This is a genomic window from Spirillospora albida (assembly GCF_000718255.1).
In the GTDB taxonomy this organism is placed as follows: Bacteria; Actinomycetota; Actinomycetes; order Streptosporangiales; family Streptosporangiaceae; genus Spirillospora; species Spirillospora albida.
Genome location: NZ_JOFJ01000009.1, coordinates 56,766 through 111,142, shown reverse-complemented (window position 1 = coordinate 111,142; position 54,377 = coordinate 56,766). Strand labels below are relative to the sequence as shown.

The 54,377-nt window shown below is 73.3% G+C and carries 61 protein-coding genes, 1 tRNA gene and 2 riboswitches (2 of these 64 cut by a window edge); of the genes, 31 read left to right on the top strand and 31 right to left on the bottom strand.

Features of this window, described 5'->3' with window-relative positions; translation table 11 throughout:
• A protein-coding gene (locus tag IE99_RS0114310) for a M50 family metallopeptidase (RefSeq protein WP_342666220.1) crosses the window boundary here: on the bottom strand, positions 1-279 show its start. Its footprint begins 1,002 nt before the window's first position; 279 of the gene's 1,281 nt are visible here — the first part of the coding sequence; the start codon lies at positions 277-279; the stop codon falls past the left edge of the window.
• Positions 280-519: 240 nt separating this feature from the next.
• On the opposite strand from IE99_RS0114310, the gene IE99_RS0114305 reads away from it, so the two are divergent.
• The 5 genes from IE99_RS0114305 (at position 520) to IE99_RS0114285 (ending at position 5,470) form a co-directional block, all read left to right on the top strand.
• Positions 520-873, top strand: coding sequence for a hypothetical protein (locus IE99_RS0114305; RefSeq protein WP_157610295.1), 354 nt, complete (start codon positions 520-522; stop codon positions 871-873).
• A gap of 79 nt (positions 874-952) precedes the next feature.
• Positions 953-1,048: riboswitch (glycine riboswitch) on the top strand.
• Between the two features lie 4 nt (positions 1,049-1,052).
• Positions 1,053-1,175: riboswitch (glycine riboswitch) on the top strand.
• A gap of 72 nt (positions 1,176-1,247) precedes the next feature.
• The gene (gcvT, locus tag IE99_RS0114300) at positions 1,248-2,366 is read left to right on the top strand and encodes a glycine cleavage system aminomethyltransferase GcvT (protein ID WP_051712517.1); all 1,119 of its coding nucleotides are present in this window, start codon (positions 1,248-1,250) and stop codon (positions 2,364-2,366) included.
• A 19-nt stretch (positions 2,367-2,385) separates the two neighbouring features.
• Positions 2,386-2,778 carry a glycine cleavage system protein GcvH gene (gene gcvH / locus IE99_RS0114295; protein ID WP_030169651.1) on the top strand — a complete coding sequence of 131 codons (393 nt, stop codon included), beginning with the start codon at positions 2,386-2,388 and terminating at the stop codon, positions 2,776-2,778.
• Positions 2,779-2,780: 2 nt separating this feature from the next.
• A complete protein-coding gene (locus IE99_RS0114290) occupies positions 2,781-4,037 on the top strand; it encodes a serine hydroxymethyltransferase (protein WP_281176539.1) in 1,257 nt (418 codons plus the stop codon).
• A gap of 59 nt (positions 4,038-4,096) precedes the next feature.
• Positions 4,097-5,470 (top strand): L-serine ammonia-lyase, encoded by a 1,374-nt coding sequence (locus IE99_RS0114285; protein ID WP_030169637.1) that lies wholly within the window; start codon positions 4,097-4,099, stop codon positions 5,468-5,470.
• Positions 5,471-5,731: 261 nt separating this feature from the next.
• On the opposite strand, the gene IE99_RS31865 is transcribed toward IE99_RS0114285, so the two are convergent.
• The 4 genes from IE99_RS31865 to purU all read right to left on the bottom strand — a co-directional run bounded on the left by IE99_RS31865 (position 5,732) and on the right by purU (position 8,050).
• A complete protein-coding gene (locus IE99_RS31865; RefSeq protein ID WP_157610292.1) occupies positions 5,732-5,899 on the bottom strand; it encodes a hypothetical protein in 168 nt (55 codons plus the stop codon).
• A gap of 63 nt (positions 5,900-5,962) precedes the next feature.
• Positions 5,963-6,505: a hypothetical protein gene (locus tag IE99_RS0114275; RefSeq protein WP_030169635.1), complete on the bottom strand. Its 543-nt coding sequence runs from the start codon at positions 6,503-6,505 to the stop codon at positions 5,963-5,965.
• 1 nt (position 6,506) lies between these two features.
• Positions 6,507-7,124 (bottom strand): DUF6286 domain-containing protein, encoded by a 618-nt coding sequence (locus tag IE99_RS0114270; protein WP_030169633.1) that lies wholly within the window; start codon positions 7,122-7,124, stop codon positions 6,507-6,509.
• Between the two features lie 71 nt (positions 7,125-7,195).
• Positions 7,196-8,050 (bottom strand): formyltetrahydrofolate deformylase, encoded by an 855-nt coding sequence (gene purU, locus IE99_RS0114265; RefSeq protein ID WP_030169632.1) that lies wholly within the window; start codon positions 8,048-8,050, stop codon positions 7,196-7,198.
• 125 nt (positions 8,051-8,175) lie between these two features.
• Here purU and IE99_RS0114260 point away from each other — a divergent pair, with 125 nt between their 5' ends.
• The 6 genes from IE99_RS0114260 (at position 8,176) to IE99_RS31155 (ending at position 13,912) form a co-directional block, all read left to right on the top strand.
• Complete coding sequence (locus IE99_RS0114260) at positions 8,176-9,120, top strand: CE1 family esterase (RefSeq protein WP_037559381.1); 945 nt, start codon at positions 8,176-8,178, stop codon at positions 9,118-9,120.
• A gap of 65 nt (positions 9,121-9,185) precedes the next feature.
• Positions 9,186-10,370 (top strand): amino acid deaminase/aldolase, encoded by a 1,185-nt coding sequence (locus IE99_RS0114255; protein ID WP_030169627.1) that lies wholly within the window; start codon positions 9,186-9,188, stop codon positions 10,368-10,370.
• A 34-nt stretch (positions 10,371-10,404) separates the two neighbouring features.
• The gene (locus IE99_RS0114250; RefSeq protein ID WP_030169625.1) at positions 10,405-11,061 is read left to right on the top strand and encodes an SIMPL domain-containing protein; all 657 of its coding nucleotides are present in this window, start codon (positions 10,405-10,407) and stop codon (positions 11,059-11,061) included.
• Between the two features lie 13 nt (positions 11,062-11,074).
• Positions 11,075-12,244: a carbohydrate kinase family protein gene (locus tag IE99_RS0114245; RefSeq protein ID WP_245623201.1), complete on the top strand. Its 1,170-nt coding sequence runs from the start codon at positions 11,075-11,077 to the stop codon at positions 12,242-12,244.
• A 40-nt stretch (positions 12,245-12,284) separates the two neighbouring features.
• Positions 12,285-13,556 carry a family 4 glycosyl hydrolase gene (locus IE99_RS0114240; RefSeq protein ID WP_030169619.1) on the top strand — a complete coding sequence of 424 codons (1,272 nt, stop codon included), beginning with the start codon at positions 12,285-12,287 and terminating at the stop codon, positions 13,554-13,556.
• Between the two features lie 32 nt (positions 13,557-13,588).
• Positions 13,589-13,912, top strand: coding sequence for an anti-sigma factor family protein (locus IE99_RS31155; protein ID WP_169744428.1), 324 nt, complete (start codon positions 13,589-13,591; stop codon positions 13,910-13,912).
• Here the strand turns inward: IE99_RS31155 and IE99_RS0114235 are convergent.
• Positions 13,866-14,168, bottom strand: a complete 303-nt coding sequence (locus tag IE99_RS0114235) for a DUF3618 domain-containing protein (RefSeq protein ID WP_030169616.1) — start codon at positions 14,166-14,168, stop codon at positions 13,866-13,868. The two genes, IE99_RS31155 and IE99_RS0114235, sit on opposite strands and share 47 nt — an antisense overlap.
• Before the next feature lie 126 nt (positions 14,169-14,294).
• Here IE99_RS0114235 and bcp point away from each other — a divergent pair, with 126 nt between their 5' ends.
• The gene (bcp, locus tag IE99_RS0114230; protein ID WP_030169601.1) at positions 14,295-14,762 is read left to right on the top strand and encodes a thioredoxin-dependent thiol peroxidase; all 468 of its coding nucleotides are present in this window, start codon (positions 14,295-14,297) and stop codon (positions 14,760-14,762) included.
• Between the two features lie 32 nt (positions 14,763-14,794).
• Here the strand turns inward: bcp and IE99_RS0114225 are convergent.
• Positions 14,795-14,877: transfer RNA gene (locus IE99_RS0114225), tRNA-Leu, on the bottom strand.
• A gap of 174 nt (positions 14,878-15,051) precedes the next feature.
• On the opposite strand from IE99_RS0114225, the gene IE99_RS0114220 reads away from it, so the two are divergent.
• The 4 genes from IE99_RS0114220 to IE99_RS0114205 all read left to right on the top strand — a co-directional run bounded on the left by IE99_RS0114220 (position 15,052) and on the right by IE99_RS0114205 (position 18,875).
• The gene (locus IE99_RS0114220) at positions 15,052-16,020 is read left to right on the top strand and encodes an anti-sigma factor RsbA family regulatory protein (protein ID WP_030169598.1); all 969 of its coding nucleotides are present in this window, start codon (positions 15,052-15,054) and stop codon (positions 16,018-16,020) included.
• A gap of 82 nt (positions 16,021-16,102) precedes the next feature.
• Positions 16,103-17,026, top strand: a complete 924-nt coding sequence (locus IE99_RS0114215; RefSeq protein WP_030169595.1) for an MEDS domain-containing protein — start codon at positions 16,103-16,105, stop codon at positions 17,024-17,026.
• Positions 17,023-17,931 (top strand): sensor histidine kinase, encoded by a 909-nt coding sequence (locus IE99_RS0114210; RefSeq protein WP_030169591.1) that lies wholly within the window; start codon positions 17,023-17,025, stop codon positions 17,929-17,931. Before IE99_RS0114215 ends, IE99_RS0114210 begins: the two co-directional genes overlap by 4 nt.
• Before the next feature lie 101 nt (positions 17,932-18,032).
• Positions 18,033-18,875 carry an MEDS domain-containing protein gene (locus IE99_RS0114205; protein ID WP_030169587.1) on the top strand — a complete coding sequence of 281 codons (843 nt, stop codon included), beginning with the start codon at positions 18,033-18,035 and terminating at the stop codon, positions 18,873-18,875.
• Here the strand turns inward: IE99_RS0114205 and rdgB are convergent.
• The 11 genes from rdgB to clpS all read right to left on the bottom strand — a co-directional run bounded on the left by rdgB (position 18,872) and on the right by clpS (position 27,052).
• On the bottom strand, positions 18,872-19,489 hold the full coding sequence (rdgB, locus tag IE99_RS0114200) for an RdgB/HAM1 family non-canonical purine NTP pyrophosphatase (RefSeq protein WP_030169584.1): 618 nt from the start codon (positions 19,487-19,489) through the stop codon (positions 18,872-18,874). The two genes, IE99_RS0114205 and rdgB, sit on opposite strands and share 4 nt — an antisense overlap.
• Complete coding sequence (rph, locus tag IE99_RS0114195) at positions 19,486-20,205, bottom strand: ribonuclease PH (protein ID WP_030169581.1); 720 nt, start codon at positions 20,203-20,205, stop codon at positions 19,486-19,488. The genes rdgB and rph overlap by 4 nt, the downstream gene beginning before the upstream one ends.
• A 17-nt stretch (positions 20,206-20,222) precedes the next feature.
• A complete protein-coding gene (locus IE99_RS0114190; RefSeq protein ID WP_030169579.1) occupies positions 20,223-20,972 on the bottom strand; it encodes an MBL fold metallo-hydrolase in 750 nt (249 codons plus the stop codon).
• A 29-nt stretch (positions 20,973-21,001) separates the two neighbouring features.
• On the bottom strand, positions 21,002-21,829 hold the full coding sequence (gene murI / locus IE99_RS0114185; protein WP_030169576.1) for a glutamate racemase: 828 nt from the start codon (positions 21,827-21,829) through the stop codon (positions 21,002-21,004).
• 121 nt (positions 21,830-21,950) lie between these two features.
• Positions 21,951-22,745, bottom strand: coding sequence for a thioesterase family protein (locus IE99_RS0114180; RefSeq protein WP_030169573.1), 795 nt, complete (start codon positions 22,743-22,745; stop codon positions 21,951-21,953).
• A gap of 113 nt (positions 22,746-22,858) precedes the next feature.
• On the bottom strand, positions 22,859-23,806 hold the full coding sequence (locus tag IE99_RS0114175) for a PLP-dependent cysteine synthase family protein (protein ID WP_030169570.1): 948 nt from the start codon (positions 23,804-23,806) through the stop codon (positions 22,859-22,861).
• 25 nt (positions 23,807-23,831) lie between these two features.
• A complete protein-coding gene (locus IE99_RS0114170; protein WP_030169567.1) occupies positions 23,832-24,104 on the bottom strand; it encodes a MoaD/ThiS family protein in 273 nt (90 codons plus the stop codon).
• Positions 24,105-24,350: 246 nt separating this feature from the next.
• Positions 24,351-24,767 carry a M67 family metallopeptidase gene (locus tag IE99_RS0114160; RefSeq protein ID WP_030169565.1) on the bottom strand — a complete coding sequence of 139 codons (417 nt, stop codon included), beginning with the start codon at positions 24,765-24,767 and terminating at the stop codon, positions 24,351-24,353.
• A 10-nt stretch (positions 24,768-24,777) separates the two neighbouring features.
• The gene (locus tag IE99_RS0114155; RefSeq protein WP_051712498.1) at positions 24,778-25,791 is read right to left on the bottom strand and encodes a sensor histidine kinase; all 1,014 of its coding nucleotides are present in this window, start codon (positions 25,789-25,791) and stop codon (positions 24,778-24,780) included.
• 404 nt (positions 25,792-26,195) lie between these two features.
• The gene (locus IE99_RS0114150; protein ID WP_030169560.1) at positions 26,196-26,756 is read right to left on the bottom strand and encodes a DUF2017 domain-containing protein; all 561 of its coding nucleotides are present in this window, start codon (positions 26,754-26,756) and stop codon (positions 26,196-26,198) included.
• A complete protein-coding gene (gene clpS / locus IE99_RS0114145; RefSeq protein WP_030169552.1) occupies positions 26,756-27,052 on the bottom strand; it encodes an ATP-dependent Clp protease adapter ClpS in 297 nt (98 codons plus the stop codon). Before clpS ends, IE99_RS0114150 begins: the two co-directional genes overlap by 1 nt.
• Before the next feature lie 108 nt (positions 27,053-27,160).
• On the opposite strand from clpS, the gene IE99_RS0114140 reads away from it, so the two are divergent.
• The 3 genes from IE99_RS0114140 (at position 27,161) to IE99_RS0114130 (ending at position 29,694) form a co-directional block, all read left to right on the top strand.
• Positions 27,161-28,510 carry a nicotinate phosphoribosyltransferase gene (locus tag IE99_RS0114140; protein ID WP_051712497.1) on the top strand — a complete coding sequence of 450 codons (1,350 nt, stop codon included), beginning with the start codon at positions 27,161-27,163 and terminating at the stop codon, positions 28,508-28,510.
• A gap of 87 nt (positions 28,511-28,597) precedes the next feature.
• A complete protein-coding gene (locus IE99_RS0114135; protein ID WP_030169550.1) occupies positions 28,598-29,179 on the top strand; it encodes an isochorismatase family protein in 582 nt (193 codons plus the stop codon).
• Positions 29,176-29,694 (top strand): gluconokinase, encoded by a 519-nt coding sequence (locus tag IE99_RS0114130; protein ID WP_030169549.1) that lies wholly within the window; start codon positions 29,176-29,178, stop codon positions 29,692-29,694. The genes IE99_RS0114135 and IE99_RS0114130 overlap by 4 nt, the downstream gene beginning before the upstream one ends.
• Before the next feature lie 65 nt (positions 29,695-29,759).
• On the opposite strand, the gene IE99_RS0114125 is transcribed toward IE99_RS0114130, so the two are convergent.
• The 3 genes from IE99_RS0114125 to IE99_RS0114115 all read right to left on the bottom strand — a co-directional run bounded on the left by IE99_RS0114125 (position 29,760) and on the right by IE99_RS0114115 (position 32,485).
• Positions 29,760-31,508 (bottom strand): DEAD/DEAH box helicase, encoded by a 1,749-nt coding sequence (locus tag IE99_RS0114125; protein ID WP_037559409.1) that lies wholly within the window; start codon positions 31,506-31,508, stop codon positions 29,760-29,762.
• 128 nt (positions 31,509-31,636) lie between these two features.
• Positions 31,637-31,900 carry a DUF3039 domain-containing protein gene (locus IE99_RS0114120; protein ID WP_030169543.1) on the bottom strand — a complete coding sequence of 88 codons (264 nt, stop codon included), beginning with the start codon at positions 31,898-31,900 and terminating at the stop codon, positions 31,637-31,639.
• Between the two features lie 9 nt (positions 31,901-31,909).
• Complete coding sequence (locus IE99_RS0114115) at positions 31,910-32,485, bottom strand: YqgE/AlgH family protein (RefSeq protein WP_030169541.1); 576 nt, start codon at positions 32,483-32,485, stop codon at positions 31,910-31,912.
• Between the two features lie 172 nt (positions 32,486-32,657).
• Between IE99_RS0114115 and IE99_RS0114110 the strand changes: the two genes are divergently transcribed.
• Positions 32,658-33,335 (top strand): hypothetical protein, encoded by a 678-nt coding sequence (locus tag IE99_RS0114110; RefSeq protein ID WP_157610288.1) that lies wholly within the window; start codon positions 32,658-32,660, stop codon positions 33,333-33,335.
• A gap of 30 nt (positions 33,336-33,365) precedes the next feature.
• On the opposite strand, the gene IE99_RS0114105 is transcribed toward IE99_RS0114110, so the two are convergent.
• Complete coding sequence (locus IE99_RS0114105) at positions 33,366-34,769, bottom strand: NAD-dependent malic enzyme (RefSeq protein ID WP_030169537.1); 1,404 nt, start codon at positions 34,767-34,769, stop codon at positions 33,366-33,368.
• A gap of 59 nt (positions 34,770-34,828) precedes the next feature.
• Complete coding sequence (locus tag IE99_RS0114100) at positions 34,829-35,776, bottom strand: tetratricopeptide repeat protein (RefSeq protein ID WP_030169536.1); 948 nt, start codon at positions 35,774-35,776, stop codon at positions 34,829-34,831.
• 255 nt (positions 35,777-36,031) lie between these two features.
• On the opposite strand from IE99_RS0114100, the gene IE99_RS32660 reads away from it, so the two are divergent.
• Positions 36,032-37,288, top strand: coding sequence for an ATP-binding cassette domain-containing protein (locus IE99_RS32660; RefSeq protein WP_245623200.1), 1,257 nt, complete (start codon positions 36,032-36,034; stop codon positions 37,286-37,288).
• Positions 37,281-38,660 (top strand): hypothetical protein, encoded by a 1,380-nt coding sequence (locus IE99_RS0114090; RefSeq protein ID WP_051712496.1) that lies wholly within the window; start codon positions 37,281-37,283, stop codon positions 38,658-38,660. Before IE99_RS32660 ends, IE99_RS0114090 begins: the two co-directional genes overlap by 8 nt.
• Here the strand turns inward: IE99_RS0114090 and IE99_RS0114085 are convergent.
• A complete protein-coding gene (locus IE99_RS0114085; protein WP_030169531.1) occupies positions 38,624-38,923 on the bottom strand; it encodes a DUF3817 domain-containing protein in 300 nt (99 codons plus the stop codon). The two genes, IE99_RS0114090 and IE99_RS0114085, sit on opposite strands and share 37 nt — an antisense overlap.
• 125 nt (positions 38,924-39,048) lie before the next feature.
• On the opposite strand from IE99_RS0114085, the gene IE99_RS0114080 reads away from it, so the two are divergent.
• The gene (locus IE99_RS0114080; protein ID WP_030169529.1) at positions 39,049-39,774 is read left to right on the top strand and encodes a DUF4230 domain-containing protein; all 726 of its coding nucleotides are present in this window, start codon (positions 39,049-39,051) and stop codon (positions 39,772-39,774) included.
• 18 nt (positions 39,775-39,792) lie between these two features.
• On the opposite strand, the gene IE99_RS0114075 is transcribed toward IE99_RS0114080, so the two are convergent.
• Positions 39,793-40,977, bottom strand: a complete 1,185-nt coding sequence (locus IE99_RS0114075; RefSeq protein ID WP_030169528.1) for an acetyl-CoA C-acetyltransferase — start codon at positions 40,975-40,977, stop codon at positions 39,793-39,795.
• A 105-nt stretch (positions 40,978-41,082) separates the two neighbouring features.
• Between IE99_RS0114075 and mce the strand changes: the two genes are divergently transcribed.
• The 3 genes from mce to IE99_RS29165 all read left to right on the top strand — a co-directional run bounded on the left by mce (position 41,083) and on the right by IE99_RS29165 (position 44,855).
• On the top strand, positions 41,083-41,505 hold the full coding sequence (gene mce / locus IE99_RS0114070) for a methylmalonyl-CoA epimerase (protein ID WP_030169525.1): 423 nt from the start codon (positions 41,083-41,085) through the stop codon (positions 41,503-41,505).
• Positions 41,506-41,867: 362 nt separating this feature from the next.
• Complete coding sequence (locus IE99_RS0114065; protein WP_030169522.1) at positions 41,868-43,196, top strand: DivIVA domain-containing protein; 1,329 nt, start codon at positions 41,868-41,870, stop codon at positions 43,194-43,196.
• Positions 43,197-43,358: 162 nt separating this feature from the next.
• Positions 43,359-44,855 carry an AI-2E family transporter gene (locus IE99_RS29165; protein WP_051712495.1) on the top strand — a complete coding sequence of 499 codons (1,497 nt, stop codon included), beginning with the start codon at positions 43,359-43,361 and terminating at the stop codon, positions 44,853-44,855.
• On the opposite strand, the gene IE99_RS0114055 is transcribed toward IE99_RS29165, so the two are convergent.
• The 4 genes from IE99_RS0114055 to IE99_RS0114040 form a co-directional block, all read right to left on the bottom strand.
• On the bottom strand, positions 44,852-45,661 hold the full coding sequence (locus tag IE99_RS0114055) for an alpha/beta fold hydrolase (RefSeq protein WP_030169517.1): 810 nt from the start codon (positions 45,659-45,661) through the stop codon (positions 44,852-44,854). The genes IE99_RS29165 and IE99_RS0114055 overlap by 4 nt on opposite strands.
• 107 nt (positions 45,662-45,768) lie before the next feature.
• Entirely contained in the window at positions 45,769-46,491 is a 723-nt protein-coding gene (locus tag IE99_RS0114050; protein WP_030169514.1) for an alpha/beta hydrolase, read from the bottom strand.
• Positions 46,492-46,500: 9 nt separating this feature from the next.
• Positions 46,501-46,815 carry a hypothetical protein gene (locus IE99_RS0114045; protein WP_030169511.1) on the bottom strand — a complete coding sequence of 105 codons (315 nt, stop codon included), beginning with the start codon at positions 46,813-46,815 and terminating at the stop codon, positions 46,501-46,503.
• 19 nt (positions 46,816-46,834) lie between these two features.
• Positions 46,835-48,397 carry a 3-hydroxyacyl-CoA dehydrogenase family protein gene (locus IE99_RS0114040; RefSeq protein WP_030169508.1) on the bottom strand — a complete coding sequence of 521 codons (1,563 nt, stop codon included), beginning with the start codon at positions 48,395-48,397 and terminating at the stop codon, positions 46,835-46,837.
• 54 nt (positions 48,398-48,451) lie between these two features.
• Between IE99_RS0114040 and IE99_RS0114035 the strand changes: the two genes are divergently transcribed.
• Positions 48,452-49,426 carry an LLM class flavin-dependent oxidoreductase gene (locus IE99_RS0114035; RefSeq protein WP_030169505.1) on the top strand — a complete coding sequence of 325 codons (975 nt, stop codon included), beginning with the start codon at positions 48,452-48,454 and terminating at the stop codon, positions 49,424-49,426.
• A 103-nt stretch (positions 49,427-49,529) separates the two neighbouring features.
• On the top strand, positions 49,530-51,680 hold the full coding sequence (locus tag IE99_RS0114030; RefSeq protein ID WP_030169502.1) for an MMPL family transporter: 2,151 nt from the start codon (positions 49,530-49,532) through the stop codon (positions 51,678-51,680).
• A 51-nt stretch (positions 51,681-51,731) separates the two neighbouring features.
• Here IE99_RS0114030 and IE99_RS0114025 read toward each other — a convergent pair whose 3' ends face one another.
• Positions 51,732-52,118 (bottom strand): SCO5389 family protein, encoded by a 387-nt coding sequence (locus IE99_RS0114025; protein WP_030169500.1) that lies wholly within the window; start codon positions 52,116-52,118, stop codon positions 51,732-51,734.
• 86 nt (positions 52,119-52,204) lie between these two features.
• Entirely contained in the window at positions 52,205-52,396 is a 192-nt protein-coding gene (locus IE99_RS0114020) for a hypothetical protein (RefSeq protein WP_030169496.1), read from the bottom strand.
• A gap of 143 nt (positions 52,397-52,539) precedes the next feature.
• On the opposite strand from IE99_RS0114020, the gene nucS reads away from it, so the two are divergent.
• The 3 genes from nucS to IE99_RS0114005 all read left to right on the top strand — a co-directional run.
• A complete protein-coding gene (gene nucS / locus IE99_RS0114015; RefSeq protein ID WP_030169493.1) occupies positions 52,540-53,220 on the top strand; it encodes an endonuclease NucS in 681 nt (226 codons plus the stop codon).
• Between the two features lie 181 nt (positions 53,221-53,401).
• The gene (locus IE99_RS0114010) at positions 53,402-53,809 is read left to right on the top strand and encodes a DUF3224 domain-containing protein (RefSeq protein WP_245623199.1); all 408 of its coding nucleotides are present in this window, start codon (positions 53,402-53,404) and stop codon (positions 53,807-53,809) included.
• Between the two features lie 24 nt (positions 53,810-53,833).
• Positions 53,834-54,377, top strand: partial view of a TetR/AcrR family transcriptional regulator gene (locus tag IE99_RS0114005; protein WP_030169477.1) — the 5' portion only. 38 nt of this gene lie beyond the right edge of the window; only the first 544 of its 582 coding nucleotides appear in the window; the start codon lies at positions 53,834-53,836; the stop codon falls past the right edge of the window.

The window sequence follows — 54,377 nt, the reverse complement described above, 5'->3', positions numbered from 1 at the left end:
GGACTCGATCAGCCCCTGCCATGGCCCGGTGCTGATCCGCCGCACTTGCCCCGGCTTGTCGTCCTTGCGGGGCGGCAGCATGCCGATCATGCGGATGTAGCCGCCGAGCGGGATCCACTTGACGCCGTACTCGGTCTCGCCCTTGCGCCTGGACCACAGCGTCGGCCCGAACCCCACCATGAACTGGGTCGTCCGCACCTTGAACAGCTTCGCGAACGAGAAGTGCCCCAGTTCGTGCAGGGCGATGGACGCGAGCAGGCCGAAGAACAAGATCAGCACACCCGCAAGCCAAGCCATCCGCCGCGCCCTCCGGTCCGCACCCCGCCAAGGGGGTGATCTCTCCCAGCACCAACCGATTCAGCCTACGTTACGCGCCCGCCCCGGGTTCGCCTCGTTGTGAGGCGGTTGTGGCATGGGTGCCAAGGACCGCTTGTCCGATTGGCACAAGGTTCGCTATCCGGCGGGCGGGGTCCGTGCGCATCATTGTGCGTCCTCCGGTCCATCGAGAAGGGACGCCTCTTGAAGCGCAGTCATATCGCGGTGTTCGCGCTGGCCCTCGCCGTGGCGGGGTGCGGCGGATCCGATGAGGGATCGGAGGCGGACGCCCCGGTCGCGCCGCCCGCGTCGTCGCCCGTGGCGTCCGCACCCGCCACCGCGCCGTCCGGCACGACGGGCGCGAGCCCCTCGCCGAAGACGAGCCTGAACAGGTCACAGAGCGCACGGCTGCGGCGGTTCGACGACTGCATGCGGCGGGAGGGCGTCCCGACCCCGGCCCCGAACACGAGCCGGACGCCCGCCCCGGCCGAGCTGGAGAAGATCAAGGCCGCGCTGAAGAAGTGCATGGCGGCGATGAGCCCCGCCCCGGCGGGCTGAGACCCGAACGGCCGAGGCACGGGCGGCCGAGGCCAGGGCGGCCGGCGTCCGGAGGGCTGCTAGCCTGGCGCGCAGCCGATGATCCCGCGCGGGAGAGTCTCCCGCCGCCAGCGGGGGACGCCGAAGGAGCAAATCCTCCCCGGAACCTCTCAGGCCCACGGACCGCGCGGACGAGGCGACCTCTGGAAAGCGGGGACCCCGGTCCCCCGCCGAAGGTGTAAACCGGCCTGGACGGCGCGTGCGGTACTCGGGGGCACGCGGCGCACACGGCCGGTGAATCTCTCAGGCGCCGATGACAGAGGGGGAGGCACCGATACGCCCGGTGCGCGAGTGGGACGATGGTCCCGCGCGCCCGCGACGAAGGAGCCGACCCGATGCCCGCCGACCCCGTGCCCACCGAACCCGTGTCCGCCGGACCGAAGAAGACGCCGCTGCATGAGCTCCACAGGGAGCTCGGCGCGAACCTCGTCGACTTCGCCGGATACCTGATGCCCCTGCGCTACAAGAGCGAGACCGCCGAGCATCAGGCGGTCCGCACCGGGGCCGGCCTGTTCGACCTGTCCCACATGGGGGAGATCTTCGTGTCCGGGCCGGAGGCGGGCGCCGCGCTCGACCACGCCCTGGTCGGGAACCTGTCGCCGATGGCGGTGGGCAAGGCCCGCTACACGATGATCGTCGCCCATGACGGCGGCGTCCTGGACGACCTGATCGTCTACCGGCTCGCCGACGAGACCTGGCTGGTCGTCGCCAACGCGGCGAACGTCGCGGTCGTCCGGGAGTCCCTGGTCGAGCGGGCCCAGGAATTCCAGGCCGTCGTCGACGACCGGTCCGACTCCTACGCGCTGATCGCCCTGCAGGGACCGCGCGCCCAGGAGATCCTCGCGGGCTTCACCGACGCTCCACTCGCCGGCCTCAAGTACTACGCGATCTTCGCGGCGCCGGTCGCGGGCGCCGACGCGCTGCTCGCCCGCACCGGCTACACCGGCGAGGACGGGTTCGAGGTGTTCGTGGACGCCGCCGACGCCGTCGCCGTGTGGACCGCCCTGGCCGCGGTGGACGGCGTCGTCCCGGCCGGGCTGTCGGCGCGCGACACCCTCCGCCTGGAGGCGGGCATGCCGCTGTACGGCAACGAACTGGACGCCGAGACGACCCCCTACGAGGCGGGCCTCGGCCGGGTCGTCAAGCTGGACAAGCCCGGTGACTTCGTCGGCCGGGCCGCCCTGGCGGCGGCGGAGGCGACGCCGCCGGGCCGTAGGCTCGTGGGGCTGGTGGCACGCGGCCGCCGCGCGCCCCGCAAGGGGTACCCGGTCGTCACGTCCGACGGCTCGCCGTGCGGAGTCGTGACGAGCGGCGCCCCGTCCCCCACACTGGGCAGGCCGATCGCCATGGCCTACCTCGACAGCGGCGCCGGGGAGACCGGCCTCGCCGTGGACGTCCGCGGCAGGCACGAGCCGGTCGACGTGGTCGCCCTGCCGTTCTACAAGCGTTCCTGAAGACCTGGAGAGACAACAAGTGAGCGTTCCGGAGCAGCTGCGCTACAGCGAAGAGCACGAGTGGGTCGCCGGGCTCGGCGAGTCGGAGGACGGCATCGTCACGGTCGGCATCACGGCGCACGCCGCCGACGCGCTCGGCGAGATCGTCTACCTCGAGCTCCAGCCCGCCGAGGGCGACACGGTCGAGGCCGGCGAGCCCTGCGGCGAGGTGGAGTCCACCAAGTCGGTCAGCGACCTGTACTCCCCGGTCAGCGGCGAGATCACCGCGATCAACGCCGCCGTCGTGGACGAGCCGAAGGTCATCAACGACGACCCGTACGGCGAGGGCTGGATCTTCAAGGTCCGGGTCTCGGAGGAGCCGGGCGACCTGCTCGACTCGGCCGCCTACGAGAAGCTGATCGAGGAGGCCTGAACGTGACCCTGAACGAATCCCTCGCCGCGGTCGACCCTGAGGTCGCCGCGGCGGTCGACGCCGAGCTGCGCCGCCAGCAGACCACCCTCGAGATGATCGCGTCGGAGAACTTCGCGCCGGTGTCGGTGCTGGAGGCGCAGGGCTCCGTCCTGACCAACAAGTACGCCGAGGGCTACCCGGGCAGGCGGTACTACGGCGGCTGCGAGCACGTCGACGTCACCGAGCAGCTCGCGATCGACCGGGCGAAGGCCCTGTTCGGCGCGGAGCACGCGAACGTCCAGCCGCACTCGGGCGCGCAGGCCAACACGGCCGTCTACTTCGCGCTGCTGCAGCACGGCGACACGATCCTCGGCCTCGACCTGGCGCACGGCGGGCACCTCACCCACGGGATGCGGCTGAACTACTCGGGCAAGACGCTGAACGTGGTGCCCTACCACGTCCGCGCCGAGGACGGCCGGGTCGACATGGACGAGGTCGCGTCCCTCGCGGTCGAGCACCGGCCCAAGATGATCGTGGCGGGCTGGTCGGCGTACCCGCGGCAGCTCGACTTCGCCGCGTTCCGCGAGATCGCCGACCGGGTCGGCGCGCTGCTCATGGTCGACATGGCGCACTTCGCGGGCCTGGTCGCGGCGGGGCTGCACCCCTCCCCCGTCCCGTACGCGGACATCGTCACGACGACCACGCACAAGACGCTCGGCGGTCCGCGCGGCGGCCTGATCCTCTCCCGCGAGGAGTTCGGCAAGAAGATCAACTCGGCGGTGTTCCCCGGCATGCAGGGCGGCCCGCTGGAGCATGTGATCGCCGCGAAGGCCGTCGCCCTCAAGATCGCCGCGTCGGACGCGTTCAAGGACCGCCAGGCCCGCACCCTCGAGGGCGCCCGCATCCTCGCCGAGCGCCTGCTCGCGCCGGACTCGGCGAAGGCGGGCGTGAAGGTCCTCACCGGCGGCACCGACGTCCACCTGGTCCTGGTCGACCTGGTCGACTCGGAGCTCACCGGGCGGGACGCCGAGGACCGGCTCCACGAGATCGGCATCACCGTCAACCGGAACGCCGTCCCGAACGACCCGCGTCCCCCCATGGTGACGTCCGGGCTGCGGATCGGCACCCCGGCGCTCGCGACCCGCGGCTTCACCGCCGGCGACTTCACCGAGGTCGCCGACGTCATCGCGCTGGCCCTCCAGCCGTCCTTCGACCGCGAGGGCCTCGCCGCCCGGGTGAAGGCGCTGGCGGACGAGCACCCCCTGTATCCCGAGCTCTGAGAAGAGACGGACGGCGCCCCCTCCCCCGAGGGGGCGCACCGCTACAACGGAGTAGCAGCATGGCGATCAGCGTCTTCGACCTCTTCAAGATCGGCATCGGTCCGTCGTCGTCCCATACGGGCGGACCGATGGCGGCCGCGCACCGCTTCGCGCGCGGCCTCAGGGACGACGGCCTCCTCGCCCGGACGGCGTCCGTCCGGGCGGTCCTCTACGGCTCCCTCGGCCTCACCGGCAAGGGCCACGGCAGCGACAAGGCCGTCATCCTCGGCCTCGAGGGCGACAAGCCCGAACTGGTGGACGTCGACCGGGTCGACGCCCGGCTCGCCGAGATCCGCGACCGCAAGGCCCTCCGCCTGTTCGGCGGGCACGACGTCCCGTTCCTGGTCGGCGAGCATCTCGTCTTCGAGCGCAAGGAGTCTCTGCCGGGGCATCCGAACGGCATGCGGTTCACGGCGTTCGACGCGTCCGGCGAGGAGCTGCGCAGCCGGGTCTACTACTCGGTCGGCGGCGGCTTCGTCGTGGACGAGACCGCCGCCGGGGCGGACCGCATCAAGCCGGACGACACCGTCCTGCCGCACCGGTTCGACTCCGCCGCCGAACTCCTCGACCGCTGCGCCGAGACGGGGCTGTCGATCTCCGCGCTGATGCTGGAGAACGAGCGGGCGTTCGGCCGCACGCCGGAGGAGATCCGCGCGGGCCTCCTCGAACTCTGGCAGGTCATGCGGGCGAGCGTGACCCGGGGCTGCACCCGCGAGGGCCTCCTGCCGGGCGGCCTGAAGGTGCGCCGCCGCGCTCCGCAGCTGTTCCGGCAGCTGTCGGGCGAGAAGCCCGCCGACCCCCTCCACGCCATGGACTGGGTGACGCTCTACGCCCTCGCCGTGAACGAGGAGAACGCCGCCGGCGGACGCATCGTCACCGCCCCCACCAACGGCGCGGCCGGGATCGTCCCCGCCGTCCTGCACTACTACGACCGGTTCGTCCCGGGCGCGGACGACGAGGGCGTCGTCCGCTTCCTGCTCGCCGCCGGGGCGATCGGCGTCCTGTTCAAGCAGAACGCGTCGATCTCCGGCGCCGAGGTCGGCTGCCAGGGCGAGGTCGGCTCCGCCTGCTCGATGGCCGCCGCCGGCCTCACCGAGGTCCTCGGCGGCACTCCCGGCCAGGTCGAGAACGCCGCCGAGATCGGCATCGAGCACAACCTCGGCCTCACCTGTGACCCGGTGGGCGGCCTCGTCCAGGTGCCCTGCATCGAACGGAACGCGGTCGGCGCCATCAAGGCCATCAGCGCCGCCCGGCTCTCGCTGCGCGGCGACGGCCGCCACTTCGTGTCCCTCGACAAGGCCATCAAGACGATGCGCGACACCGGCCGCGACATGCTCGACAAGTACAAGGAGACGTCCCGCGGCGGCCTCGCCGTCAACGTCATCGAATGTTGACGCGGGGCACGCCCCGACATGAGAGGACCCGGGACCGTGGCTCGGGCCACGGATCCCGGGTCGGGCCGCTCAGTGGAAGGGGCCCCTCAGGGCCGCTCGGCAGAGCCGCCCAGGTTTTCGGTCGGCCAAACCGCCTCCTCACGTTCCTCGGCGTCGAGTACACCACCCACAGTAGGCACCCGACGGAATAACGGCACTAAACCCCCACAAAGCCCGCGTCAAGCTTCGGGGTGGACGCGCCGCTCCCCACTCGGGCGCGGCTCATCGCTTGCCGAACATGGCGCGCATCTTGCGGGCGGCGTCGCGGGTGTTCTTCGGCTGCGCGGCCTCGGCCGCGGGCTGCTCGGCGGGGCGGCGGGGCGGCGTGTGGTCGTCGTCCCGGTGCTCCTCGCGTGCCTCGCGGTCCACCTTGTCCTCAACGTCCCCCACGGCAACTCCCCCGATGGTCACTGACGGATCGTTCGCATCCTTGGTACCCCGCGAACCGCCCCGCTATACGGCGGCGGTCACGTCCGGCTCCGGTGCCGCCGACCGGAATACCAGCCGGAACCGCACCACCACCGGCAGATCAGGCAATTCGACCGTCCCGCGGTACCGGGTCAGCGCGCCCGCGCCGAGCGCCCCGTACACCTCGCCGAGGTCGGTGTCGCCCGCGCACACGACGGTCACGATCAGGCGCGGCCGGTCGAGGCTGCCGGTGAGCCGGACCCGGACGTCGCGCACCCCCGCCAGCGCCCGCGCCTCCTGCCGCAGCCGCAGCGCCCCCGCGCGGGCGCGCACACGGGTCGCCCGGTCGACGTCCGGCCGCCACCGCTCGACGAGCGTCCGGAGCTGGACCATCAGCCACAGCGTCCCGGCGAACGCCACGATCTCGGCGAGCCCGGCCAGGGCGGGCAGGAACCACCCGTGGACCGCCGCGAACCGGTCGAGCGCGGGGTCGCGGACCGGGCGGGCCGGGTCCGCGTCGCCGAGCCGCAGGGCCAGCAGGCCGCAGCCGGCCAGCACGGCGCCGGTCGCCGCGAGGGGTATCCGCACGTCAGTCCCTCCGGCAGGTGAGCCGGACGGTCACCGGCGGCGGGACGAGCGGCGCCGCGCGCCGCAGCCGCACCTCCACCGCGCCCCGCACGAGCTCCGCGATGTTCGCCCGGTTCCGGAACCGGGTGGACGCGACGACCACCATCCCGACCCCCGGCCAGGGCCCCCACACCCGGACCCGCACGATCCCCGGCACGCCGCGCGCCGCGTCCGCGAGCGTCCGGCGCAGGTCCCGGCGGCGCAGGACGCCGGCGAGGCAGGGATCGGCCCCCGCGAGCGGGACGCCGCGCGTCCGGCCCGGCAGCGCCGCCGCCAGCAGCACGAGGCCCGCGAGCACCATGCCGCCCGCGGCGGCCCGCACCCGGGGATCCCCCCACGGCAGCGTGCGCAGCCGGGACAGGTTCTCCTCGGCACCCGGCACCGGGTGCAGCCCGGTCCCGAGCGCGACCGCGAGCAGCTCGACGGCCGCCGCCCCGGCGATCCCGGTGACCCCCAGCGCGGTCGTGAGCGCGACCATGGTGCGGCGGGGCCGCAGTTCCCGGGTCGCGAACCGGCGGGCGCGCCGCTCCGCGTCTCCCCGTGTCCCCCCGATGCGGTCCCCGACCAGTGATCCGGCCATCGTCACCCCCGTGAGCATCCGTCACCCATGGTGAGGCATCGTCACGGCGGAGGGAACGCGGCGTGCCGGGTTCAGCGGAAGACGATGGTCCTGTCACCGTTCAGCAGGATGCGATGCTCGGCGTGCCACCGGACGGCGCGGGCCAGCGCGAGGCACTCCACGTCGCGTCCGACGGCGACGAGCTCCTCGGGGCTGTGGGCGTGGTCGACCCGCGCGACCTCCTGCTCGATGATCGGGCCCTCGTCCAGGTCGGCGGTCACGTAGTGGGCGGTCGCGCCGATCAGCTTGACGCCGCGCGCGTGCGCCTGGTGGTAGGGGCGGGCGCCCTTGAAGCTCGGCAGGAACGAGTGGTGGATATTGATGATCATCCCGGGCAGTTTCGCGCAGAAGCCGTCCGACAGGATCTGCATGTAGCGGGCGAGGACGACGAGATCGGCGCGGTAGTGCTCGACGAGCGTCAGGACCTCCGCCTCCTGCGCCTCCCTGCCCCCGGGCCCCACGGGCAGGTGGTGGTAGTCGATCCCGTACGACTGGGTGAGCGGGCGCAGGTCGGGGTGGTTGGACACGACCCCGGCGATGTCGATGTCGAGGAGCCCGGACCGCGTCCGGAACAGCAGGTCGTTCAGGCAGTGCCCGCTCTTCGACACCATGATCAGGACGCGCGGCCGGGCGCCGAGGTCGTACAGCCGCCAGTCCAGCCCGAGTTCGGGCGCCAGGGCCGCGAACGCTGCCCGCAGCGCGTCGGCGTCGGCACCGCCGGGTGCGGAGAACTGCACCCGCATGAAGAACGTACCGGACTCCGCGTCGCCGAACTGCTGGCTCTCCACGATGTTGCAGCCCCGCTCGGCGAGCAGGCCCGAGACGGCGGCGACGATCCCCGGGCGGTCGGGGCAGGAGAGGGTCAGGACGTACTGGTTCACGGTCACGTTCTCATTCTGGGATCACGGAAGGTGCAAACGAGCTTACGCGGCCGTCCACCGCGCCCGCGTGCCGGACGGGCGCGCTACCGATCGGTAGTTTCAGACGACGCCATGGGGTTACGTTGACCTCCATGCGGCGATTCGGGATCACGGCAGTGGCGCTCGCCCTCGTTCTCGCGGGCTGTACGGAGACGCGGGACGGCGGGGGCAAGGACGGCGGGGACAGGCGTCCGGCGAAGGTGGACGGGATTCCGACCGCCGCCGGGACCCACAAGCAGAAGATGGACGTGGGGACGCCCGGCCATCGCGAGTACCTGCTGCACGTCCCGCCCAAGGTCGCGAACGGCGAATGGGAGGACGGCAGGCCCGCCGACAAGCCCGCGCTCGTGATCGCGCTGCACGGCGGCGCGGCGAACATGAGCCGGATGCGGTCGCTGACGGGGTTCGACGACCTGGCCGACAAGGAGGGGTTCCTCGTCGCCTACCCCGACGGGTTCATGACGACCTGGAACGCCGGGAGCTGCTGCGGTCCGGCCAAGCTGGGGAACATCAACGACGTCGGATTCCTGGGCGGGCTCATCGACAAGATCACGGGGGCGGGCCTCGCCGACCGGGACCGCGTGTACGTGACGGGGTTCTCCAACGGCGCCGGGATGGCCTACCGGCTCGCCTGCGAGAAGCCGGGCAAGGTCGCCGCGATCGGCGTCGTCGAGGGCGCGCTCGTGACGAAGTGCGACCCCGCGCGCCCCGTCTCGGCGATCATCTTCCACGGGACGGCCGATCGGAACGTGCCGTTCAACGGGGGCGGCCGCCGCGACTTCAACGACGCCCGCCCCTTCCCGCCGGTGTCCCAGGCGGTCGACTTCTGGCGCCGGGAGGCGGGCCTCCCGAAACTGGACGAGAAGGTGGACGGCGTCCGGGCGCTCAGCGACGGCACGGAGTGCAAGGCGACCGGCAAGGGGGCGCGGGGCGTCGAGGTGGCGCTGTGCCGGATCGACGGGGGGACGCACAGCTGGCCGCCCGGCGCGTCCGCCATGCTGTGGAAGTTCTTCGCGGACCACCCGCGCCCCCGATGAGCGGGCGATCCGCAAAGACATGAGATCTTTTCATATTAAGCGGTAGCATGTGCCGCGTGACCACCATGAACCTCCGTGACCGTTACGACACCGCGACCGCCGGACTCGAGGCGCCCTTCGCCGTCGTCGACCTCGCGGCCTTCCGCGCGAACGCGGCCGACCTCGTCCGGCGGGCGGGCGGCAAGCCGATCCGGGTGGCGAGCAAGTCGGTGCGCTGCCGCGCGCTGCTCGAGGCCGCCCTCGCCATGGACGGATTCGCCGGGATCATGGCGTTCACCCTGCCGGAGGCGCTCTGGCTCGCCCGGGAGGGGGTCTGCGACGACATCCTCGTCGCCTACCCGACCGCCGACCGCACCGCGATCGCCGCGCTGGCCGCCGACGAGGCCGCCGCCCGCGCCGTCACGCTGATGGTCGACTCCCCCGCGCACCTCGACCTGATCGAGGCGGCCGCCGGCGACCGCCGCGTCCGCGTCTGCGTCGACATCGACGCCTCCTACCGGCCGCTCGGCGGGAAGGTCCGGATCGGCGCGCTGCGCTCGCCGCTGCACACGCCCGCGCAGGTCGCCGCGTTCGCCGAGGAGATCCTCAAGCGGCCCGGCCTGCACCTGGCCGGGCTGATGGCCTACGAGTCGCAGATCGCCGGCGTCGGGGACGTGCCGCCCGGCCGGCCCGCGCGCGCCCGCGTCATCCGCGCCATGCAGCAGCGGTCCCGGCTGGAGCTGGCCCGCCGCCGCGCCGCGATCGTCCGGGCCGTCCGCGACCTGGCCGACCTCGAATTCGTCAACGGCGGCGGGACGGGCAGCGTCGAGACGACCGCCGCCGAACGCGCCGTCACCGAGGTCGCCGCCGGATCCGGCCTCTACCAGCCGCACCTGTTCGACCAGTACTCCAACTTCCGCGGCCGGCCCGCCGCGCTGTTCGCGCTGCCCGTCGTCCGCCGCCCCGGCCCCGGCGTGGTGACCTGCCTCGGCGGCGGGTACCTCGCGTCCGGCCCCGCCGACGCGATCAGGCTGCCGCAGCCGTACCTGCCGACCGGCCTGCGCTACGACGGCAACGAGGGCGCCGGCGAGGTGCAGACCCCGCTGCTCGGGCGCTCCGCCGACCTGCTGTCGCTCGGCGACCGGGTCTGGTTCCGGCACACCAAGGCCGGGGAGCTCTGCGAGCGGTTCGACGCCCTCCACCTGATCGACGGCGCGGAGTACGTCCGGACCGTCCCGACGTACCGGGGCGAAGGCCGCACGTTCCTCTAACGGCTTGTCGGAGCCACCGGCTAGGTTGGCCGGTATGAGCGACGCACCCCTGATCAGCGTGCGCGGCGAGGCGGTCCTGGAGGTCGAGCCGGAGATCGCCCGGCTGACGGTGCACGTCCAGTCCCGGGAGGACGACCGGCGCCGCGCCCTCGACCGCCTCGTCGAGCGCAACGAGCGATGCCTGGAGCTCGTCCGCTCCTACGGCGACGCCGTCGAGCGGCTGGAGACCGGCGGCCTCGTCGTCACGCCGCTGCTGAAGTACCGGCGGCGCGAGGGGGACGTGCGCGCCTACCAGGGCACCGTCCAGATCGGCGTCACGGTGTCCGACTTCACCGTGCTGGGCGAGCTCGTCACCCGGCTCGGCGATCTGGAGCGCACCGCCGTCCACGGCCCCGACTGGGCGCTGCGCCCCGGCAGCGACGTGTACGCGCGCGCCGCCCGGCAGGCCGTGCACGAGGCCGTCGCCCGCGCGCGCGGCTACGCCGACGCGCTCGGCTGCCGCCTCACCGGCCTGGTCGAGCTGTCCGACGAGAACCTCGCCCGCGCCGAACCCGAGCACGTCGCGTTCGCCGCCGCCTACGGCACCACCGGCGCCGACGAGCCGGAGGCGCTCGCCCTCGAACCCGAGACGCAGACCGTCCGCGCCGCCGTCGAGGCCAGGTTCACGACCACCGCCCCCGACCTGTCATGACCGGCGGCCCGCCATGACCGACCACCGGGGAGCGCCGCCCGCCGGCGTCTCGGCGGGCGCGGCGGCGAGCGCGCCCCCGATGACCGAGCCCTGCGCGCGGCTGGCGCCGGCCGGCGGCGTCCCGGGGGCCGGCGCGGCGGCGCCCGACCTGGACGTGTTCCTGACCGGCCAGGTCTTCATGGACATGATCTTCACCGGGCTGCCGGGGCTGCCGCCGCCCGGCACCGAGCTGGTCACCGACGGGCTCGGGTCCGCGCCCGGCGGCATCGCGAACATCGCCGTGGCGATGAGCCGGCTCGGGCTGCGCACCGGCCTCGCCGCGCCGTTCGGCGACGACATGTTCGGCACCTACCTGTGGCGGACGCTCGCCGAGCAGGAGAGCGTGGGGCTCGAGTGGTCCCGCCGGATCCCCGGCTGGTCCACGCCCGTGACGGTGTCGCTGGCGTACGCGTCCGACCGCAGCATGGTCACCTACACGCGGCCGCCGCCCGTCCCGGCCGACGAGCTCGTCGCGCCGCCGTCCGGGCCGGACGGCGCCACCGCCCCGCCGCGCAGCGCCACCTGCTTCGTCGATATCGACCGGCCCGTCCCCGGGTGGGCGCTGGACATGCGCGCCGCCGGGTCGCTCGTCTTCGCCGACCTCGGCTGGGACCCGACCGAGACGTGGTCCACCGACGTCCTCGACCGGCTCGCCGACGTGGACGTCTTCCTGCCGAACACCGTCGAGGCGATGGCCTACACGCGCACCGCGACCCCAGAGGACGCGCTCGCCGCGCTCGCCGAGCGGGTCCCCGTCGTCGTGGTGAAGCGCGGGGAGCGCGGCGCCATCGCGATCGACTCCACCACCGGGGAGCGGGCCGAGGCGGCGGCGCTGCCGGTCCGGGCGCTCGACCCGACCGGCGCGGGCGACGTGTTCGCGGCCGGCTTCGTGTTCGGGACCCTCGCGGACTGGCCCCTCGACCAGCGGCTGCACTTCGCGAACCTGTGCGCGGGGCTGTCCGTCCGGCACTACAGCGGGTCGCTCGGGGCGCCGTGCTGGGGCGAGGTCGCGTCATTCGGCGAGTCCGGCGAGGTCCCGCCCGAGGTGCTGGAACGGTACGCCTTCGTCGTCCCCTACATCCCCGAGACGGAGCTGGAGAGCGGCCCCGACTCGGTGGCGCGCGCCGAGCCCACGCTCAGATGACCGCCCGCACACGGCGGGACACGCCCGCGAAGGAGCCGAAGTGAAGATCGCGATCGTGGGGGCGGGCAGCGGCTACATGCCCGGCGTGATCCGGGGGCTGCTGCACCGCGCGGCCGACCTCGCGGGCACCGAGCTGGCGTTCCACGACATCGACGCCGACCACCTCGCGGTCATGGCGCGGCTCGCGCGCGCCATGTTCGCGGCGCGCGGCGCCGATCTCACCGTCGAGGCCCACACCGACCTCAAGGCCGCGCTGGACGGGGCGTCCTACGTCTTCACGACGTTCCGGCCCGGCGGCCTCGCGGCCCGGCACCTGGACGAGTCGATCCCGCTGCGGCACGGCGTCGTCGGCCAGGAGACGGCCGGGCCGGGCGGTTTCCTGATGGCGCTGCGGTCCGTGCCCGTCCTGCTGGACATCGCGGCGGCCGCCGGCCCGGACGCGTGGATCGTCAACTACACCAACCCGACGAACATCGTCACCGACGCCGTCGCGCGGCACACCGGCGCGCGCATCATCGGCCTGTGCGACCAGTTCGTGGGCGACACCGAGATGTGGGCGGGGCTCCTCGGCCTGCCCGCCGGGCGGCTGGAGGCCGACTGGATCGGCCTGAACCACGCCACCTGGGCGGAGCGGCTCCGGCTGGACGGCAGGGAACTCGACCTCCCGTCCCTCCTCGACGGCCTGGAGGTTCCCGGCGGCGGCGCCACCCCGTGGCGCGACCCGTCCCGGATGGCGGAGCTGGCGAAGACGCTCGGCTTCCTGCCGAACTCCTACGCGAAGTACTACTTCTTCCACGACGACGTCGTGGCGGAGCTGCGCGAGAAGGGCACGACCCGCGCCGAGGACATCCTGGCGGTGCTGCCCGCCTACTACGAGCAGGTCACCGCCGAGTCGCACAAGGCCGACCCCGACCCGTCGAGGGAGCGCGGCGGCGGCGAGCACGGCGAGTTCGCCGTGGACGTCATCTGCGCCCTGCACCGCGACGAGAACCGCCGGGTGATCGTCAACACCCGCAACAACGGCGCGATCTCCTCGCTCCCCGACGACGCGATCGTGGAGGTCCCCTCGCTGGTCGGCCGCTCCGGCCCCGTTCCGCTCACGATGGGCGCGCTGCCCGCGCCCGTCCGCGGCCTGACCCAGTCGATCCACGGCTACGAGCGGCTCGCGGCCGACGCCGCCGTCACCGGCGACCGCCGCACCGCCTTGCAGGCCCTGATGGCGCACCCGTTCGTGCGCGGCAAGCACACCGCCGAGAAGATCCTGGAGGAGGGCCTCGCCGCGCACCGCGCGCACCTGCCCCGGTTCGCCTGAACGGGCCGGGGGTCCGTCCCGTACCAGGGGACGTGGGAACAACGGGATGCGGCGCGTACCGCCTCGGCCTCGGCGTCTACGCCCTCGGGCGGCTGGCGCCGGCCGAGGCGGACGAGCTGAGCCTGCACCTGGACGGCTGCCCGCCGTGCCGGGCGGAGCTTGCGGAGCTGCGGGACGTCGCGGATCTGCTGGCGCGGTCCGTCCAGGCGACGGGGTCGGTGCGGCCCGCCGGGCCCGTCCGGCGCGACGACCCGCGGAGACGGCGAGGCGCCGGCCGCGGAGCGCGGTCCGGCGCCGTCCGGCCGGGGTTCAGCGGCGCCTGCTCCGCCGCCAGAGGACCAGGGCGGTCAGCGTGACCGCCACGCCGACACCGGCCAGCACGACGCGCTTGTCGAGCTGACCCGGCTCGCCGTCGCCGTCCTCCGTCCGCGCCCTGGCGCCGAGCACGCGCGCGACGTTGCCGGCCTCCTCCTTCAGGCGCTCGGCCCCCCGGTGCGCGACGTTCCGGGGGTTGACCCGGTCGGCGAGCTCGTCGATCGTCCGCGCGAGCTCCAGCCGGGTGCGCTCGATCTCCCGCTCCAGCGCCTCCGGGTCTCGGCCCTTGTCACCCATTCCCGTGTCCTCACCGTGTCGAGCGAAGCGTGATCCGAACAGTGTCGCAGGTCTTGTCCCGGAACGCCCCCCGTACCCCCAGCCGGTAGCGTGGGGGCCAGCATCGGATGGAAAGGCGGAACAAGGGTGTCCGAACGGCTGCAGCCCGGCGATGTCGCCCCGGATTTCGAGCTCCCCGACGCCGACGGGAAGCCGGTGTCGCTGGCGACCCTGCGGGGCCGGCGCGTGATCCTCTACTTCTACCCGGCGGCGATGACCCCCGGCTGCACCAAAGAGTCGGTCGACTTCCAGAGCAGCCTCGCCGAGCTCGAGGCGGCGGGCGTCACCGTGGTCGGTATCTCCCCGGACGCGCCGGCGAAGCTCGCGAAGTTCCGCGACAAGGAGGGCCTGGCCTTCCCGCTGCTGTCCGACCCGGAGGCCGCGACCCTGAAGGCGTACGGCGCGTACGGCGAGAAGAAGCTGTACGGGCGCGTCGTCGTCGGCGTCATCCGGTCGACGTTCGTCATCGGCGCGGACGGCACGGTCGAGAAGTCCTACTACAACGTGAAGGCCACCGGCCACGTCGACCGCCTCAGGCGCGACCTGGCGCTCTGACACCGCGACCGGTACCGGCGGCCGGTCCGGAGTGCGGGCGGGGGGATTCGAACCCCCACGGTGTCGCCACCAACAGGACCTAAACCTGCCGCGTATGCCATTTCGCCACGCCCGCGGGCGCCCCGGCCGGGGCGGGCTCAGCTTAGCGTCCCGGCCCGGGGCACAACACCGATATGCGACCGACCGGAACGCGGCAATTGGCGAGATTCTCATCAGTACGGTGTGATCTGGCTTACGCTTGACGCGTCCATGCTCGCGGCGACGGAGCGGTGAGGCCTTGATCGGGACCGTGACCGGAGCGTTCACCCATCGCGTGCTCCCGTACGCGGGGGTGGACGAGTACCTCGACGGAGCGATCCCGTTCGTCCGGGAGGGGATCGCGGCGGGCGACCGCGTCGTGTGCGTGTCGACCGTGGGCCGCGAGGAGCTGCTGCGCGACGAGCTGGGCGCCGCCGCCGGCGAGGTCGAGTTCGTCGACGCCGCCGCGTGGTACGGGCACCCGTCCCGGACGCTCGCCGACTGCCTCAGCGACGCCGACGCCAGCGCGGGCGAGGGGCGGCGGCTGCGGCTCCTCGGCGAACCGGTGTGGGCGTTCCGGTCGCCGCTCGAGGTCCTGGAATGGCAGCGGGCCGAGGCCATCCTCAACGTCGCGTTCCGCGACACCGGCGCGTCCCTGCTCTGCCCCTACGCGGCGTCGCTGCCACCGGGGGTGGTCGCGGCGGCCCGAAAGACGCACCCCGAGACGGTGCGCGGCGACCGGGCCAGCGCCAACCCCGGCTTCGTCGACCCGTGGGCGTTCAGCGCGCAGTGCGACGACGAGCCGCTGCCGAGCCCGCCGGACGGCACGTTCGCGCTGCGGATCGAGCGGCCCGACCTGTACTGGCTGCGCGCCTACGTCGCCGACCAGGTCCGGCACACCGCCCTGTCCGGCGAGGACCTGCAGCGCCTCCTCGTCGCCGTCACCGAGGTCGTCACGAACGCGCTGCGGCACGGCGAGCCGCCGATCGCCCTGCGCGTGTGGACGCGCGTGGACGCCGGCGAGCGCAGTCTCGTGTGCGAGGTGACCGACGCGGGCAGCTGGCGGGACGGCTCGGGCTACGGGCTGATCCCGCCGCGACCGGACCGGCGCACCGCCGCGCAGGGCCGGTTCGGGCTCTGGGCCGTGCGGCTGCTGTGCTCGCTCGTGCAGATCAGGACGGGCGAGGCCGGAACGACCGTCCGCATGTGGCTCCGCCTCCCCGGTCGCGACGGAGCGTGAGGATCCCCTCGCGATGGGCTTTCCAAATCCCGGTGGAGGCGTAGGCTGGACGGGTCCGGCCCCCACCCCCGATGGGCATTCCATGGACGCACCCTGGTTCGCCAAACGCCCCGTCAGCGACGTCCGACCCGGCGATCACGGCTGGCTGGCCTACGCCGGCGCCGAGGAGCGCGACCGGGTCATCGGCACCTTCGTCCGGGAGGGCCTGCGGCACAACGAGAAGGTCGTCTACGTCACCGACGCGCCCGCCGACGGGCTTCCCGGCCTCGACCGTCCGCTCGACGGCCACCGGATCGACGTCGGCGCCTACACCCGGATCGGGCAGCTCCGGGTGATCTCCCGCGCGGACGCCTGCCTCGACCGGCGCGGCGCGTTCGAGCCGGCGATGCTGGCCGACACGCTCGGCCGTGAGCTCGGCGGGGCGTTCGCGGAGGGGTTCCGCGCCGTCCGGCTGACGACCGACCACAGCTGGGCGCTGTCCGGGCCCGGCCGTGCGGACCTCGCCCAGATGCTGGGCTGCGAGCACCGGGTCGGCGACACGGTCGCGCCGAGCACGATGGCGATGGCGATCTGCCAGGTCGACCGGCGCACCTGCTCCGGGGCGGAGCTGCTGGCGCTGCGCGACACCCACGAGGTCCTCATCGAGGTCGACCCCGAGTTCGACGACGGCGTGCTGCGGATCGTCCGCACCTTCGAGCCGCACGGCCTGCGGCTGGAGGGCGAGCTGGACGGGGCCCGGCACACGGTCCTCGCCGAGCGGCTCGCGGCGGTGAACCGGGCGGGACGCCGCGTCCACCTGGACGTCGCGCGGCTGCGGTTCATCGACCTCGGCGGGCTGAACCTGCTCGCCCAGCACGCGCTGGCCCTGCCCGCCGACGAGGCGCTGGTGCTCGACCACCTCGCCCCCGACGTGGAGAACGTGATCGAGATGGTCGGCTGGCGCCGGCTGCCCGGCCTGGTCCGGGGCGCCGGAGCCGCCGGCGGGACGGAGGACCTCGGCCGATGACCCTTGACCACGCGGCGTGCCTGTACGGCGGCACGGACGACTTCCTCACCGTGGCGGTCCCGTTCCTGCGGGCGGGCCTGGAACGGGAGGAGGTGGTCGTCGCCGTGGCGGAGGAGCCGAATCTCGGCGCGCTGCGGGACGTCCTCGGCCCGGACGGCGGCACGGTCGCGTTCATCGACTCGGCCGGGTTCTACCGCCATCCCATCCACACGCTGCGCGACTACCAGGCGATCGCGAAGGAGAGCGCGCCCCGGCGGGTGTGCGCGCTGGCCGAGCCGGTGTGGTCCGGCTGGACGGAGCGGCAGACGCTCGAGTGGATCCGCTACGAGTCGCTCATCAATGTGGTGTTCGCCGACACCGACGCGCAGGCCATGTGCATGTACGACACCGGGCGGCTCCCGGAGGACATCCTGTTCGCCGCGCGCCGCACGCATCCCGGGCTGGTGCGGGAGGGCGCGAACAACGCCTACGTCGACCCGGAGGTGTTCGCGGCGGGCTGCGACCGGCGCCTGACGTTCGACCGGCCCGGCCACGCCGAGTACACCGCGATCGAGAGCGCCGACCTGCACCGGCTGCGGGCGTTCGTCGCCGGGCGGGCGGAGCGGCACGGCCTCGGCCGGCAGGCCGCCCGCAACCTCGTGACCGCGGTGAACGAGGCCGCGGCCAACGCGCTGCGGCACGGCGCCCCGCCGGTCGGGCTGTGGACGTGGCGGGACGGGGACACGCTCGTCTGCGAGGTCGGCGACCACGGGTACTGGCGGGCGGGGCCGCTCACGGGGTTCGTCCCCCCGGCCTCCGCGCTGCATCGCGGGTTCGGGTTGTGGACCGTTCGACTGCTCGTCGACCTGGTCGAACTCCGATCCGGATGGGACGGGACCTTTGTGCGAATGCACGTGCATCGGTAAACGTCTCACATACTGGCAAACCGCACCGCCCCTCCCGACTGCCTCCGCCGCGAGCCGCGTGTCATGCTGGAAACGGCTCCCGACCCGTGGTGGAAGGTGTGATGGACACCCTCTGGTCCGTGCGCAGGCCGGTCAGCGACCTGCGACCCGGCGATCACGCCTGCCTGGCGTACGCCGGGGAGGACGAGTTCCAGCACGTCGTCGGCGCCTACGTCCGGGGCGGGCTGCGCGCCCGCGAGGCGGTCCTCTACCTCACCGGCGACGCCGCCGCGGCGGTGCCGGGCGTCCCGCCGCGCGCCGCGCACCGGCTGCTCACGGTCATCGCCGCCGACGAAGGCCCGCGCGCCCGGCTCGACCCGGAGGCCGTGCGGGACGCGCTGGCCGCGGAGGTCGCCCGCGCCGACCGGCACGGCGTCCGCGCCGTACGGATCATCGCCGACCTGACCTGGGCGCTGCGCCGCCCGGACGGGCTGGAGGTCCTGCTCGCCTGCGAGGAGCACCTCGAGCGGATCACGGCGCCGAGCACCCGCGTCACCGCGATCTGCCCGCTGGACCGCCGCCGCTGTGACGCGGCGGACCTCGAAGCGCTGCGCGCGCGGCACGCCGTCCGCGCCGCGCCCGACCCCGAGTTCGAGGATCCCGTGCTCACGATCGTCCGGACCTTCCAGCCCGCCGGGCTCTCCCTGTCGGGGGAGCTCGACGCGTCCCGGCACGCGGTTCTCGACCAGGCCCTCGCCATCCTCCCGGCGGGCCGCGACATCCATCTCGACATGGCCGGGCTCGGCTTCATCGACCTCGGCGCCATCAACCTGCTCGCGGACGTCGCGGGCCGCGCCGGGACGGGCTCGGTCGTCCTCGACCGCATGGCGCCGGAGATGCGCGCCGTCCTCGACACGGTCGGCTGGGCGAGGCTGCCCGGCCTGCGCGTCGGCGCCCCGGCCTAACCGGCCGCCAGCACGTCCGGCAGGATCTCCGCGAGCGCGCGGAAGGCGAGGCCGCGATGGCTGATCGCGTCCTTCTCCGCCGGGGACAGCTCGGCGGCCGTGCGGGACTCCCCGTCTGGCACGAAGATCGGGTCGTAGCCGAAGCCGCCGGTGCCGCGCGGCGCCCGGATGATCCGGCCGGGCATGCGGCCCTCGACCGTGCGCTCGGCGCCGCCCGGCACGACGAGCGCCGCGACGCAGCGGAAGTGCGCGCCGCGCAGGTCGTCGGCGACGTCGGCGAGCTGGTCGAGGACGAGCCTGACGTTCGCGGCGTCCTTGTCACCGGAGGCGTCGCCGAAGCGGCCCGACCAGCGGGCGGACAGCACGCCCGGCATGCCGTTCAGCGCGTCCACGCACAGGCCGGAGTCGTCGGAGACGGCCGGCAGGCCGGTGTGCGCGGCGATGGCGCGGGCCTTGAGCAGCGCGTTCCCCGCGAAGGTCTGCTCCGTCTCGGGGATGTCCGGCGCGTCGGGGAACGCCTCCAGCCCGATGACGTCGACGTGCGCGTCCGCGAGGATGCGTCCCAGTTCGGCGATCTTGCCCGCGTTACGGGTCGCGAGAACGATCCGGCTCACCGGGCCAGCGCCTCCAGCTGGAGGCGGGTGAGCTCGGCGCAGCCGCCCGCGGCGAGGTCGAGCAGCGCGTCCAGCTCGGCCCGGTCGAACGGGGTGCCCTCGGCGGTGCCCTGCACCTCGACGAACCGGCCGTCGCCGGTGCACACGACGTTCATGTCGGTACCGGCGGCGGCGTCCTCCTCGTAGCAGAGGTCGAGCCGCGGCTCGCGGTCGACGACGCCGACACTGACCGCGGAGATCGACGTGACCAGCGGGTCGCCCTTGGTCAGCCGGCGCTCCCGCATCCAGGTGACCGCGTCGGCGAGCGCGACGTACGCGCCGGTGATGGCGGCGGTGCGGGTGCCGCCGTCGGCCTGCAGGACGTCGCAGTCCAGCTGGACGGTGTTCTCGCCGAGCGCCTTGAAGTCGACGCACGCCCGGATGGACCGGCCGATCAGCCGCGAGATCTCGTGCGTCCGCCCGCCGACCCGCCCCTTGATCGACTCGCGGTCGTTGCGGGTGTCGGTGGCGCGCGGCAGCATCGCGTACTCGGCCGTCACCCAGCCGAGGCCGCTCTCGCGCCGCCACCGGGGCACCGAGTCCTGGACGGACGCGGCGCACAGCACCCGCGTCCTGCCGAACTCGACGAGCACCGAGCCCTCCGCGTGGTCGAGCCACCCGCGCTGGATGCGGATGGGGCGGAGCTGGTCGAAAGCACGATCATCGGGACGGGCCATGCCGTCCACCTTAGTGCTCACAACTCGTAGCGGGCGCCGACCTCCGCGAGCTCGATCGGCCCGCCGAACCCGCTGGCCTTGGCCTCGGCGAGCGTCTCCGCGGGGTCGTTCCACGGCAGCAGGTGCGTGAGGACCAGCCGGGCGGCGCCGGCGCGCTGGGCGTGCTCGCCGGCCTCCCGGCCGGTCAGGTGCATGTCGGGCGGCAGGTCGGGACGGTCCTCGAACCCCGCTTCGCACAGGAACAGGTCCGCGTCCCGCGCGAGCCGCACCAGCACGTCGCTGCGTCCGGTGTCGCCGGAGTACGTCAGCACCTTGCCGCCGTGCTCGATCCGCAGCCCGTACGCCTCGACCGGATGGTTCATCAGCGCGGTCGTCACCGTGAAGGGACCGAGGGCGAACGGCCCGGGTTCGAACGGCCGGAACTCGAAGGTGTCGGTCATGCCGGGGTTCGGTTCCAGCTCGTACGCCTTGATCATGTGCTCGGCCGTGCCCTCCGGCCCGTACACCGGGATGCGGGGCGCCGGCCCGCCCGGACAGTACGTCCGCGCGATCCAGTACACCGTGAGGTCCAGGCAGTGGTCGGGGTGGAGGTGGGAGATGCAGACGGCGTCGATGTCGAGCACGCCGTGGAAGCGCTGGAGGCTGCCGATCGACCCGTTGCCGATGTCGAGCAGCATGGAGAAGCCGTCCGCCTCCACGAGATAGCTGGACGCGGGGCTGTCCGGCCCCGGGAAACTGCCGGAGCAGCCGATCACAGTGACCCGCACGCTCACTCCTCCTCTTGGTTCCCGAGGAATCAGGTCGTCAGAGCAGTGCTCTGGGTGGTCTCGACGGCGCCGATCTCCGGCCCGAGGAACCGGCGGCCGAGGGCGGCGAACACGTCGGGGTCGCCGGTCGTGCGGAACCGGTGCCGCGGTTCGGGCATCCCCTCCGCGCGGGCCAGTCCCCGGTCGTGCAGCACGCGATACACGTCCTTGGCGGTCTCGTCGGCACTTGAGACCAGTGTGACCCCGTCGCCGACGACATACGAGATGACGCCCGTCAGCAATGGGTAATGGGTGCAGCCGAGGATGAGGGTGTCGCACTCGGCGGCGATGATCGGCGCGAGGTAGTGGCGGGCGGCGTCGAGAAGCTCGTCCCCGCCCGTCACTCCCGCCTCGACGAACTCCACGAAGCGCGGGCAGGCCGCGGCGACGAGCTCGATGTGCGGGGCGGCGGCGAACGCGTCCTCGTAGGAGCGGCTGTTCACCGTCGCCTCGGTGGCGATCAGTCCCACCCTGCCGTTGGCGGTGGCGCGCGCCGCGCGCCGGGTCGCCGGGTTGATCACCTCGACGACCGGGACGTCGTAGCGTTCCCGGGCGTCCCGCAGCATCGCCGAGCTGGCGCTGTTGCAGGCGATCACCAGCATCTTCACGCCCTCGCCGACGAGCTCGTCCAGCATCTCCAGCGCGTACGCGCGGACCTCCGCGATCGGGCGGGGGCCGTACGGCTGGCGCGCCGAGTCGCCGAGGTAGAGGATCGGCTCGGCGGGCAGCTGGTCGAGGATCGCGCGGGCGACCGTGAGGCCGCCGAAGCTGCTGTCGAAGACCCCGATGGGCAGGTCGGCAGGGTCGGTGTCGGGCATGGTCCTACAGGCTAGGGGACGCGTCGCCGGAGGCGTACGTCTTGCGTCGGACATCACACGGAGCGGAGCGGGGACCGCTGCCCGTGATGTCGCAGCGGGGGCGGCGCGCTCGCGGCGCGGCTCAGCGGGCGCGGCCGACGCGGGCGATCTGGCGGCTCTGCGCGACGAGGCGCCCCGCGGAGTCCCAGACCTCGACCTCCTCGTCGAACCAGCCGCCCGCGAGGAGCCGGCCGCTGCCGTGCAGGGCGAGCCAGCCGGGCGCGGGAACGGCCCGCAGGTGCCAGGTCAGCTCGACGGTGGGGGCCCAGCCCTTGGCGCCGAGGTTGAGGGCGACGGGCGGGAGGGCGTCCACCGCGAGGGCGAGGGCGAACGCGTCGGGCTCGTGGCCGTCGTGCAGCCGGAACCAGGCGCGGGCCTCGGGGCGGCCGCTGGGCTTACCGTCGAGCCAGCCGACCGTGGCCTTGTCGAAACGCATGTCGACCTGATCGGCAAAGCCGCGCTCGGCGGCGGACGGCGGCTGGAAGGCGGTGCAGTCCTCCACGGCGGGCAGCGGCGGGGGCGCCTCGCCCGTCCAGTCCGGTTCGGTGCCGGCGTCCAGCGTGCCCGTGGTGATCATCGCGTCGACGAGCCGGTCGCCGTTCTGGACGAGCGACACCAGGTGGGTGCCGGCCGTCCGGCCCTCCTTGCGGGTGTCGACCAGTACCTCGGCACGGCCCGGCTTGGCGACCCGCAGGAAGTTCGCGGCGGTCGCGAGCGGGTGGGCGTGCGCCGACGCGTCGACCGCGGCGCGGCCGAGAACGGCCATCAGGTAGCCACCGTTGATCGCTTCGGCGAAGCCGTAGGCCCCGTCGAGCTCGACCTCGTAGCGGCCGTCCTCGATCTTCGTGATCGCGGTGGCGTCGCCGAACCGGCTCATCCGCACTCTCCCCAGCTGGTGCACCGTTTCTAGAATGACATTCGAGTAGGGACTCTACCCAGCCGAACGGCCCCGGGCAGCCGCCCGGGGCCGTTCCATCGGTCACACCCGCCTCAGGCCCAGAGCTGGCCCTCCAGGCGCGCCTCCGCCTCGTCCAGCGTGCCGCCGTAGGCGCCCGTGGACAGGTACTTCCAGCCGCCGTCCGCGACGATGAAGACGATGTCGGCGCGCTCGCCCGCCTTCACCGCCTTGTTCGCCATCCCGATCGCGGCGTGCAGCGCGCCGCCCGTCGAGACCCCCGCGAAGATGCCCTCCCGCTCCAGCAGCTCGCGGGTGCGGCGCAGCGCGTCCCGCGACCCGACCGAGAACCGGGTGGTCAGGACGGAGTCGTCGTACAGCTCGGGGATGAAGCCCTCGTCGATGTTGCGCAGCCCGTACACCAGCTCCCCGTAGCGGGGCTCCGCCGCGACGACCTTCACGTCCGGCACCCGCTCGCGCAGGTACCGGCCGACGCCCATCAGCGTCCCCGTGGTGCCGAGGCCCGCGACGAAGTGCGTGACCGTCGGCAGGTCGGCGAGGATCTCCGGGCCGGTCGTCTCGTAGTGGGCGAGCGCGTTGGCCTCGTTGCCGTACTGGTAGAGCATCACCCAGTCCGGGTTCTCCGCCGACAGGCGCTTGGCCACCCGGACCGCCTCGTTGGAGCCGCCCGCCGCCGGGGACGAGATGATCTCCGCGCCCCACATCTCCAGCAGCTGGCGCCGCTCGGACGAGGTGTTCTCCGGCATCACGCACACCATCCGGTAGCCGCGCAGCTTCGCGACCATGGCGAGCGAGATGCCCGTGTTGCCGGACGTCGGCTCCAGGATCGTGCAGCCGGGGGTCAGCAGCCCGTCCTTCTCCGCCTTCTCGATCATGTAGAAGGCGGGCCGGTCCTTCACGGACCCGGTCGGGTTCCGGTCCTCCAGCTTCGCCCAGATCCGGACGTCGGCGGACGGCGAAAGCCGGGGCAGACCCACGAGCGGCGTCCGGCCCAGCGAGTCCAGCAGCGAGTCGAAACGCATGGGTTCGTCCCAGTCCAGGCCGGTCTCAGCCGCCGGCGACGGCGGGCAGGATCGTCACGTTGTCGCCGTCGGCGACCTCGGTCTCCAGCCCGGCGAGGAAGCGGACGTCCTCGTCGTTCAGGTAGACGTTGACGAATTTGCGCAGGCCCTTGTCGTCCACGAGCCGGTCTCGCAGGCCGGGGTGGCGGACGTCCAGGTCGGCGAACAGCTCACCGAGCGTGCCGCCCTTGCCCTCGACGGCCTTGTCGCCGCCGGTGAGGTTACGCAGGATCGTCGGGATCCGGACCTCGATCGCCATCGCGATGATCTCCTTCTGCTCACAGGGGCTCGCCGCCCTCGGGTCACAACCGGGCGGCGAGCGGGGGAATTCCAGGCAAGATCAGGCGCGTCAGCGACAGTCGTAGACGACCTCGGCGCGCGAATGCCCGAACAGGAAGCTCTGCACGGGCGGCACGACGACGGAGCGGACCCGGCGCCGCGCGCCCGTCCGCTGCCCGTTCGTGCCCATGACGCCCAGTTTACCTGTCACCCGATCCGGCGCGCCTCACGCGTACGAGTCGACGATGGTGACCTCTTCTTCCGTCACGACGCCGTCGACGATCCGGTAGGAGCGGAACTCGACCTCGTCCTCGTCACGCGTGGAGACGAGCACGTAGTGGGCGCCCGGCTCGGCCGCGAGGGCGATGTCGGTCCGGGAGGGGTACGCCTCCGTGGCGGTGTGCGAGTGGTAGATCACGACGGCTTCCTCATCGCGGTCGTCCATCTCGTTCCACAGCTTGAGCTGCTCCATCGAGTCGAACTCGTAGAACGTGGGAGACCGCGCGGCGTTCATCATCGCGACGAACCGGACGGGCCGGTCCGAGCCGGCCGGCCCGGCCACGATGCCGCAGGCCTCGTCGGGATGGTCGGCGCGCGCATGCGCGACGATCTGGTCTACCAGTGCACGCTCGATCGTCAGCATGACGGGAAGGCTACCGCCGCCCGCCCGGCCCTCCGGCCAGGGGTGCGGCGAGCGGGACGTGCATCCGGATCACCGTCCCCGACGCGCCGGACCGGATCTCCACGATGTGGCAGAGCCGCCGCACCGCCCACATCGCCGCCTCGCCGCGGCGCGGCCCGGTCGGCGGCGCGTAGCCGAGGAACCGGTCGCTCAGCGCGCTGAGCGGGTCGACGACGTCGCAGACCAGCTCGCCGCCGGCGGCCCACACCCACAGCCGGCCCTGCCCGCCGCCCTCCCGGATGATGTTGGTGGCGACCTCGTTCACGGCCAGCACGAACGACAGCGACCGCTGCTCGGGCAGCCCGAGGCGCACCGCCTCGGCCTGCAGGAACGCCCGCAGGCCGGGCAGCCCGCCGCTCGTGAAGCCGCGCTCGGCCGCGTGCGCGGGCGGCGGCGCCAGCGGCTCCGCGTTGCACTCGGCGTAGTAGCCGGCCGGATCGGTGAACCGGCCGCTCGGCGTAGAGCCGCGCGGCCCTGACAGCTCCGGGTGGGTGCGGGGCACCTCGTCCAGGACGGCCCCGGGCAGCCGCGCGTCGTACGCGCACAGGAAGGTGGACGGGCTGCCCGCGAACGCCGCGTTCAGCAGCGACTCGTGGCGGTGCCACTCGCGGATCTCCAGCGGCGACCGCCCCGCCCAGGGCGGCTCGGCGAGCAGGAGCAGCCGGCCGCGCGGCCACCACTGCTCCCGCGTCCGGTCGTAGTAGGCCGCGAGCGTGGCCATCGGACCGGTGAACCACTCCGCCGCGTCGATGAACTCGATCGCCCGAGCGGTCCCGGGGTCCAGCTCCGCGCGCAGCAGGTCCGCCCGCTCCGGCGCGACGATGGCCACGAGGGCGTCGCCCGCCCGCCGTCCCTCCCGCAGGCACGGCACGACCGTCTCGGCGAAGTCGCGCTCCGACCCGTAGACGAGCGCCCGGTGGATCAGGCCGCGCGTCGCGGCCCCGCCCTTGGTGAGCCCCTCCCCCGTGGACCCCTTCGACCTCATCGGACGCTCTCCCGGACGGTGCCGGGGAACGCGCCGGGGCGCGGGGCACCGGCCATGCTGGGCCGATCGCCGCTCATGGCGCCTCCTGATCCCGTGGGGCGGCCGCCACTCCACGGCGAATCCCGGCATTCCGGTCCGCCCAACGTACCAACCGGTATCCGGACGGCACAGCGCTCCGCCCCGGCGCGTCGGGCGGCACGTCAGGAGGCACGTCAGGCAGAGCCCTCCCCGGCCACCGCACCGGACCCGCCGGCGGCCTTCTGGGCGATGCCCGGAGCGGACATGGCAGCCTCCCAGGTCGGCCCGCGGGGCGGGCACCGATGTCCCCTGGGAGCAGCTAACACCACGCAATGCACTGAAATCCGGACGATGCGTGATATCGCCCATGGCCGAGTCCGGCCGCGTCACCAGACGGCGCGCACGAGGCTCTCCTGCAGCATCGTCAGCCAGTCGTACGCCGCGAACATCGGCAGCCGCGGGTCGCGCGGATCGAGGTCGTCCAGCTCCTCGTACCACTCCTCGCCGATGTCGAGGCGGGTGCCGAGCGCCAGCCGAAGATCGTTCACCGCCCGCAGCCACGCCTGCGCCTCGTCCGGCGTCAGCAGGACCTCGGCATCGCCACCGCCCGGCGCCGCGTCCTCGTGCGCCGCGCCCGCCTTCAGGGAGGACAGCACGGCGTTCGCGGCGTCGCGCTTGCCGTCCCGCAGCCCGATCTCGGTGTACCGGCGGAACTCCCCCGCCGCCTCGCCGTCGTCGCGGTACGCGTCCGGGAACAGCCGCGCCAGGACGGGATCGTCCGGCAGGGCGGCGTCCTCGGCGATGCCCACCGAGGCGAGCTCCCCGCCGGCGCCCGGCGTCTCCCCGAGCAGCTCGATCAGCTGCTCCATGAGCGTCCGGACGAGCGACGCCTCCGCCGCCTCCAGCTCCACCGCGACGCCGTCCGGCGTCCTGCGCACCCGGCTCATCAGTCGTCCCGCTTCACGGTCGCCCACAGCCCGTAGGAGTGCAGGATCTCCACGTCGCGCTCCATCTCCTCACGGGTCCCGTTCGCGACGACGGCACGACCCTTGTGGTGGACGTCCAGCATCAGCTTCTCGGCCTTCGTCTTGGGATAGCCGAACACCGTCTGGAACACGAACGTGACGTACGACATGAGGTTGATCGGGTCGTTCCAGACGATCGCCAGCCAGGGCCGGTCGGCGCCCAGATCATGCTCGATGTCCGGCCGGTCGAGCTCGACCGGCGCGGGGGCGGTGCTCATCGCCGCGCCCCCTCCCCGCCGCTCTCACGCGTGAACATCCGCGACGATCTCCCCTCTCCCCGTCGTCGCCACCGCCCCCGGAGGACGCATGCGGTGGCCTGCACATCCATGGTGCACACACGGGGGCTTAGGGTGCCACTCGTGGACCTCGACGGCACGGCACTGCGGACCGACCGCTACGAACTGACCATGCTCCAGGCCGCGCTGCGCAGCGGCACCGCGGAGCGCCGCGCGGTCTTCGAGGTGTTCGCCCGCAGCCTGCCCGCCGGCCGCCGCTACGGCGTCGTGGCCGGGACGGGCCGGCTCCTCGACGCGATCGAGGCGTTCCGGTTCGACGCGGCGGAGCTGGAGTTCCTCACCGCGAACGGCATCGTGGACGAGCCGACCGCGCGGTGGCTGGAGACGTACCGGTTCACCGGGAGCGTCCGGGGCTACGCCGAGGGCGAGTGCTACTTCCCCGACTCCCCCGTCCTCACCGTCGAGGGGACGTTCGCCGAGGCGGTGCTGCTGGAGACGCTGGTCCTGTCGGTCCTGAACCACGACTGCGCCATCGCGTCCGCCGCGTCCAGGATGGTGCGGGCCGCGCAGGACCGTCCGATCATCGAGATGGGGTCGCGCCGCACCCACGAGGAGGCCGCCGTCGCCGCGGCCCGCGCCGCCTACATCGCGGGCTTCACCACCACGTCCAACCTCCAGGCCGGCCGCCGCTACGGCGTCCCGACGGCCGGGACCAGCGCCCACGCGTTCACGCTGCTGCACGACAGCGAACGGCACGCGTTCGAGGCGCAGCTCGCGTCCCTCGGCGCCTCGACGACGCTCCTCGTCGACACCTACGACGTGGAGCGGGCGGTGCGGACGGCGGTGGAGCTCGCCGGCACGTCCCTCGGCGCCGTCCGGATCGACAGCGGCGACCTCGGCACCGTCGCGACCGAGACGCGCGCGCTCCTCGACTCCCTCGGCGCCACCGGCACCCGCATCGTGGTGACCGGCGACCTCGACGAGTACGGCATCGCGGCCCTCGCCGCCACCCCCGTCGACGGCTACGGCGTCGGCACGTCCCTGGTCACCGGGTCCGGCGCCCCGACCGCCTCCCTCGTCTACAAGCTCGTCGCGCGCTCGGACGGCCCGGAACCGGACGCCCCGATGCGCGCGGTCGCCAAACGCTCCACGGGCAAGCCGACCCGGGGCGGCCGCAAGACCGCCGTCCGCCGCATCGACGGCCACGGCACCGCCCGCACCGAAGAGATCTGCACGGGCGAGCCGGCCTCCGGCGCCCGCGACCGCGTCCTCCAGGTCCCCCTGGTGGAGAACGGCGAGATCGTCGGCCGCGAGCCCCTTCGGGCGGCGCGCGACCGGCACGCCCGCGCGCTCGACGAGCTCCCGCCGACGGCCCATCAGCTCTCCCGTGGCGAACCGGCGATCCCGACGGAGTTCACCGAGGGCGGCCCGCGCCCGTGATCCGCCCGCGCCTCGATCGGAAAAGGCTGGGATAGCGTTCCCCATGTCGGGGGACAACCGGATGAGGCACCGGGCAGAGGAGCGGTCATGGGCAAGAAGGCTCTGATCATCGTGGACGTGCAGAACGACTTCTGCGAGGGCGGGTCGCTCGCCGTCGGCGGCGGCGCGGACATCGCCACCGCCATCTCCGGCCACGTGGCCGGGCACGAATCCGACTACGCGCACATCGTCGCGACACGCGACTTCCACCTCGACCCCGGCGACCACTTCGCCGAGGCCCCCGACTTCGTCGACACCTGGCCGCCGCACTGCGTGATCGGCACCCCCGGCGCCGACTTCCACCCCAACCTCGTCCTCGCGCCGATCGAGACCGTCTTCAGCAAGGGCCGCGAGAGCGCCGCCTACAGCGGCTTCGAGGGCGTCTCGGACGACGACGTCCCGCTCGCCGACTGGCTGGGCGCCCGGGGCGTCGACACCGTGGACATCGTCGGCATCGCCACCGACCACTGCGTCCGGGCGACCGCCGTGGACGCCGTCCGCGCCGGGCTGGCGACCACCGTCCTCCTCGACCTCACCGCGGGGGTGAGCAAGGCGACCGTCGACCGCGCCCTGGCCGAGCTCGACGCGGAGGGCGTCCGCCTCACCGGCGCCCCGGTCGTGGGCGCGTGAGCGCACCGGAGATCGTCCTCGTCGCCGGGGTCTCCGGCAGCGGCAAGACCACCGTCGGACGCCTCCTCGCCCACCGCCTCGGCTGGGACTACGCCGAGGCGGACGACTTCCATTCGCCCGCCAACGTCGCCAAGATGCGGGCGGGCACCCCGCTGACCGACGCCGACCGCGGCCCCTGGCTGGACGCCATCGCCGCCTGGGCCGACGACCGCCTGGCGACCGGCCGTCCGGGCGTCGTCACGTGCTCCGCCCTGAAACGGGCCTACCGCGCCCGGCTGACGCACGGCCGCGACGGGATCCGGATCGTCCTCTTGGACGGCGACCCCGAGCTCTTGGCCGCCCGCATCCAGGCCCGCTCCGGTCACTTCTTCGACCCGGCCCTCCTGGAGAGCCAGCTGGCGACCCTGGAACCCCCGGCCCCCGGCGAGGACGTCCTCACCGTGTCCGTGGCGGGCACCCCGGACGAGATCACCGACCGGATCCTGCGCGAACTGGCCCTCCCCACCCCCGCGTGACCCCCGACCGCGGCACCGACACGCCGCGCGCGCCGGATCCGCTCGCGGGAGGCGGGGAGGGGCGGTCAGGAGCGGCGCTTGGCCGCCCATTCGCGGATCTTGGCGATGCGCTTGCGGACGTCCTCGGCACTGGCCTGCGCGATGGCGGGGCCGCCGCAGGCGCGCCGCAGCTCCGTGTGGATGACGCCGTGCGGCTGACCGGTGCGGTGGTTCCACGCCCCGACGAGGCCCTGGAGCTCGCGGCGCAGATCGGCGACGTTCTCGGCGGCGGTGCGGTCGTCGCGGGGGTCACCGGTCTTCTGGCGCTTGCGCTCCCCGGCGATCTGGTCGGCCTGCCGCTTGCGCAGCAGCGCGGTCACCTGCTCCGGCTCCAGCAGCCCCGGGATGCCGAGGAACTCCTCCTCCTCGGCGGAACCGGGAAGCGCCTGCATGCCGAACTCGCCGCCGTCGTACAGGACGCGGTCGAACGTCGCCGACGCCTCGACCGTCTCGAACGCGAGCTCCTCCCCCACGGCGTCGGGGGTGTCCTTCTGCCGGTTGGCCTCGGCCAGGAGGTCGTCGTCGAGCCCGTCCTCGCGGACCGGGCGGTCGAGGACGTGGTCGCGCTCGGCCTCCATCTCCGCCGCGTGGCCCATCAGGGTCGGGACCGACGGCAGGAAGACCGAGGCGGTCTCGCCGCGCCGGCGGGCACGGACGAAGCGCCCGATGGCCTGGGCGAAGAACAGCGGCGTGCTCGTGGACGTGGCGTACACCCCGACGCACAGGCGGGGGATGTCGACGCCCTCCGACACCATGCGGACGGCGACCATCCACCGGTCGTCGGACTCGCCGAACCGCTTGATCTTCTTCGAGGCGGTCGGGTCGTCCGACAGCACGATCGCCGCGCCCTGCCCCGTCACGGCGCGCAGCATCTTCGCGTAGGCGCGCGCCGCCTCGTGGTCGGTCGCGATGACGAGGCCGCCCGCGTCCGGGATCGCGCGGCGCAGCTCGGTCAGCCGGCGGTCGGCGGCGGCGAGGACCTGCCCCATCCAGTCGCCCTTGGGGTCGAGCGCGGCCCGCCACGCCTGCGCCGTCTGGTCCTGCGTGAGGGGCTCGCCGAGGGTCGCGGTGATCTCGTCCCCGGCCCGGGTGCGCCAGCGCATCTCGCCCGCGTACGCCAGAAAGATCACCGGGCGGACGACGCCGTCCGCGAGCGCCGGCCCGTACCCGTAGGTGTAGTCGGCCCGGCTGCGCCGGATGCCGTCCGGCCCCTCCTCGTAGGTGACGAACGGGATCGGGTTGATGTCGGTGCGGAACGGCGTGCCCGACAGCCCGAGCCGCCGCGCCGCGGGCTCGAACGCCTCGCGGACGGCGTCGCCCCACGACAGCCCGTCGCCCGCGTGGTGCACCTCGTCGAAGATCACCAGTGTCTTGCGCGCCTCGGTGCGGTTGCGGTGCAGCGCCGGGCGCGCCGCGACCGTCGCGTACGTGACCGCGATCCCGTCGAACTCCTTGCCGACCGGCCCCTGGCCGTTCTGGTACTCGGGGTCGATCTTGATGCCGACGCGGGCGGCGGACTCCGCCCACTGCCGCTTCAGGTGCTCGGTGGGGCAGACGATCGTGATCGCGGCGATGATCCGGCGGTCCATCAGCTCGCGCGCGAGGCGCAGCGCGAACGTGGTCTTACCGGCGCCGGGCGTCGCGACGGTGAGGAAGTCGCGTGGCCCCGGGGCCCGGCCGTCCGGACCGAAATAGGCCTCCAGCGCCTGCTGCTGCCAGGCGCGCAGGGACGACGCGGTCCCCCAGGCGGCCCGTTCCGGGAAGGCCGGGGGCATGCTCGATGCGGCGAAGGTGCTCACGGTCATCGAAGGCTACCGAGCCCGGGTGACAGATCGCGCCGCGCACATCACTCCTGTGCCGATTCGCACACCTTTTTCGCGCCCCGGTCCACGCCGGGGACGCCTCACTCGCCGTTCTTGTCCCCGCCGGACTGCATCGACTCGTAGATCTCCTTGCACTCCGGGCAGACCGGGTACTTCTTCGGGTCGCGGTTCGGCACCCAGACCTTGCCGCACAGCGCGATCACCGGCGTGCCCGTCACCGCGCTCTCGGTGATCTTGGCCTTCTTCACGTAGTGGGCGAACCGCTCGTGGTCGCCGTCGCCGTGCGAGAGGTCGGGCCGTACGTCGCGCTCGGTCGTGCTATCGGGAAGGATCTTGGTGCTCACGTGCCCACCTTAGTTCAGCGTCGGATCGTCGGGGAATGTGGCGACGAACGCCAGGTCGCCGCCCTGCCGGCGCAGGACCTCCTGCCAGAGCCGCTCCGGGTCGGCCGCGAAGACGTCTCCCGCCTCGGCCGGCACCAGGTACCACGCGCCCTCCTCGATCTCGGCGCGCAGCTGCCCCGCGGACCATCCAGCGTAACCGGCGAAGACCCGGAGCTGGAGCAGCTCCGGCGCCAGCAGCGCGGGCGGAGCGTCCAGATCGACGAGACCGATCCTGGACACCTCCGTGCCGTCCGCGAGCGCGCGCCAGCCGAGCGGCTCGTCGTCGCCGGGCAGGCGCGCCAGCGCGAGCGCGCTGTCGAGCGCCACCGGGCCGCCCTGGAACACCACGGACGGCCCGGTCACGAGCTCGCCCCACGTCGGCAGGACCCTGCCGACCGGAACCTCGGTCGGCCGGTTGAGGACAACACCGAGCGTTCCGCCGTCGTGGTCGTGCTCGACCAGCAGGACGACGCTCCGCCTGAAGTTCGGGTCCTCGAGCTGCGGAGTCGCGACCAACAGGAGGCCCACCCTGATGCCGTCTTCCATGGGTTCCATCATGCGTTGCGCGGACCTCCGGCGGCACGTCCCCGGGCTCGTTAGCCTGTTACGCATTCCTATCGATGGGGATATCGGCACAACAAGGACGTAGGTTAAGAATGATCTAGGATCATTCGCCACCCGCTTGGTGTTCGCGGCATCGGCGGGCCGGGAGGACGCGATGCAGTTGCCCAGGGTCGTCATCGCCGCCGTGTTCTTTGTCATCGGGGCGCTGATCGCCGTGCCCGCCCTCGTCAACTGGGCCTCGGACTCCAACGCCGAGGAACCCCAGGCCGCCCGCACCACCACGTCCGCGTCCCCGAGCCCCACCGGCTCCTCGCCGTCGCCCACCGCGACGCGGACGTCCCCGTCACCGGCCCGGACGTCGCCGACGCCGTCCCGCACCACGGCGGCGCCGGCGCAGCCGGTCACCGCCACCATCGGCAAACCGATCTGCCCCGGCCGGACGGTGAACGTCGTCATCCGCAACACCGGGGCCCAGGAAGAGGACTTCGGCATCGAGAAGAACGACGGCACCGCGGCCGTCCCCGGCACGATCGGCGCGGGCCGGGAGCGCACCATCGCCGTGAAGCTGCGCGAGGACCGCCGCACCCGGATCGAGGTCAACTGGGCCAACAAGCTGATCAAGTCGGCGACGGTCCGGGCGAACTGCACGCGGGCCGAGCCCGACCCGGGCCCGTCCGAGACGCCCGGCGACCTGCCGCACACCGGCCCCGACGGCTCCGTCATGTGGGCGCGCGCCGCGACCGGCGCGGCGGCCATGGTCACCGGAGTGATCATCTTCTGGTACGGCGGCATCTGGCCCCGCCGCCGCGAGAAGATCTTCCCGAAGGACTGACGCGGAAGGGCCTCCTCCCGGAGGGGGACCTCAGCCGTCCAGCCGCGCGCGGCCTCCGGCGGCCTCGCGGACGGCGCCCGCGACCCGGTTGCTGACGTCCGGGTGGAAGACGCTCGGGACGATGTAGTTCGGGCCCAGCTCGTCCGGCGTGACGACCTCGGCGAGGGCCTTGGCGGCGGCGGCGAGCATGTCGAGGGTGACGTGGTCGGCCTGCGCGTCCAGGAGGCCGCGGAAGACGCCGGGGAACGCCAGCACGTTGTTGATCTGGTTCGGGTAGTCGCTGCGGCCGGTCGCGACGACGGCGGCGTGCTCGCGCGCCTCGTCCGGCGAGACCTCCGGCTCGGGGTTGGCGAGCGCGAACACGATCGCGTCGTCGGCCATCGTCGCGATGTCGTCGCCGGTCAGGATGCCGGGCGCGGACACCCCGATGAACACGTCGGCGTCCCGCACCGCGCCGCGCAGGTCGCCGGAGTAGCCCGCCTCGTTGGTGTGCTCGGCGATCCAGCGGAGCGAGTCGTCCAGGTCGTCGCGCTCCCGGTGGACGGCGCCCAGGTAGTCGCACACGACCAGGTGCCGCGCGCCCGCGTGCATGAGCAGCTTGAGGATGGCGCTGCCGGCCGCGCCCGCGCCCGCCATCGTGATCCGGACGTCGCCGATGTCCTTGCCGACGACGCGGAGCGCGTTGGTGAGCGCGGCGAGGACGCAGATGGCGGTGCCGTGCTGGTCGTCGTGGAAGACGGGGATGTCGAGCAGCTCGCGCAGGCGCGCCTCGACCTCGAAGCAGCGCGGCGCCGAGATGTCCTCCAGGTTGATTCCGCCGAACGCGGGCGCCAGGATCTGGACCGTCCGGACGATCTCGTCGGTGTCCTGGGTGTCGAGGCAGATGGGCCACGCGTCGATCCCGGCGAACCGCTTGAACAGCGCCGCCTTGCCCTCCATGACGGGCAGCGCGGCCTCCGGGCCGATGTTGCCGAGCCCCAGCACGGCGGACCCGTCGGTGACGACCGCGACGCTGTTGCGCTTGATCGTCAGGCGCCGGACGTCCTCCGGATTGCGGGCGATCGCGAGGGACACCCGCGCGACCCCGGGCGTGTAGGCCATCGACAGCTCGTCGCGGTTGCGCAGCGGCACCTTCGACGACATCTCGATCTTGCCGCCGAGGTGCATCAGGAACGTCCGGTCGCTGACCTTGTGGATCGTCAGGTCCTCGACCTTGTCCAGCGCGCCCGCGATCGCCTCGGCGTGCTGGGTGTCGCGGGTCGCGATGGTCACGTCGATGCGGAGCGTCTCGTGGCCGGCCGTGTTCACGTCGAGCGCCGTGACGATCCCGCCCGCGTCCTCGACCACGTGGGTGATCTGGCTGACGGCCCGGCCGCCGGCCGGGACCTCCAGCCGGACGGTGATGGAATACGACACGCTCGGCACGCTGGCCACGGAGACTCCCTTACTACCGGTGGAAACCCCAGGTTACCGACCGGCGGCGCGGGAGGAGGCTAGAAGAGCGCGGACTGCAGGGCACGACGGGCCTTCGTGATGCGCGGGTCGTCCGCCGGGAGCAGTTCGAACAGCGACAGCAGGTGCCGGCGCGCCGCGTCCCGGTCGTCGCCCGCGCTCGCGCGCACCGCGCCGAGCAGCCGCGCGAACGCCTCGTCGACCCGGCCGCCCATCATCTCGACGTCGGACGCGTCGATCTGCGCCTGGACGTCGCCGGGCTTGTCCGCCGCGTCCTGGATCACGCGCGCCGCGTCCAGCGCCTGGACGCGCAGGCTCAGGCCCACCAGCGCGAGGCCCTGCCGGGCGTGCTCGTCCCGCGGGTCCTGGTCGAGGATCCGCTGGAACTCGGCCCGCGCGGCGGTCAGGTCACCGCGCTGCAGCGCGGCCTCCGCCGCGGCGTGCACCGGCGGCGCGGCGGGTTGCGCGCCGTCCTCGGGGGCGGCGCCCTCCGGCGCGTCCGGCAGGATGCCCTCCTGGCGCAGCGCCTCGAAGAGCTGGTCGATGGCCTGCCGCACCTGCGCCTCGGGCGCGGCGCCGTTCAGGAACGGCAGCAGCTGCCCGCCCACGACGACCGCCACGAACGGGATGCCGCGTACGCCCATCTGCTGCATGTAGGCGCCGAGCTGCGGGTTGGCGTCGATGTCGACCTTCGCCAGCACCCAGCGGCCGGCCGCCTCGCCGGCGAGCTTCTCCAGGATCGGCCCGAGCTGCTTGCACGGCCCGCACCACTCCGCCCAGAAGTCGACGAGGACGGGGACGGTCTGCGACCGCTCCACGACCTCGGTGTTGAACGTCTGGTCGGTGACGTCGACGACGTACCCGCCGCCGGCCGGGGCGGCCGAGTCCCCGCCGTTCGCCGGCGCGGTCCGGCGTTCCTGCTGCTTCCTGGCCGCCTGGCGGGCCCCCAGGTCGATGGCCCCGTGCAACGAAAAGTCCCGAGAAGGCATGGGTCCATCCTGCCCCATCCGCCCGCCCCCCTGCGCGCATGACCGCTCGCGGGTCCCCGGGCAAAGGATCCGCGGGTTCGCGCCGGGGTCAAGAAAGATTGCTGACAGCCATCACCAAGTACGGTTATAGTAACGGCGTCGATGCATAGCGTGACGGCAAAAGAGACCCGGCACTCCGGGTCGTGACCGGCCCCGGCAGGACGGCCCCGGCCCGACACGCGCCGCAGCCGCGGCGCGCGCCACCGTCACTCTCGCATGACGAGCTACGGGGGGAAGAACAAAGTGATCGCGGACCACTCCGCGATCGTGGCCCGAGGAATGGGTGTCCGCCGCGGGGGGCGGTGGCTCCTGCGCCCGGTGACCTTCGGCCTGTCCGAAGGCGTGGTCGGCCTGTCCGGTCCACCTGGTGCCGGTAAATCCACTCTGCTGGCCACGTTCGCGACCTTGCGCCGGCCGAACGCCGGCATCCTTCGGATTCTCGGGCACGACACCGGGAACAGCGCCGAACTGCGCGCGGTGCGCGCCCGCATCGGCTATCTGCCGCGCCGGTTCGCCCGCGCCCAGAACATGACGGTGGGAGAGTTCGTCGCGTACGCGGCCTACTACAAGCGGGTGGGCGCCGCCGAGGCGCGCTCCGTCCTGAAACGGCTCGACCTCGCCGAGGCCGCCGGGACCGAGCTCGCGCTGCTGCCGCCCGACGTCCGGCTGCGCGCCGGCCTCGCCGCCGCGTGCGCCCACGAGCCCGACCTGCTCCTCCTGGACGACCCGCTCGGCGAGCTGTGCGCGACCGCCGCGCCGTGGCCCACCGGCGCGGCGAGCCAGGGCGGTCACGCCTGCGGCGCCGCGCTGGCGGAACTCGTGCCGCTGCTCCGGACGCTCGCCCCCACGGTCGTGATCTCCGGCGAGGCCACCGAGGCCCTCACCGGCTGGTGCGACCGCCTCCTCACGCTCTCCCGGGGGCGCCTCACCGAGATGCCCACCCATTCCGCGACGGTCCGTCGGGGCCGCGGCCCCGACGACCGGCGGGTCCCCGCCCGGACCGCCGTCCGCGAGGGCCGGCCGTCCCTGGCGGAGCCCGTCCCGGCGCGCACCGAGCCCGCGGCGCTGCGGGCGGACCCCGCCACGACGCGGCCCGACCTCACCGCATTGCCGCACCCCGACGCGACCCGGCCCGAACCCGCCGCGCTTCCGCCGCGACCCGGCGCGATCCGGCCCGATCCCGCATCGCGGCCCCGACCCGAACCCGCCGTACTCCCGCCGCGCCTCGAACCGATCTGGACCGAGCCCGCGGCATCCCCGTCCGAACCCGCCGCACGGCGGGCACGTCCCGGCGCGACGCGGGCGGATCCCGTCGCCCACCGGTGCGGAGCCGGCGCGCCGGCCGAGCCGGGAGAGGCGTGCCGGTCACGGGGCGCGGCGGGCTGGGGGGCGGTGCGGCTCGGGCTGCCCCGTCTCGTGCTCGCGGGGGTGCGGGGGCGGCGGGCGCCCGCCGGGAGCGGAGCCGGTGTCTGACCTCGGGCGGGTCCTCCGGCTCGACGCCCGCCGCACGGCGCTGCTGGTCGCGGTGCCCGTGCTCACCCTGGCCGGGCTCGCGGCGGCGTGGCCGTGGCTCATGCCGTCCGTCGCGTACTGGGACAACACGGTCGTCGCGCTGATCAACGCGGTGCGGTTCCTCGGGCCGGTCGCCGCGGGGCTCGCGGCCTGGACTGCCGTCCGGGAGCGTCCGCTGGACTTCCTGCGCGATCTCACCTCCCGCTCCCCCGCCACGGGGGTGCTGGTCGACCTGCTGCTGCTGTCCGCGGCGGCGCTCGTGTCGTACGGGGCGGTCACCGTCGTCGTCGTCGCGATCACGCTGCTGCGGCAGGAGACGGGGCACCTGCACCCGCTGGGCGTGCTGGCGGGCGCGGGCGCGCTCGTCCTGCACGTCGTCGCGGGGTACCTGGCCGGACGCGTCGTCCCGCGCCGCGCCACGGTCGCGCTGGTGCTGCTGGTCACGGGGGCGTGGTCGGCGCTGCGCATCCCCGGGGTGTCGTGGTGGAGCCTGCTGCCGCCGGCGTCGCTCGAGCGCGTCTGCGTCTACACGACCCTGCGTCCGGCGGTCCTGGCGCACCAGATCGCGTGGACGGCGGGGATGACCGGCGCCCTCGTCCTCGGCCACGTCCTGTGGGCGACGCGGCGCAGGCCGATCGTGCTGGGGCTGGCGCTGTCCCTCGGCCTCGCGGGCGCCGCCACCGACGCCATCCGCCGCACGGGCGGCGAGGCGGTGTCACCGGTGATCACGCGTCCGATCTGCCGCGAATGGCCCTTCGCCGTGTGCGTCCACCCCGCCCTGCGGGACGCGCTGCCCTCCCTCGCCGCCGCCGCCATCCCGCTCGCGTCCCGCCTGCACGGGACGCCGGGCGCCTTCACCAGGGTGGAGCAGCGGCCCGGATCGGCGCCCGCGACCGTGGCGGGCGGCGTCGCGACCGTCCACCTCGACGAGGAGCTCGCGCCCGGGTTCGAGGCGCGGGCCGTCCGGCAGATCCTGGACGGCCTCAAGACCACGCGGACCTGCGATCCCGCCACCGGCGGCTACCACTCGCTGGTCGACGCGTGGCTGACCGGCGCCGAGCCGCCCGCCATCGCCGACGCGACCGCGGCGCGCGCGTTCGCGTCATGGACGGAGGACGGGCGCCGCACCTGGCTGCGGACGAACTTCCTCCGCTACCGCTCGTGCGGCCTGCGGCCGGCGGACTTCCGGGCCGCCGCGCTCGGGCGGTCCCCGTCGCGGACGGCCGACCGCGCCGCGCAGGCGCGCCGCGACCGAGCGTCGGCCCCGCGCCGGGGCGCCGCGGGCGGCCGCCGCGCTCAGGCCGCGGCGGGTGCCGCGGGCCTGGCCCAGTGACGCTCGACGAAGAACGGGGCGACGGGCAGGACCGCCGCGATCAGCGCGAGCACCGTTCGCGTCATGTTCCAGCCGAGCTGCTCGCGCACCACGAACACCAGCCCGACGTACCCCATGAAGAGGACGCCGTGGATGGCGCCCACCAAGGAGACGGCGGCCGGGAAGTCCGCGATGTACTTCAGCGGCATGGCGATGAGCAGCAGCACCAGGAACGAGGCCGCCTCGGCGATGGAGACGATCCGGAAAGCACGAACGATGTCCACGATCGGACAACGTACCGTCCGCGGGGAGCGTTGCGCGCACCCCTATGGCCCGGCTCACACCCGGGTGATCGGAGTCGGGCGGCCAGGGCAGGTGCAGGGCGGCTCTCGCCGGGCATGCTGACCGCATGGCCCGTTCGGACGAATCCGCCCCCCAGAAGGCCGACCCCGCGCCCGCCGCAGCGAAGAGGACCGCGCCCCGGCGCCGGGTGCGGCGCCTCCCGATCACACCGCTCCTGCTGATCGCCGCGACGATCGCGCTGGTCCTCGTGGCGCAGCAGGCCATCCGCGGCCTGCCGTCGTGGCTCGACCCGTTCGGCGAGGAGACCAAGGACCGCAGCGGCCCCGCGCTGCTGCAGTCGATCCGCGATCTGCACCGCTACGAGGCCGCGAGCGGCAACTTCCAGGTCATCGTCGACCTGGAGAAGGACGCGAAGTTCCTACCGGACGCCCTGCGGGGCAAGCGCACGCTGTTCGTCGGGAACGGTTCCGTCGACGCCTACGTGGACTTCTCCAGGATCGGCTCCGGCGCGCTGAAGGTGAACGCGGACCGGACGGAGGCGTCCATCACGCTGCCCCGGGCCCAGCTGGAGCAGACCAACCTGGACCCGAAGCGCAGCTACGTCTTCACCACCGAGCGCGGCATCCTCAACCGGTTCGGCGACTTCTTCGGGGGCAACCCCAACGACCAGCAGCAGCTCTACGTGCTGGCGAGCCAGAAGATCCAGGCGGCGGCCGCGGAGAGCGGCCTGCGCGACCGCGCCGACGCCAACACGAAGCTGATGCTGGAGAACATGCTGAAGGCCCTCGGCTTCACCAAGGTGACGGTGACCATCGGCCCCGCCGTCCAGTGACCGCCGGTCCGCCGGCCGCTACGGGACGCGGATGAGCAGCGCGTCGCCCTGGCCGCCGCCGCCGCAGAGGGCGGCGGCGCCGAGGCCGCCGCCGCGCCGCTTCAGCTCGTGGGCGAGGTGCAGGACGATGCGGGCGCCGGACATCCCGACGGGGTGGCCGAGGGCGATCGCGCCGCCGTTGACGTTCACCTTGTCGGGGCCGACGCCGAGGTCGCGCATCGACTGGATGCCGACGGAGGCGAACGCCTCGTTGATCTCGATGAGGTCGAGGTCGTCGACGGTCTTGCCGGCCTTGCCGAGGGCGTGCCGGATCGCGTTGGACGGCTGGGACTGCAGCGAGTTGTCGGGGCCGGCGACGTTGCCGTGGGCGCCGATCTCGGCGAGCCAGGTGAGGCCGAGCTCCTCGGCCTTGGCCTTGGACATGACCACGACCGCGGCGGCGCCGTCGGAGATCTGCGAGGACGAGCCGGCGGTGATCGTCCCGTCCTTGCTGAAGGCGGGGCGCAGCCTGGCGAGGCCCTCGGCGGTGGTGTCGCCGCGCACGCCCTCGTCCGCGGCGAAGACCACGGGCTCGCCGCGCCGCTGCGGGATCTCGACCGGGACGATCTCGTCGTCGAAGACGCCGTTCTTGACGGCCTCGGCGGCGCGCTGGTGGGAGCGGGCGGAGAACTCGTCCTGCTCCTCGCGGGAGATCCCGAGCCGCGCGTTGTGCCGTTCGGTCGACTCGCCCATGGAGACGTCGTCGAACGCGTCGGTGAGCGCGTCGTAGGCCATGTGGTCGAGGACCTCGACGGAGCCGTACTTGTAGCCGCCGCGCGCCTTGGGCAGCAGGTGCGGGGACTGCGTCATCGACTCCATGCCGCCCGCGACGACGATCTCGAACTCGCCCGCGCGGATGAGCTGGTCGGCGAGCGCGATGGCGTCCAGTCCCGACAGGCACACCTTGTTGATGCTGATCGACGGGACGCTCATCGGGATGCCGGCCTTGACGGCGGCCTGGCGGGACGGGATCTGCCCCGCGCCGGCCTGCAGGACCTGGCCGAGGATCACGTACTGGACCTGATCGCCGGAGATCCCGGCGCGCTGGAGCGCCGCCTTGATCGCGTGCGCGCCGAGGTCGGCGGCGGAGAAGTCCCGCAGGGAGCCCATGAGGCGCCCGATGGGGGTGCGCGCTCCGGCGACGATCACGGACGTGGCGGTCATGAGGGGGCCTCCAGGGTGGTGCGATGGCGACGTTTGCCACGATACCCAGGAGGGAGGCGCGCCCTCACCATCGCCCAGCCCGCCGCCCCGGAGGAAGGAAAGCCCATGCTGACCCGCATCGACCACATCGGCATCGCCTGTCACGACCTGGACGCCACCGTCGAGTTCTACAAGGCGACGTACGGTTTCACCGACGCGCACTTCGAGGTGAACGAGGAGCAGGGCGTCCGGGAGTGCATGCTCAAGATCAACGAGACGGGGGACGGCGCGGCCAGCTACATCCAGCTGATCGAGCCGATCCGGGACGACTCGGCGGTCGCGAAATGGCTCGCGAAGAACGGCGAGGGCGTGCACCACATCGCGTTCGGGACGGACGGCGACGTGGCGGACGAGGCCGCCGGGATCGCGGACCGGGGCGTCCGCGTGCTGTACGAGGCGCCGCGCAACGGCTCCCTGGGCTCGAAGATCAACTTCCTGCACCCGAAGGACTGCCACGGGGTGCTGACGGAGCTCGTCCAGAAGCGCTGAGGGACGGGTCTAGCGTCCGCGCCCGGGTACATGATCTTGAGATCGGGCCGGTGCGCGGGCGCGACCGGATCGTGACGCGTTCGATATCACCGAGCGCGTTCGAGGCCATGACGCATGGCTCTGTGACCGTTCGGCCACATTTGGTGGATTTTCCGGGCCGCACCTGGGCGGCGAGCGCCCATCAAAGGAATCAAACAAAAGAGACAAAACACGCAGCGCGTCAAGATGAGCCCCCAACACGGCAGCGTCCGGAGTACGCTTCCTTCACCGGAAGAGGTCTGGGGCTCTCTGCGCCCGTGCTGTCAGGCGATCAACCGGTCCCCGGAACCACCCGTAGCCCCGTCACATCAGGATTGAGCCACATGCAGTCCGACATCGACGCCCAGCTCAGCAACTTCTTTGAAGACACGCCCCCGCGCGAGTTCGACGTGGTGCTTCGCGGCTACGACCGGCACCAGGTCGACGAGCACATCAAGCAGCTCGACAACGAGGTCCGCCAGGTCCGCGAGCAGACCCAGGCCCTCCAGCGCGAGCTGTCGGACGCCCATCGGCAGCTCCAGGAGCAGGAGCGGCCCACCTACTCCGGTCTGGGCGCGCGCATCGAGCAGCTCCTCCGCCTCGCGGAGGAGCAGGCCACCGAACTCGTCCAGGCCGCCCGGTCGGAGGCCAACGAGATCAAGGCCGCGGCCAAGGTCGACGCCGCCGAGCAGCGCGCCACCGCCGAGAACGACGCGGCCGAGCTGCGCGCCAACGCCCAGCGCGAGGGCGACGACATGCGGCAGGCCGCCGAGCGTGAGGCCGAGGAGGTGCGCACCTCCGCCCGCCGCGAGGCCGACGAGCTGACCTCGACGACCGAGCGCGAGGTCGCGAAGCTGCGCGCCACCGCCGACCACGAGGTCGCCGAGAAGCGCGCCTCGGCCGAGCGCGAGATCGCGAAGCTGCGCACCACCACCGAGCGCGAGGTCGCGCAGCTGCGCGCGTCCACCAAGCGCGAGCGGGACGAGATCCTCACGACCGCCAAGCGGCAGGCCGACGAGATGCGCGCGCAGGCCCAGCGCATCCTCGAGGAGAGCGAGGCCCAGCGCGCCCAGGCGGAGGCCGAGTTCGAGATCCAGCTCGCCGCCCGCCGCGAGGAGGCCGACCGGCAGGACGCCGAGCGGCACGGCGCCGCGCAGGCCGCCACCCAGAAGCTGGTCGCCGAGGCCGAGCAGCGCGCCGCGTCCGCCGAGCAGCGCGCCGCGAAGGCCACCCAGCAGGCCGAGCAGACGCGGCGCGAGGCCGACTCGCACGCCAAGCAGCTCATGGCCAACGCGCGCAAGAACTCCGACAACGTCATCGCGGAGGCCAAGTCGCAGGCCGAGCAGCTGCTCGCCGAGACCAAGGCCGAGGCCGACCGCGTTAGGACCGCCGCGCAGCGCCAGGTCGACGAGCTGACCCGGCAGCGCGACAGCATCACCAGCCACCTCAACCAGCTGCGCCAGCTCATCGGCGGCGTCGCCCCCGCCATGGGCGGCGAGCCCGAGATCGCCGCGGCCCCGGAGAAGCCCGCCATCCCGGCCGCGGAGCCGAAGCCGGCCGCCCAGCAGCCCAAGCAGCCCGCCCCGCAGCCGGCCGCGAAGGCCGCGCCCGCCGCCAAGCCCGCGCAGGGCAAGAAGTCCGAGGAGGACGACGAGGACTGGTGGCAGGAGTGATCACCGGGGCGACCGCCCCGACACTCCCCTGAGCTGTGCGAAGAGCCTGAAGGCGCCAACTGCCTTTAGGCTCTTCGCATCTCATCCCAAGTGGTGCGGCCCCGCCATTCCGATGGTGCGGCCCGCGCGGACGACGGATGCAGTACTGAGGAGGAGAGCGGCGTGCCCGACGACAAGCCCCACGGGGACGGCCCGGCAACACCCCCGTCCGGCCGGCGCCGCCGGCCCGACCCCCGCCCCCTGCTCGACCGCCTCAAGCGTCTCAAGGCCAAGGCGGCCGGCGGCACCGGCGCCGGCGCCGAATCCGGCGCGGCCGGTGCGGCCGGCGCCGCGGCGGGTTCGGGAACCGCCGGCGGAACGGGGCGCGCGGGCGGGCTGGACCGCGACGACCCGTCCGGTGGCGCCTCGACGCGCGACAGCGGCGCGCTGGAACCGGAGGAGACCGGCGGAACGGCCCAGGAGCGGGATCCGGTCACCGGGACCCCGGTCGAGCGGCCGCTGCCCGCGCCGGTCGCGGAGCCGGTGAAGCCCGAGCCGGGGGCGCCCGACCCCGCGCACGACATCGAGCAGCGCAGGCGCGAGGCCGGCGTCGACCACATGTTCCCGTTCGGGCGGCCGGGGGAGCCGCTCGGGCGGGCGCACCCGTTCGTGTTCGGGTTCACCGCCGCGCTCGGCGTGATCACCGCGTGGCTGCTGGTCAACGCGGTGCAGAGCGTCAAGTCGGTGCTCGTCATGATCGTGGTGGCGATGTTCCTCGCCGTCGGGCTGAATCCGGCGGTGGAGCGGCTCCGCAAGTACGGGTTCCCGCGCGGGCTCGCGGTCACGACGGTGTTCCTCGGCGTGATCCTGTTCTTCGCGGGTTTCGTCGCGTCGCTCGTGCAGCCCGTGACGGAGGAGACCACGGAGCTGCGCAAGAACATCCCGGCCTATGTCGAGCAGCTGCAGGAGAACGAGCGGCTCGTCGAGTGGGACAAGCGGTACGGCCTCCTCGACCGCGCGGAGAATTTCGTCGACAGCAAGGACTTCCAGGACCGCATCACCGACACCGCGACCGGGATCGGGAAGGTGGCGCTCAACGGCGTCTTCCAGACGGTCACGATCCTGATCCTGACGCTGTACTTCCTGAGTTCGCTGCCGCAGATCAAGACGTTCTTCTACCAGCTCGCGCCGCGCTCGAGACGGGCCCGGGTGGCGCTGCTCGGCGACGAGATCCTGGACCGGATCGGCGGTTACGTCGCGGGCCAGTTCACCATCGCGTTCATCGCGGGCGTCTCGTCCTACATCTTCCTGGAGATCCTGGGGGTGGAGTACGCGCTGGCGCTGGCGCTGATCGTCGCCGTGACGGACCTGATCCCGCTCATCGGTGCGACGGTCGGCGCGGTCGTGGTGGTGCTGGTCGCGTTCCTCACCGGGGACACGTCGACCCCCGGGATCGTCTGCATCGTCTTCTACATCGTGTACCAGCAGGTGGAGAACTACCTCATCTATCCGCGGGTCATGAAGCGGACGGTGGACGTCCCGCCGGCCGTCACGATCGTCGCGGCGCTGGTCGGCGGCACGATGCTCGGCGTGGTCGGCGCGCTGCTCGCGATCCCGACGGCGGCCGCGATCTCGCTGCTGATCCGGGAGGTCATGCTGCCCCGGCAGGAGACGCTCTAGCCGGGGCGCCCGGCGCCGCGGTCGGTCTTGGCGACGGCCGCGGCGAACTCCCCGACGGCCTGGTTGAACAGGTCGGGCTGCTCGACGGCGCAGAGGTGGCCGGCGCGGGGGATGACGAGGAGCTCGGCGTTCGGAAGGGCGTCCGCCATCGCGCGGGCCTCCCCCTCGGTGGCGAGGGCGTCCTCCGCGCCGACCATGACGAGGGCGGGGGCGCGCAGGCCGCGGAGGGTGTCGAAGGAGTCGGCGCGTGCGGCCATGGCCCGCTGCGCCCAGGCGGCGGCGTGCGGCGGCGTCGACTGGACGAGCCCGCGCACGCGCCCGTAGACGAGGGCGCGCTGGCGGAGCGTGGTGGGGCCGACGAGGTGCGGGAGGACCTCGTCCACGAGCACCTGGACGGACGCGTCGCGTTCGAGGAGCTCGGCCTGCCGGATCCGCGTCTCGCGGGCGCCGTTCGTGTCGGCGGACGCGCGGGTCCCCGCCAGGACGAGGCCGAGGACGAGTTCGGGATGGCGGCGGCACAGCGCCATCGCGACGTACCCGCCCATGGACAGGCCGCCGATCACGGCGCGGCGGAGGCCGAGGCGGCGCAGCAGCTGCGCGACGTCGTCGGCCATGAGGTCGATGGACGGGTCGTCGCGGCCCAGCACGGACCCGCCGAAGCCGCGCAGGTCGGGGGTGACCACCCGGAACCGGGGGGCGAGGCCCTCGCGCTGGTTCAACCACATCGCCGAGGACAGGGGGAAGGCGTGCAGCAGCACCAGCGGTGTCCCCGAGCCGACGTCCCTTGCGTAGAGCTGCACGGTCATCTCGTCCTCACGTCGAGTCCCGCCGCCCGCCGTCCATACGGCGGCTACGCAATCGTCACCCGCTTCGGGGCATATCGAACGGCCATGGCCGCGATCGGCCGCAAAGTTTATTCGTCCGGTTCATCCCATTCGGTGGGAAGGGGGAACGCGCCCGGGGCGACACGCCGGACGATCTCGTTCAGGACGATCCGGACGTACGGCTCCCCCACCCACAGGTGCTTCGCGTCGTCCACCGCGACCACCTCCGCCTGCGGGATCCGCTTGAACCGCTTTCGCGCCTCCGCCGGACGCAGGTAGTCGTCGAACTCGGGCACGAGCGCCACCACCGGGCGCCCGTCCGCGCCCCAGGCGTCCAGGTCGGCGTCCGTCGCGCGACGCAGCGGCGGCGACAGCAGGATCGCTCCCTCGACGAGCGGGTCGCGTCCCCACTTCAGCGCGAGCTCGGTGCCGAACGACCAGCCCAGCAGCCACGGACGGGGCAGGTCGTGGTACTCGGTGTACTCCAGCGCGGCGGCGACGTCCCATCGCTCGGTCTCGCCGCCGCCGAACTCGCCCTGGCTGGTGCCGCGCGCCGATGACGTCCCGCGCGTGTTGAAGCGCAGGACCGCGACGCCCGCGAGCGCGGGCAGCCGGTACGACGCCTTCCGCAGGACGTGGCTGTCCATCATCCCCTCGGCCGTCGGGAGGGGGTGCAGGCAGACGAGCGTGGCGACGGGCGGCCGGTCCGCGGGGAGGGCCAGCTCACCGACCAGTTCCAGGCCGTCCTGTGTGTGGAGTGCGATCTCCTCGCGCCGTGCCGGCAGCACCGAGGCCGCCCTGATCTCCGCCATCCCTACCCCTCATCCGTACCTCGGCGCGTTCCTCGATCGCTGGACGCGGGGGGCGCGCCTGCCCCGCGCCTGCCAGCACGGGCGGTGCCAGTGGCGCCGGTCGTCCGCGTCGCCGTGCGCGGACCACGCCACGACGTGCCCGACGCCCGGCGGGATCTCCTGGTCGCATCCGGGGCACCGGTACGCCTTGGTCGCGCCCGCCCCGGAGACGGACCGGACGACCCAGGCGCCGTCCGGCCCGTCCTCGGTCTCCTCGGCCCACGATCCGCCGCCGCTCTTCGGGGGACGACCCGAGACGGCACGGCGGTTCTTGCGGGGGCTCATGCCTCCAAGGATATGGGGATCACCGGAGGGGGCGCCCCGCCGTCACGTGCTCCTCCAGCAGGGGCGTGGGGGCGAGCGCGGGCTCGCGGGCCTCGGCGTACAGGGCCCGCAGAACGGTGACGGCGCGATCGAGGCCGAGCCGGTCGAGGTCGGCGATGGGCCCGGTCGGGTAGCCGCAGCCCAGCGTCATCGCGGCGTCGATCGCGTCGGGGTCGGCGTAGCCGGCGCCGAGCATCGCGGCCGCGTCGTTGAGGTAGGGGAAGCGGAGCGCGTCCACGATGAACCCGGCGCGGTCGCGGCACCGGACGGCGGTGAGGCCGAGCCGCCGGACGAGTTCGACGGCCCGCGCCGCGGTCTCGTCCGAGGTCAGGACGGTGGTGGCGATCTCGGCGAGGGGCCGGTCGGCCTCGGGGAGGTGCAGGCCGACCACGTCGCCGGGGCGTCCGGTCGCCACGGCCTGCCCGATCACCGGGCCGGAGGTGCTCGCCAGGACCGCGCCCTGCCCGGCGGCCTGGGCGGCGACCGCGAGCAGTTCCCGCCCGGCGGCCGCGTCGCCCGACGCCTCCACGATCAGGTCGCAGTCGCCGAGCCCGGCCGCGGACGTGCGGACCTGCCCGCCCGCCCTGTCGACGAGCGCGGCGAACGCGTCCGCGACGGCCCCGACGCCGAGCACGCCGACGACGGGGGCGGCGCCCTCGGCCGGCTCCGGCGCGCCGGGCCTCTCGGCGTAGGAGTAGAAGCCGTGCCCGGTCTTGCGCCCGAGGAGGCCCGCAGTGACGAGCTCGCGCAGCAGCGGCGAGGGGGCGTGCCTGCGGTCGCGGGACTCGGCGTAGACGGCCTCCAGGACCTCCAGGCAGGTGTCGAGGCCGATGAGGTCCATGAGGGTGAACGGCCCCATGGGGAGGCCGGCGCCCTTCGTCATCGCGGCGTCGATGTCGTCCCGCGTCGCGTGGCCGGACTCCAGCATCCCCGCGGCCTGGTTCAGGTACCCGAACAGCAGCCGGTTCGCGACGAACCCTGAGCGGTCGCCGATCGTGACGGGCGTCTTGCCGAGGTCCGCGACCAGCGCGGCGACCCGCTCGACCGCCTCGGGCTCGGTGAGCACGGACCGGATGACCTCGACCAGCCTCATCACCGGTGCCGGGTTGAAGAAGTGCACCCCGACGATCTTCGTCGGGCGCTTCGTCGACACGGCGATGCCGGTGACCGACAGCGACGAGGTGTTGGTCGCGAGCACCGCGTCGTCCCGGCATACGCGGTCGAGCTCGGCGAACACCGAGCGCTTCAGGTCGAGCCGCTCGGGGACGGCCTCGACCACCAGGTCGCAGTCACCGAGGTCGGCGAAATCGGTGGACAGCTCGATGCGGCCGAGGATCTCGCGCTGCGCGTCCTCGGTGAGCCGGCCGCGCTTGACGGCCCGTCCGGTCGAGGACTCCAGGTTCCCGCGTCCCCGCTCCAAGGCGTCCCGGTCGATCTCGATGCCGACGACCGCGAGGCCGCCCCGCGCGAGCACCTCGGCGATGCCCGCCCCCATCGTGCCCAGTCCGACGACCCCGACCCTGCTGAACGAACCACCAGTCATGGCGGCAGTCTCCCAGAGGGTGCGGCCGAACCCGATGCCGGGTACGGGACGGACGTGCGTTTCGGAATCTTCCTCCTCGGCGCCCGCGCCCCCGGCCAGACCGACGCGACCGCCCTGTCCCGCACCCTCGACGCCGCCGTCACCGCCGAACGCGCGGGCTTCGACGACGTATGGCTGGCGGAGCACCATTTCATGTCGTACGGCGTCGTCCCGTCCGCGCCCGTCCTGGCGGGCCACATCCTGGGCATGACGCGCCGCGTCCATGTGGGGACGGCGGTGAGCGTCCTCTCGACGCAGCACCCCGTGGCGCTGGCCGAGCAGGCGGCGATGCTGTCGCTCGTCTCGGACGGGCGCTTCCGGCTCGGCGTCGGGCGCGGCGGCCCATGGCAGGACCTGGAGGTCTTCGGGACGGGCCTCGCCCGCTACGAGGACGCCTTCGCCGAATCCCTGGACCTGCTGCTCGCCTGGCTCACCTCGGAACGGGTCGGGTGGCGGGGCGACCACTTCGCCTTCCGCGAGGTCCCGGTGGTGCCGCGCGCCGCCGTCCCGCCTCCGGTGACGGTGGCGTGCACGTCCCCCGCGACGGAGGCACTCGCCGCGTCCCGGAACCTGCCCATGCTCCTCGGAATGCACGTGGACGCGGACGAGAAGGCGCGGGCCGTCGCCCGTCACGGCGACCCGGGTCTTCCCCATGTCTCCGCGCATCTGGCCCAGGTGGGCGACACGCGGGAGCAGGCACTGAAGACGGTGATGACGGAGATGCCCCGCTGGATGGCGCCCGGCCTGGAGGGCTTCGTCCCGCTGGACGGCCGTCCCCGTCCGCCGCGGGACGCGGTCTCCTACATCCGCCGCCTCTGCGACATCCATCCGGTCGGGTCCCCCGACGACTGCGCGGAATCCCTGGCGGCCACGATCGACACGACCGGCATCGAGCACCTGATCTTCCTGGTGGAGGCCACGGCCTCGCTGGAGGCCACCCGGGAGAACGTCACCCGCCTGGCGGAGGAGGTACTCCCCGCCCTCCGCTGAAGAGGGCCCTGCCCACCCGGAAAGGTATGAGGTGCACCAGGCCGGGCAGGCACAGGGGGTAATCGGACGAACGCCGAGAGATGTCGGCATTCGGGGGGTCGAGGTGGCTGCTGTCCTCTACCGGCTCGGCCGGTTCTGCTTCGGCAGGCGCGGCCGGACGACGCTCGCATGGGTGGTGCTGCTGGCCGCCCTCGGCGGCGCGGCGGCGGCGTTCAAGGGCGCGACCAGCGGCGAGTTCGCGATGCCGGGCACCGAGTCCGACCGCGCTCTGCGGACGCTGACGCGGGAGTTCCCGGCGGCGGGCGGCGCGTCCGGGACGATCGTGATCGCCTCCGCGACCCCGCGGAGGCTGACTCCGGCGCGGGTCCAGCCGGTCGTGGCGCAGGCCGCCGCCGTGCCGGGCGTCACGTCCGCCACCGATCCGTTCCGGACGGGGGCGGTTTCGGCGGACGGCCGGTACGCGCTCGTCCAGGCCCAGTTCGCCGCCCCTCTCGCGGAGATCACCGACACGCAGCGCGCGGCGTACGAGAAGGTCGGCGCGGGCGCGCCGGACGTGCGCGTCGAGCACGGCGGCGAGGTCATGGGCGCGGAGCCCGAGCCCGGGTCCACCGAGGCGCTGGGCGTGCTGATCGCCGCGATCGTCCTCCTCATCACCTTCGGTTCGCTGGCCGCGGCCGGGATGACGCTGGTCAACGCGCTGGTCGGGGTCGGCGCCGGAATGGCGGGCCTGTACGCCCTCACCGGCGCGGTCGAACTGAACGACGCCGCGCCGACGCTGGCGCTGATGCTCGGCCTCGCCGTGGGCATCGACTACTCGCTGTTCATCACGTCCCGGTACCGCCAGTTCCTGCTGGACGGCATGGATTCCGAGGAGGCCGCTGGCCGGGCGGTCGGCACCGCCGGGTCGGCCGTGGTCTTCGCCGGCGCGACCGTCGTCATCGCGCTGGTCGGCCTGTCCGTCGTCGGCATCCCGTTCCTGACCGCCATGGGCCTCGCCGCCGCCGGAACCGTCGCCATCGCCGTCGTCGTCGCGCTGACGCTGCTGCCGGCCGTCCTGGGGTTCGCGGGCCACCGGATCCTGCACCTGAAGCACCGCCGCGGCCGCGCGGCGCGCGGAATCGAACGTCCCACGTTCGGGCGCACATGGGGCGTCCTCACCACGCGGCTGCGCGTCCCGGTGCTGCTCGCCGGCGTCCTCGGCCTGGGCGCGCTCGCACTGCCCGCCGCGGACATGCGGCTGGCCCTGCCGGACGCGGGCTCCGCGGCCGAGGGCTCACCGGCCCGCGACGCGCACGACCTGATCAGTGAGGGGTTCGGGCCGGGCTACAACGGACGCCTGGTCGCGGTCGTCACCGCCGGCGGCGCCGACGCCGCCACGGCCGCCGGGAAGCGGGCCGCCGCGCTGATCCAGGGCACGGAGGGCGTCCTCGCCGTCACGCCCCCGCAGCCGAACCGGGACGGGACGGCCGCGCTCCTCACGATCATCCCGGAGACCGGCCCGACGGACGAGGCGACCGAGGACACCGTGCACGCCGTCCGCGCCGCGGTCGCGGCCATCGATGGCGCCGACGTCGGCCTCACCGGTGTGACCGCGATCGGCATCGACGTGTCGGAGAAGCTCGCCGCGGCCCTGCCGGTCTACCTGCTGCTGGTCGTGGGGCTGTCGGTGCTGCTGCTGATGCTGGTCTTCCGCTCGATCCTGGTCCCGGTCAAGGCGGCGCTGGGGTTCCTGCTCACCGTCGGCGCCACGTTCGGCATCACCGTGGCCGTCTTCCAGAAGGGGTTCCTCGCCGGGCCGGTCGGCGTCGACGCTCCAGGTCCGCTGGTCAGCTTCCTGCCGATCCTCCTGATCGGCATCCTGTTCGGCCTGGCCATGGACTACGAGGTCTTCCTGGTCTCCCGGATGCGCGAGGACCACGTCCACGGCGACACCGCGCAGCAGGCCACCGTCAACGGCCTCGCCCACAACGCCCGGGTCGTCACCGCCGCCGCGCTCATCATGGCCGCCGTCTTCGGGGGCTTCGTCCTCGGCGACGACCCCATCATCAAGTCCATCGGCTTCGCCCTGGCGGTCGGCGTGCTCGTGGACGCCTTCATCGTGCGCATGACGCTCGTCCCGGCCGTCATGTCCCTGTTCGGCTCCGCCGCCTGGTGGCTGCCCAAGGCCGTCGACCGGGTCCTGCCCGACCTCGACATCGAGGGCGAGAGCCTGTCCGGGAGCCGGGCCGCGCCCTCCGCCGTCCCGTCCCGATGACGGCGCCGGCGCGGTGGGAGGTGACCTCCGCACCGCGCCGGACGTGCCGGATCAGCAGTCGCGGAGTTCCGGCGACTGGTTCAGGATCTGCTCCCTGGCCGTGATGAAGGTGCGGTAGGTGTCGCTGTCGGCGTTCGGGAAGACCGCCACGCGGTGGCAGTTCTGGAAGGCGAGCTTGACACCGAAGTACCGCTCCAGGGTGCCGCGCATGGCGTCGCTGGCGAGGACGCGCAGGAGCTGGCCGCGGGCGCGCTCGTCCGGCGGCGGGGTGAGGTTGTCGGCCAGGTCGCCGCCGTCCACCTGCAGCCGCGCGACCAACCCGCTGATCATTTCCCAGGCGTACGGGAGCGACGTCCGGATGCACTCGACGAACGCGGCGTCATCGACCTCGCCGCGCTCAGCCGTCTCGAGGAGTTCCGGTGTCACGTCAAGGGACATTGGGGGTTCCTTTCGAAGACCGGGGAGGACCCACACTCGCGACGCTAACCACGCACTCCGGAGAATTCCAGGCTTGACAGAGATCCTTACATCCGGGCGGCTCCGGACAGCCGCGCCGGCGGCGCCGCCCGGCGGCGCACCGGGAAGCGCGCCGCGTACTCCTCCCAGAACGCGCGGGCACGGCGGGCCAGCGCGGCGTCCCGGGCGGCCTTCGCCTCCGCCCGCAGCTCCCGGGCGCGGTCCTTCGCGGCCGCCGACATGATCTCGTGGTGCAGCATGTTCGTTCCTCTTCTCGTCCCACTGAAGAGGTTCGTCCTAAGGCGGGTGCCGCCGCATCGGGACGACGCCCTATATGGGACGACCCGGCGAGGTCCTACGTACGGGCTCCGGCACGCCGCCCGCCTCATTAAGGTGGGGCATCGTGCGTCTCGTAATCGCCCGCTGCAGCGTGGACTATGCAGGCAAGCTCACCGCCCACCTCCCGATGGCCACCCGGCTGATCCTCATCAAGGCGGACGGCAGCGTCAGCGTGCACGCCGACGACCGCGCCTACAAGCCGCTCAACTGGATGAACCCGCCGTGCTCCCTGCGGGAGGAGCCCTACGAGGAGAACGGCGCCGTCGCGCGCTGGACCGTCACCCACGGCAAGTCGGGCGAGCGGCTCATCCTGACGATCGAGGAGTTCCTGCACGACACCAGCCACGAGCTGGGAGTCGACCCGGGCCTGCGCAAGGACGGGGTCGAGGCGCACCTCCAGGAGCTGCTCGCCGAGCACATCACGACGCTCGGGGACGGCTGGACGCTGATCCGCCGCGAGTACCCCACCGCGATCGGCCCCGTCGACATCCTCTGCCGGGACGGCGGCAGCGCCACGGTCGCCGTCGAGATCAAGAGGCGCGGCGAGATCGACGGCGTGGAGCAGCTCACCCGGTACCTGGAGCTGCTGAACCGCGACCCGCACCTGGCGCCCGTCCGGGGCATCTTCGCCGCCCAGGAGATCAAGCCGCAGGCGCGGGTCCTCGCCGCCGACCGCGGCATCCACTGCGTGACGCTCGACTACGACGCGCTGCGCGGCATCGAGCACGAGGGCACCCTGTTCTGATCGCGAGACCGCCCGCCGCGGCTCCGCGGCGGAGCCGCACCGTCGCCGTGCGGCGGCGCCGCACTATCGCTGCGCGACAGAGCCGGCCCGTCGCTGCGCGACAGAGCCGGCCCGTCGCTGCGCGACAGAGCCGGCCCGTCGCTGCGCGACAATGTCGGTCCTCCCGTGCATCATGGCGGGCATGACCCTTCACGCGAGCGGCACTTTCGACATCAGTGCTTGGGACGCCGAGAAGCCGTACGACGAACAGGGCGGCAACAAGCTGACGAAGGTCCATGTGGAGAAGGTGTTCCACGGCGACCTCGTCGGGACGAGCAGCACCGATCTGATCACCGTGGAGTCGGTGGCGGGGCCGGTCGCCTACGTCGGGGTGGAACACGTCCAGGGCATCCTGCACGGGCGCGAGGGAACCTTCGTCCTGCAGCACAACGCGGGCAGCGAGGACGGGACGACCGACACCCAGTGGCTCCGCTGGCTCATCGTGCCGACGTCCGGCACCGGGGAGCTCGCGGGCATCCGGGGCCTCGGCCAGATCACCGTCGCCGAGGACGGCTCGCACTCCTGGACGCTGGAGTACACGCTCGGCTGAGCGCGGGCCGGTAACCTTCGGGGCATGCCCCCGGCCCCCGACGCGACCCGCGAACGGATCATCGACGCCGCCGAGGAGTGCTTCGGCCGGTTCGGGCTGGCGAAGACGACGGTGGAGGACATCGCGGCCGCGGCCGGGCTGTCCCGCGCGACCGTGTACCGCAGCGTGACCGGCGGGCGCGAGGAGCTGATCCTCGCGGTCGTGGTGCGCGACCTGCGGCGGTACCTCGACCGGCTGGCCGAGCGGCTGCGCCGGGAGCGGTCGGTGCCCGAGGCGATCGTCGAGGGGACGCTCGACGCCGTCACGTACGTGCGGAACGAGCCCACCATCGCGCAGTTCCTCGGTCCGGAGGCGGCCGGCCACATGCAGGCGGCGGTCGCGGGGGCGGCCGAGCACGTGCTCGCCCTGTGCTGCGACTACGTCCGGCCCTACTTCGAGAAGGCGCAGCAGGAGCGGCTCCTGCGGCAGGACATCGAGGTGGAGGGGACGGTGGAGTTCCTCTTCCGCATCATCACGTCCCTCATCGTGATGGACCGCGACCGCGACGCCGACGGCCTGCGCCGCTTCC

Coding starts and splice junctions, on each gene's coding strand:
- IE99_RS0114065 (WP_030169522.1), top strand. CDS start 41,868: ATGCAGTCCGACATCGACGCCCAGCTCAGCAACTTCTTTGAAGACACG.
- IE99_RS0114110 (WP_157610288.1), top strand. CDS start 32,658: ATGCAGTTGCCCAGGGTCGTCATCGCCGCCGTGTTCTTTGTCATCGGG.
- IE99_RS0114115 (WP_030169541.1), bottom strand. CDS start 32,485: ATGGAAGACGGCATCAGGGTGGGCCTCCTGTTGGTCGCGACTCCGCAG.
- IE99_RS0114245 (WP_245623201.1), top strand. CDS start 11,075: ATGACCGACCACCGGGGAGCGCCGCCCGCCGGCGTCTCGGCGGGCGCG.
- IE99_RS0114180 (WP_030169573.1), bottom strand. CDS start 22,745: ATGAGCCGGTTCGGCGACGCCACCGCGATCACGAAGATCGAGGACGGC.
- IE99_RS0114250 (WP_030169625.1), top strand. CDS start 10,405: ATGAGCGACGCACCCCTGATCAGCGTGCGCGGCGAGGCGGTCCTGGAG.
- IE99_RS0114045 (WP_030169511.1), bottom strand. CDS start 46,815: ATGAGCCCCCGCAAGAACCGCCGTGCCGTCTCGGGTCGTCCCCCGAAG.
- IE99_RS0114040 (WP_030169508.1), bottom strand. CDS start 48,397: ATGACTGGTGGTTCGTTCAGCAGGGTCGGGGTCGTCGGACTGGGCACG.
- IE99_RS0114285 (WP_030169637.1), top strand. CDS start 4,097: ATGGCGATCAGCGTCTTCGACCTCTTCAAGATCGGCATCGGTCCGTCG.
- IE99_RS0114215 (WP_030169595.1), top strand. CDS start 16,103: ATGGACGCACCCTGGTTCGCCAAACGCCCCGTCAGCGACGTCCGACCC.
- IE99_RS0114270 (WP_030169633.1), bottom strand. CDS start 7,124: ATGGCCGGATCACTGGTCGGGGACCGCATCGGGGGGACACGGGGAGAC.
- IE99_RS0114135 (WP_030169550.1), top strand. CDS start 28,598: ATGGGCAAGAAGGCTCTGATCATCGTGGACGTGCAGAACGACTTCTGC.
- IE99_RS0114160 (WP_030169565.1), bottom strand. CDS start 24,767: ATGCTGACGATCGAGCGTGCACTGGTAGACCAGATCGTCGCGCATGCG.
- IE99_RS0114175 (WP_030169570.1), bottom strand. CDS start 23,806: ATGCGTTTCGACTCGCTGCTGGACTCGCTGGGCCGGACGCCGCTCGTG.
- IE99_RS0114235 (WP_030169616.1), bottom strand. CDS start 14,168: ATGGGTGACAAGGGCCGAGACCCGGAGGCGCTGGAGCGGGAGATCGAG.
- mce (WP_030169525.1), top strand. CDS start 41,083: ATGCTGACCCGCATCGACCACATCGGCATCGCCTGTCACGACCTGGAC.
- IE99_RS0114075 (WP_030169528.1), bottom strand. CDS start 40,977: ATGACCGCCACGTCCGTGATCGTCGCCGGAGCGCGCACCCCCATCGGG.
- IE99_RS0114050 (WP_030169514.1), bottom strand. CDS start 46,491: ATGGCGGAGATCAGGGCGGCCTCGGTGCTGCCGGCACGGCGCGAGGAG.
- IE99_RS0114255 (WP_030169627.1), top strand. CDS start 9,186: ATGAACCTCCGTGACCGTTACGACACCGCGACCGCCGGACTCGAGGCG.
- IE99_RS0114100 (WP_030169536.1), bottom strand. CDS start 35,776: ATGCCTTCTCGGGACTTTTCGTTGCACGGGGCCATCGACCTGGGGGCC.
- IE99_RS0114020 (WP_030169496.1), bottom strand. CDS start 52,396: ATGCTGCACCACGAGATCATGTCGGCGGCCGCGAAGGACCGCGCCCGG.
- murI (WP_030169576.1), bottom strand. CDS start 21,829: ATGCCCGACACCGACCCTGCCGACCTGCCCATCGGGGTCTTCGACAGC.
- IE99_RS32660 (WP_245623200.1), top strand. CDS start 36,032: ATGACGAGCTACGGGGGGAAGAACAAAGTGATCGCGGACCACTCCGCG.
- IE99_RS0114140 (WP_051712497.1), top strand. CDS start 27,161: ATGGTGCACACACGGGGGCTTAGGGTGCCACTCGTGGACCTCGACGGC.
- IE99_RS0114205 (WP_030169587.1), top strand. CDS start 18,033: ATGGACACCCTCTGGTCCGTGCGCAGGCCGGTCAGCGACCTGCGACCC.
- clpS (WP_030169552.1), bottom strand. CDS start 27,052: ATGAGCACCGCCCCCGCGCCGGTCGAGCTCGACCGGCCGGACATCGAG.
- IE99_RS0114150 (WP_030169560.1), bottom strand. CDS start 26,756: ATGAGCCGGGTGCGCAGGACGCCGGACGGCGTCGCGGTGGAGCTGGAG.
- IE99_RS0114260 (WP_037559381.1), top strand. CDS start 8,176: ATGCGGCGATTCGGGATCACGGCAGTGGCGCTCGCCCTCGTTCTCGCG.
- IE99_RS0114125 (WP_037559409.1), bottom strand. CDS start 31,508: ATGCCCCCGGCCTTCCCGGAACGGGCCGCCTGGGGGACCGCGTCGTCC.
- IE99_RS0114155 (WP_051712498.1), bottom strand. CDS start 25,791: ATGAGGTCGAAGGGGTCCACGGGGGAGGGGCTCACCAAGGGCGGGGCC.
- IE99_RS0114080 (WP_030169529.1), top strand. CDS start 39,049: ATGGCCCGTTCGGACGAATCCGCCCCCCAGAAGGCCGACCCCGCGCCC.
- IE99_RS0114170 (WP_030169567.1), bottom strand. CDS start 24,104: ATGGCGATCGAGGTCCGGATCCCGACGATCCTGCGTAACCTCACCGGC.
- gcvT (WP_051712517.1), top strand. CDS start 1,248: ATGCCCGCCGACCCCGTGCCCACCGAACCCGTGTCCGCCGGACCGAAG.
- rph (WP_030169581.1), bottom strand. CDS start 20,205: ATGGCCCGTCCCGATGATCGTGCTTTCGACCAGCTCCGCCCCATCCGC.
- IE99_RS0114025 (WP_030169500.1), bottom strand. CDS start 52,118: ATGTCCCTTGACGTGACACCGGAACTCCTCGAGACGGCTGAGCGCGGC.
- IE99_RS0114210 (WP_030169591.1), top strand. CDS start 17,023: ATGACCCTTGACCACGCGGCGTGCCTGTACGGCGGCACGGACGACTTC.
- IE99_RS0114055 (WP_030169517.1), bottom strand. CDS start 45,661: ATGACCGTGCAGCTCTACGCAAGGGACGTCGGCTCGGGGACACCGCTG.
- IE99_RS0114010 (WP_245623199.1), top strand. CDS start 53,402: ATGACCCTTCACGCGAGCGGCACTTTCGACATCAGTGCTTGGGACGCC.